Origin of the sequence: Staphylococcus simulans (genome assembly GCF_003043455.1) — a bacterium.
Taxonomy (GTDB): Bacteria; Bacillota; Bacilli; order Staphylococcales; family Staphylococcaceae; genus Staphylococcus; species Staphylococcus simulans_A.
In genome coordinates this window covers 1-44,745 of record NZ_PZGG01000016.1, presented here as the reverse complement: position 1 = coordinate 44,745, position 44,745 = coordinate 1, and the positions used below count along the sequence as shown (strand labels likewise).

Here is a 44,745-nt window from a genome sequence, read left to right as displayed (position 1 = left end):
CTATTAGTCGGTCGAATCCGCATGATGCAATTGAACTCAATTTATTTCATTTATATATATTACTACAATGATTAGAGTTACTTTACTCTATAGTTCTCTAATTAAACTTGGCTTTTAATCATTTACACTCTTAATAAAACGTTTACAATTGTCACAATTTAGACACATTTAAACAAATATTTTTGACATTTAGATTTTAATGTCGAATTTGAAGCTAAATTAAAATTATAAAACTTCACTTTTAGCTCTAAATCTTCACTTGCATATCCCCTTGCACAAATGTAAACTTAAAATATTAATAAGTTTACATATTGAATTTCACTATAAAGGAGATCTCGATTATGCAAATTGCAGAAGATATTTTAAACGGCAAATCACTCACCAAAGAAGAAGCCTATAATTTATATACAGATGATTCTATTGATACGATGACATTATTAGATGAGGCTTATGCTATCCGCAAACATTATTATGGAAAGAAAGTAAAACTGAATATGATTTTAAATGCGAAGAGTGGTATCTGTCCTGAAGACTGCGGATATTGCGGCCAATCAAGAGATATGAAACGAAAAGATCGTTATGCTTTGATTCCTGAAAATGATATTGTGGCTGGCGCAAACGCGGCTGCTGAACACCAAATCGGTACATATTGTATTGTGATGAGTGGTCGTGGTCCAAGTGATAAGGAAGTTGACCATATTACGTCATCTGTGAAGCAAATTAAACAAGCGCATCCTGAATTAAAAGTTTGTGCATGTTTAGGTATCGCAAATGATGATCAAGCACAACGTTTAAAAGATGCAGGCGTTGATCGCTACAACCATAACTTAAATACAAGTGAAAATTATCATGATACTGTAGTCACAACTCACACATACGAACAGCGTGTCAATACTGTAGAGATTATGAAAGCACATCACATTTCACCTTGTTCTGGTGTTATCTGCGGTATGGGTGAAACGAATCAAGACCGAATTGACATGGCCTTTGCATTAAAAGAAATTGATGCAGATAGCATTCCTATTAACTTCTTACATCCTATTCAAGGTACAAAATTCGGAGAGATGGACGAACTTACACCTATGAAATGTTTGCGCATCATTGCTTTATTCAGATTAGTTAACCCAACTAAAGAAATTAGAATTGCAGGCGGACGTGAAATCAATTTACAATCACTCCAACCTTTAGCGTTACTTGCAGCTAACTCAATTTTTGTAGGTGATTACTTAATTACAGGTGGTCAGCCTAATGAAATGGATTATCGCATGATTCAAGACTTAGGTTTTGAAATTGATCACAGTAATTTACCTGAAGATACTGCCGAACAAATCACACAAAAATCAGAAGCATAATAGTAGAAACATAAAAATAGACCTGAGACTGTTATCGTTGTCTCAGGTCTTTCTTATTATGCGACTCTTTCAGCAGTATAAATACTACGTGTTTCCCACTCGCCAGTTTGTGGATTATAGTCATCACATGTAATTAATGTTAATTGATCTTTTTTCTTTTTCTGTTCAGCCAACACGCTGATTTCAGTAGGTTTTACATCTTTAATTTTCGTAATTTTGTATTTGCGTGTTTCCTTACCTACTTTAAAAGTGACTTTAGCACCTTTTTTGACTTTGTGTAAATTTGTAAATTGATAATTGCCTGATGTATTTGTATGTCCAGCAATTGCAATATTTTGTTGGTCTAGTGATTCATCCTCTTCAGCTAAGCTGACACCTCTGTTTAATTGTTCAGGTGTTGCTTCACCAGGATAAACCGCTTCTTTAATATTCACACTAGGAATATCAATATACCCTACTAATTGTGATTTATCTTTAGGAACTTGCGGCACTTCTTTTTTCTCTTGTTTTTTTGAGGCTTGTTGTTTATCGTATTGTTCTATTTTCGCTTCATTTTCTTTACCAGCAATAAAGTGGTTGATTTGTGGTTTAAATACCATAAAGATGCCTGCTAAAATAAGTACGACACCTGCTAATGTAAATAACCGTGATTTCCATTTACCCATTGTAAACCTCCTAATTCAGTTCGACTCATGCTGTGAATTTCATTCATTATAACATGGTTTTCAATATTCATATAGAGCAATGCGCTCACTAGCAATCACAATAAAAATGTTATACAATTAATTAGATAACAAACTATTTTCAAGGAGAAAGACGATGTGGAATTTATTTAAAGGAATCGTTTTTATATTAGCACTGATCGGTACGTACAAAGTATGGCAAGAGGGTAACTATTTAGACAACTTCCTTCAATTCTATGGCCAAGTTTTTAATGGTACTTTCTTGAGTCAAATTCAACAATGGTCAGATAATCAACCTTTACTTCAAAACTTTGAATATTACACTGAACAGCTTCCTTCATTAGACGAAATCAAAAATTTTCTACATTTAACATAAAATCATCATTTATAAAGCCTGTCTCTTACTTTATAAATGATGATTTTATTTTATTGTTGATTGTGATGTTTCAACTTCATAGATTCTTTATATGCTGCATCTGCACTTTGAAAATGCGGGCTGCGAGGAATCACTTTATTTTCGACAGCTGTCTCATATGCGCCTAACTTTTGCGCTTCCGTTTTCTTTGGATCATTAAAGAATGCTTTCAATTGCTTTTCTGTTGTTATGCCTTTAACTTTATATTTTTGTGTTGCTGCTGCCTTCGCATCATTTTGCATTTCAGCCTTAATTGTATACAACCCCGAACCTACTACTAATAAAAATAATAATGTACCGATAATTAAATTCTTCATCACTTCACCCCTGGGGATAATTTTCAAAAGTATTATACGCCTAATGCTTAATTGTGCACCACTTTAAACATGCTTGTTCACTAAATCTACTTATTTCCTTTTTACGCAATGCCTCAAAAGTGAAAACTTTACCCTTTACATATAATAATTGTACTTAGTATAATAAATATATCTTAAATTACATGAAAAAGGATGATTATTAATGTCACAAGTTTTATATATCACAGCACACCCATTAGACGAAATGGTTTCTAACTCAATGGCAGTCGGAAAATCTTTTATTGATACTTACAAAGCAGAACACCCTGAAGATGAAGTAGTTCATATCGACTTATTTAAAGAAGATGTACCTGAAATCGACGCTGAAGTATTTTCAGGTTGGGGCAAATTACAATCTGGTGACACATTAACTGATTCAGAACAACAAAAAGTTAACCGTTTAACTGAACTTGTAGATCAATTCGTAGCGGCAGACAAATATGTTTTCGTTACACCAATGTGGAACTTATCATTCCCGCCAGCAGTCAAACGTTACTTTGATGCAGTTACAGTTGCAGGTAAAACATTCAAATACACTGCTGAAGGTCCACAAGGTTTATTAACAGACAAAGCAGCATTGCATATCCAATCACGTGGTGGCTACTACAGTGAAGGTCCAGCAGCTGACTTTGAATTAGGCGATCGTTATATCCGTACTATCCTAGCATTCATGGGCGTTCCAGATATTAGCTTAATCGCAATTGAAGGTCACAATGCAGAACCTGAAAACGCTGAAGAAATTAAATTAAATGCAATTCAACAAGCAGAACAATTCGCAAAACAATTTTAATCATAGAAAAACGGGCAACCTTAATGGCTGCCCGTTTTTTATTATTTATCTTCGTTTTTCTTTTCTAATTTTTCTTTTTGTTTTTTCGCTTGCTCTTTAGTTTCGTCTACTACGCGTCCTTGGATTGAACCTTTTTTCTCTTCAGCCATAATATAGCCTCCTTTAGTTATGTTTTGTCTTCTATCAACTAAACAAACGGTTGAATTTTATAACCGTACTTATTATATTACCCAAAAGAGAATTGAATCACACATACTTATGCTTTTTCATCTTCAAATTGTTCAAAATAATTCTCATCCAAGTGATTCAAATCCAGATGTTCAATCTGTAACGTTGTATGATGCAAGCCATACTTTGTTTTTAACAGTTGTTCTAATTGGTTGATAATGCGATAAGCATCTTGGCTATCTTTACTATCTAATACCACATGTGCTGATAATGAATACTGATCAGAAGTTACACTCCATAAATGGAATTCATGTACATCTAAAACATGTTCCGCTTTCTTCATATCTTCCATGATTTGGTCAACATCCAAACCTTCTGGTACAGATTCCATTAAAATCATCCATGCATTCTTCAAGATTTTATAACCGCCATTCAATAAAACAGCTGAAATGACAATACTTAAAATCGGGTCAATCATTTGAATGCCAGTCAATTTAATTAAAATAACAGCTAAGATAACACCCACTGAGTTTAATAAGTCGCCAAAGAAATGCCATAACGCACTTTGAATGTTGATGTTATCTTCAGATTTTAAAGAGTGATACAGTAACCAAGTTAATACGATATTCACGATTAAACCAATTACCGCAATCACTAACATTAGTCCACTTTCAATTTCTCTCGGGAAAATCATGCGCATAATAGCCTCATAGAAAATCCACAGTGATATCACTACAAGTGCCAAACCATTTAAGAAAGCTGCAATGACTTCAAATCTTAAAAAGCCATAAGTAAAACGGTCAGTCGGCTGCCTGCTTGATAAATAAATTGCGACCATTGATAATCCCAGTGCTAAAACGTCACTGAGCATGTGGAAAGAGTCTGATAAAAGTGCCAGTGAGTTCGACACTATGCCTCCTATAAATTCAACAAGTGTAAAGAATAACGTAATAATTAAAGATAACCATAGCGTTTTCTTTGAACTTTGTTGAATTTTGCGATGTTCCACATGATGAAAATAATAGGTTCTAGAATAATTTCTCGCCATTATTTTCTTCTCCCCCTTCTTGCCATTGTTCCTTTTCTATCCATTGACAATATATGCCGTAATTAACTCTATATACTTCTCACTAGTATACCAGTCTTTAATCGTGGTGTACGCCCCACAAAGCAGTTTCACATGTTTTGATAATACGTTTTAATACCGCAATACGTGCTGTTTTCTTATGATCAGCCGGTACGACATACCATGGTGCATTATTCGTATCCGTTTTTTGAATCATATCAGCACTCGCCTCTAAATATAAATCCCATTTTTCACGGTTACGCCAATCTTCATCCGTAATCTTCCATTGTTTATCTGGATTTTCTTCTCTGGCTTTAAAGCGTTCTAACTGAACATCTTTATCTAAACTTAAGAAAAATTTTAAAAGAATAGCGCCTTCATCTGTCCACATTTTTTCAAAGTCATTAATTTCATGATAAGCACGTTGCCATTCATCCGTTGTCGCAAACCCTTCTACACGTTCAACAAGTACACGGCCATACCAACTGCGGTCAAAAAGTTCAATATGTCCTGTACGTGGCATATCACGCGCAAAGCGCCATAAGTATTGATGTGCAAGTTCAACATCTGTAGGTGCACTGATCGCATTGACTTCGTAACCAGTCGGATCTAATTTCTCGCGGATACGTTTAATATTGCCGCCTTTACCTGCCGCATCCATTCCTTCAAACACTAAAATTAATGGAATTTTTCGTTCATATAACGCAAATTGAATTTCTAACATACGTGCTTGGAGTTTTTCTATTTGTGTTTTGTACTCTGATTTGCTGACTTTTTCTAGCGGATTATCAAATACATCTGTGGTATAACCTTTCGTGAATAAACCATCACGTGTTTGAACACGTTCATGATAAGCTTTAATAGCTTTTTTTAGACGTTTAATAATGTGTTCATACATTAAAATAGTCGCCGCTGCTCCATCCGTATAATCAATAATCTTCCAATCTTTTTGTGATGGGTCTTTAAGTATTTTACGCATTTCTTCTAAATAAATATCATCCGGAATAACATTTTCATATTCTTGTGCTTTCCATCTAGTAAGCGGATTTTCTTTTGTTTGTCTGATATGTTCTTGTCGTTTTTGTTCATCAATTTCAATATAAAATTTAATGATTTCATATTGGTCATTTTCAAGCATCGTTTCAAAACCATCAATTTGATCACGCAGTACATGATAATCTTTATATTGTAAATGCTTAATACCATTCACTTTGTAGTCGATATAATGCGCATACCAGCTACGGAAATAAATATTAATATCCCCTTTGCCCGGTAATGTGTTCCAATACTTTTGTAAGAATTGGTAACGTAAATTTTCTGGTGTCGGTGATGCGGTAGCGATAAAGCTTGAGTATTTCGCATCCAAAGTTAGTAATAATTCATTAGATAAACGTGTTTTCCCTGCTGCAGGAACGCCCTCGAATAGAATCATCACTGGAATCCCTAATTGATGTGTTGTTCTTGTTAACTCTGATGCTTCCAACTCAAGGTCTTTAATCTTAGTTGACATTATTCTCACCCCATTTTTAGACTTACTTATAAATTAACACTTTTTAAGCCTGAAATGGACAAAGGAGTAAAATTCCACCAACATGATATATATGTAAAAAGCGACCTACTTTGTCAGTAAGCCGCTGATATTAAATTTAGAAGTTAGCATCACTTAAAATTTTATCCATTGAAGCGTCTACACTACCTTCATACATCGGACCGAATTTCACTAGGTGTACTAATAATAAATAGAATTTATAGAATTCAATACGTTGATACGCACCTTCATCTAAAGGATAAGCTTTATCATAAGCTTCATAGAATTCTTCAGAGAAACCGCCGAATGTCGTTGTTGCGCCTAAATCAAATTCACGGTCGCCATACATCGGTGCTGGGTCAAAGAGTGCAGGTTCACCATTTTCTAAGAACATGTAGTTGCCGCCCCATAAATCACCATGTAATAACGATGGTTTACTTTTGTGATTATCCAAGGCATTCACAATTACTTGACGCACATTATCAAATTTATTCAATTGATCTACGTTCCATAATCCTTTTTCAACCACAACTTCTCTTAAATGGTCCAATCTGCGGTTCACAAAGATTTCTTTCCAAGAATCTGTCCATTCATTATTGAAAGAAATATCTCTACCTTCATAAGGATGGTCATATCCGAAGCGTTTATCTGGGTTATGGAAATCATGTAGTTTTGCGACTAATTTACCAAGTTCTGCTTGGCTGCCGCGCGGACCTTCTTCTAACCAACTTAATACTAAATAAGCATCTCCATCAATTTCACCATTCGCAATCACACGCGGTGCAGTTACTTCCGCATACTCAAAATCTTTCAACCCTTCTGCTTCTGCCGCATAGAAGTCATAAGAAGTATTCGGTTGTACTAATAAGAAGAATGTTTCATTGTTTTCAGTGTCAATACGATATGCATCATTCACGTCACCACCTGCGACAGGTACAATATCTTTAATACCTGAAATCGGTAAATTTTGTTGCCATAACTTATCCATTATTTAATCCCCCGTTCTAAATTGTCTCATACATAATATATACCACTTATCTTATAATTATAACTTGCTTTCCTTAACCTGCTTTTTAAACACAAGACTTTTGTTTATTTCTTTTTACGATAGTGTGTTATTCAAAATAACAATCTTTTTTGCAGTTGCTTTTATGCTATACTAATGACAAATAATTGGAGGGTGAAATCCTAAATGAAAAAACTTCTACATCGTTGGTTTATTCAAGGTCTAAGTTATATGACCTTAGGCTTATTCGGTTCACTTATTATCGGTTTAATCTTACAAACTATCGGTAAACAAACTTTGTTTCCTGTTTTAAATTTACATTTTTTATCTGAAATCGGCACAGTTGCCATGGGCTTAACAGGTGCCGCAATCGGTGGTGCCATTGCCTATGGTTTAGGTGCACAACCTTTAGTTGTCTTTTCTTGTATCATTGTCGGTTCACTCGGCTATGATAAGTTTGGCGGCGGTGCAGTAGGTGCCTTCGTTGCCACATTAATCGCTACTGAATTAAGTCGTTTTTATGCGGCTAAAACTAAAATTGATATTATTATCTCACCACTACTTACTTTGATTATCGGTGGTGCAGTGGCTAAATTTATCGGACCATTCTTAAATGACTTTATGGTGTCACTCGGTAAAATGATTATGCTAGCGACAGATCAGCGTCCATTGATCATGGGCATTTTAGTCGCAGTCATTTTCGGTTTAGCTTTAACAGCTCCAATTTCAAGTGCTGCCTTAGCTTTAATGTTAGACTTATCAGGTTTAGCTGCAGGTGCCGCAACAATCGGTTGTTGTGCACAAATGGTCGGTTTTGCGGTCACGAGCTTTAAAGACAATGGTGTCGGCGGTGTCATTTCAGTCGGTATCGGTACAAGTATGCTTCAAGTACCGAATATCTTAATGAACCCAGCAATACTTATTCCACCGACACTCGCAAGCGCAATAGTCGCACCTATCATGACAACACTCTTCCCAATGACCAATAATGCAGCGGGCGCTGGAATGGGAACGAGCGGTTTTATCGGACAAATTATGACCATCAATACTATGGGCGCTTCACTTCAAACTTGGATACTAATCGGTGTCTTCCAAATTGCGTTACCTGCAGTAGTCAGCTACTTACTTTATAAAGTGTGTCGTAATGCAGGATGGATTAAAGATGGCGATCAGAAAATCCATATTGGTGACAGAAGAACTTCAAATTCATAATTAGATTTACTTATAAAAATAACGTTCCATCCAAATATTCTGGATAGAACGTTATTTTATATTTATAGAAACTTAATTATTTAACCTCTGTTACTCTGTTTCAACACCTAATTCAGCTAAATAACTGCGTCCGAATTCAGGCATTGGTACATTAAAGTTATCTGCGATTGTCGCACCGATAGAACTGAACGTTGTGTCACCGCTAAGCTCATGTGCTTTATCTTTTAATTTAGGACTATAGAACAATACTGGAATATATTCACGTGTATGATCTGTACCTGGCGCAATCGGGTCGTTACCATGATCTGCAGTGATGATGACTAAATCATCTTCTTGCAGATTTTCAAAGAGTTCTGGTAAACGTTCATCAAATTCTTTAATTGCTTGTGCATAACCGTCTTTATCACGACGATGGCCATACAACGCATCGAAATCTACTAAGTTTAAGAAGCTGAGTCCAGTAAAGTCATGTTTCACCACTTCAACAAGTTGATCCATACCGTCCATATTATTTTTTGTACGTACCGCTTTCGTTACACCTTCACCATCGTAAATATCATTGATTTTACCGATGACAATAACATCGTAACCATTATCTTTCAACTCATTCATGACAGTACGACCAAATGGTTTCAATGCATAATCATGGCGATTTGACGTACGTGTGAAGTTGCCTGGTTCACCCACATAAGGGCGTGCGATAATACGTCCGATTAAATATTTAGGATCTTTCGTCAATTCACGGACTTTTTCACAGATATCATAGAGTTCTTCTAAAGGAATGATATCTTCATGTGCCGCAATTTGAAGTACAGGGTCAGCTGAAGTATAGACAATTAAATCGCCTGTCTTCATTTGATGTTCGCCCCACTCGTCAATAATCTGCGTACCAGAAGCTGGACGGTTCGCAACTATTTTACGGCCTGTCATCTCTTCAATTTCTTGAACTAGCTCATCTGGGAAGCCTTCTGGATAAACTTTGAACGGCTGCATAATGTTTAGCCCCATAATTTCCCAGTGACCTGTCATCGTATCTTTACCAACAGAAGCTTCACTGAGTTTAGTATAAAAAGCTTCAGGATGTTCGACTTCATTCACAACTGGTAAGTGATCGATATTACCTAATCCTAAGCGTTCTAAATTTGGTAATTTTTGTTTAAATCCTTCTAATGTATGTTTTAAAGTGTGACTGCCTTCATCGTTGAATGCGGCCGCATCTGGCCCTTCTCCGATACCTACAGAGTCCATCACAATTAAATGTACACGTTTAAATGGAGTTGTCATACTCATTCGCTCCTATCTTTCTTTATTTCAAATGTTTATTCAGTAATCATCGTATGAATCAATGTCGGTGCTTCACCTGTTTGCGCAATCGTAATATTATCATAGATTTTAGCTTTGACATCATCAATGGATTCCGTATTACTGTAAACTGTCATCAGGCTTTCGCCCTCTTCAACTTTGTCTCCGACTTTTTTATGCAGAACTAAACCGACAGCTAAGTCAATCTCATCTTCTTTCGTTTGACGTCCCGCACCTAACATCATAGACGCAATACCCATTTCATTCGCTACAATCTCAGTAACTACACCGCTTGATTTAGCTGGAATGTCAATTTGGTATTTGGCTTGAGGTAATAATTCAGGATGATCTACTACTTCTGTATTACCCCCTTGATTGCCTAAGAATGTACGGAATTTATCTAAAGCCGCACCGCTATCAATCGCTTCTTGAAGCAATGTACGTGCTTCATCAAGAGTTTCAGCTTTACCGCCAAGTACAACCATTTGAGATCCAAGCGTCATTACAAGTTCAGTTAAATCTTCTGGGCCTTCACCACGCAATGTATCGATTGCCTCTTTTAATTCAAGCGCATTACCAATAGCGTTGCCAAGCGGTTGACTCATGTCAGAAATAATCGCCATGGTTTGTCTGCCGACATCATTACCGATTTTAACCATCGCATGTGCCAACGCTTTCGCATCATCTAATGTTTTCATAAATGCGCCATTACCTGTCTTAACGTCTAAGACAATCGCATCTGCCCCCGCCGCAATCTTCTTACTCATAATAGAAGATGCGATTAATGGTATAGAATTCACTGTGCCTGTCACATCACGCAATGCATAAATCTTCTTATCGGCAGGTGTTAAATTACCTGATTGTCCAATTACTGCTAATTTATCTTCATTTACAAGACGAATGAACTCATCTTCTGAGATTTCCACATGGAAACCATCAACCGCTTCTAATTTATCGATCGTACCGCCTGTGTGTCCTAATCCACGTCCGCTCATCTTCGCAACCGGTACTCCTACTGCCGCTACAAGCGGCACAAGAACTAATGTCGTTGTATCACCTACACCGCCTGTAGAGTGTTTATCGACTTTGATTCCTTCGATTTTGGATAAATCAATCATATCTCCTGAATGTACCATTGCCATAGTTAAAGCAGCACGTTCTTCATCATTCATATCTTGGAAATAAATTGCCATCGCAAGACTCGACATTTGATAATCTGGGATGTCACCATTCGTATAGTGTTCGACCATCCAATTAATTTCTTCAGTCGTTAATGCCTTGCCGTCCCTTTTCTTATCGATTAAATCCACCATTCTCATAATTCTGTCACTCCTTCAAGTATTCTCTTTCATCTGTGCTTTGTGACACTTGCTTACTTATATTTTACCACGAGGATGCATCAAAACGAGAATGAAATGAATAGAGAATGAGTCAAAATCAAAAACAATTAGTTGCATCAAGAATATAAATAACACAATTTCACAACACTGTGAAACATTGATTAAACTGCATATTTCTAGGGAAAGTAGGTGTATAATAAAGTAAATCAGAAATTGGAAGTGTTTAGGTTATGGCAAAAGAGAAAATGCGAGCAATCATCAACAGAAAATATGGCAAACATGCCAAAGCAGAATTAAAAGAAGTGAAACGACCTAAAATTAAAGACAATCAAGTATTGATTAAAATACATGCGGCAAGTGTCAATCCGGTCGACTTTAAAATCGCGCAAGGTGGCGCCATGCGTCTATTTTTCAACTATAAAACACCTTATATTATGGGACATGACTTTGCGGGAGAAATTGTGGAAGTCGGCAAACATGTTTCCGCATTCCAGATCGGTGACAATGTCTATGGCTTAAAAGCAGGTGCTTTCGCGGAATATATTACAGCAACGCAAAACCAAATCGCCGCAATGCCGAATCATTTAAGTTACGAAGAAGCCGCTTCTATTCCTATGGTAGGCTTAACGTCCTATCAAGCTTTAAATGATGTCATGCATCTCACAAAGGATCAAAAAGTTTTAATCCAAGCAGGCTCTGGCGGTGTCGGTACTTTTGCGATTCAATTTGCGAAAGTACTAGGGGCTTATGTTTCGACCACAACAAGCAGTAAAAATCGTGAACTTGTTAAAGCGCTCGGAGCTGACAACGTTATCGACTACCGTCGTCAAAACTTTACTGATAGTTTGAAAAACTATGACGGTGTCTTTGATACATTAGGCGGCGACAATTTATTTTCAGCGTTTGAGATTTTAAAACCTTTAGGCAAAGTGGTATCTATCAGCGGTATTCCTGATGCACAAACTGCCAAAGATTTAAAACTTCCTTTACGGAAACGACTCTTATTAAAATTTGCATCACGTAAAATTCATCGTGCAGCACGCCAACATCACGCTTCATATCGCTTTATCTTTACAAAAGACAGCCGTTCACAATTAAACAAAATCAGACAGTTGATTGAATCAGGTAAAATCAAACCCGTGTTAGACTTAACTTTTGATTTTGAAGAAACCGATAAAGCTTTAGAATACATTCAACAAGGCCACGCAACCGGCAAAGTAGTTATTCGTATTTCAAGATAACTTGAAACAAAAAACACCACATCATCTGTATCACAAGCCTCAACTCTTGCGATAGTAATGATGTGGTATTTCTTTATACGTGTTTAAAATAAGCCTGGCTTATTGAATAGAAATTTCGGCATCTTCTTCTGCGTCAGCACCGTTATCAATATAAACATAAGTTCTAAGCGTCAACGCATCTGTGTCTTTTTGGAATTCATAATTTTCAAGTGGGAATTCAAATGGTTTTTCCACTGTTTGTGCCGCTTCAACGACTTGTTCACTATGAATTTCATAGACTTGTAAGATATTTTCCATCTCATCAAAATCACTGTGTTCTGTTTCATTTTCTTTGTGTTCGATTAAAGAAAGTTTAATTTTAGAGATTTGTTGATCCGCATCTCCGCCTTTTAATACAACTTTACCTTTAATCAATTCATTAGCATCAAACACATCTTTTTCTAAACGTGTTTCTACTGTTAATGCACCTACACCTAGTGATGTTAAGATTTTTTCAAACATAGTATGCCCTCCTTGAAATGTTGTGAAGTTTTATAATCTCGACTTATTTATCTCTTCCCTAACTCTAAGTCGTTTAATTCAAAACTGAATTATTAGATTTGAACAACAACATTATCTTAAAAAAGAATTTCATCTCATGTCAATCTAAGCATATTGAAAAACAGACACATAGAAAAAATTCTAAGCGTCTGTTTTTGTGGTTGCTATTATACACTTACTGGAGTGATACCTTTAAAGTTCACTAAATTGTATGCGCGTACAACTTCTTCTGTTGTCGGTTCAATCACACCGTCTAATGGATATTCAAGTTCTAATGCTTCGTACTTATGCACACCGAGCTGGTGATAAGGTAAGATTTCAAAACGTTCAACATTCTCAAGTGAATTAATAAATTCACCAAGTTTAATTAAATCTTCTTCATCATCGGTATAACCCGGTACAAGGACATGACGAATCCAAACAGGTTGTTTACGTTCTGACAACATCTTCGCAAATTTAATAATATGTTCATTTGGTTTTCCTGTTAATGCGATATGTTTTTCATTATCAATATGTTTTAAATCAAGCAAAATCAAGTCAGTATACTCAAGCAAATTATCTAAATGGGAAAGAAATGCTTTCGTTTCATTCACACAGCCTGCCGAAGTATCAATGCATGTGTGTATGTCTGCTTTTTTCAGCTCTTTAAATAATGCTTCTACAAATGGCATTTGAAGCAAAGGTTCGCCACCGCTGATTGTGACACCTCCGCCAGAGACAGAAAAGTAAGGACGATATGGAAGAATTTCATCCACTAATTCGTCAACTGTCGCTTTACGGGATGCATCAGTCAAACCCCAAGTGTCAGGGTTATGACAGTACAGGCATCTTAATAAACACCCTTGCGTAAATATAATATAGCGAAGGCCTGGGCCGTCAACTGTCCCTAAACTTTCTACTGAGTGAATTCTTCCTTCCATAATAATCGTCCTTTCTTTTTGTTTCATGATCCATATTACTATTATTTTTTATACGGCATACTTTTTATTCATAATAGGCATCAAGCCGCAATAAATGCGGCTCTTACCTTAATTACATTCTTTCGTGGAATGTTCTTGAGATAACATCTAATTGTTGTTCTCTTGTTAATTTAATGAAGTTAACTGCGTATCCAGATACACGGATTGTTAATTGTGGATACTCTTCAGGGTGTTCCATTGCGTCTAATAATGTGTCTCTGTTAAATACGTTGATATTTAAGTGGTGACCATGTTGCATTGCGTAACCATCTAATACAGATACTAAGTTATGGTTTTGTTCCATATCTGTTTTACCTAATGATTTAGGTACGATACTGAATGTATTAGAGATACCATCTTTACAATATTCGTAAGGGATTTTCGCAACTGATGATAATGATGCTAATGCACCGTGTTCATCACGGCCGTGCATTGGGTTAGCACCTGGTGCGAATGGTTCGCCTTCTTTACGTCCATCTGGTGTATTACCAGTTTTCTTACCATAAACTACGTTTGAAGTGATTGTTAAAACACTCATTGTGTGTTCTGAGTCACGGTAAGTTTTGTGTTTACGTAATTTTTTCATGAATGATTTTACTAATTCTACAGCGATATCGTCTACACGTTTATCGTTGTTACCATATTTAGGGAAGTCGCCAGTTGTTTCGAAGTCTACTGCTAAACCTTCTTCGTTACGGATTGCACGAACTTCACCGTATTTGATTGCTGAAAGTGAGTCTGCAGCTACTGATAAACCTGCGATACCTGTTGCCATAGTACGCATTACGTCTGTATCATGTAACGCCATTTCGATACGTTCGTAGCTGTATTTATCATGCATGTAATGGATGATGTTTAGTGAGTTGATATAAACGCCTGCTAACCATTCCATCATTTGATCGAATTTCGCATAAACTTCATCATAGTCTAAAATTTCTGAAGTTACTGGTACGAATTCTGGACCTACTTGTTTGCCTGATTTTTCATCTTTACCGCCGTTGATAGCGTAAAGTAAAGTTTTCGCTAAGTTTGCACGTGCACCGAAGAATTGCATTTGTTTACCGATACGCATTGCAGATACACAACATGCGATACCATAGTCATCGCCATAGCTTTCACGCATTAAGTCATCGTTTTCATATTGGATAGCACTTGATTTGATACTCATTTCAGCACAGAATGTTTTGAAGTTTTCTGGTAAACGTTGTGACCATAAAACTGTTAAGTTTGGTTCTGGTGCTGGTCCTAAGTTATCTAATGTGTGTAAGAAACGGAATGAGTTTTTAGTAACCATGTGACGTCCGTCAATACCTACACCACCGATTGATTCAGTTACCCAAGTTGGGTCTCCTGAGAATAATTCGTTGTAGTCAGGTGTTCTTGCGAATTTCACAAGACGTAATTTCATAATGAAGTGATCCACAATTTCTTGTACTTCACGTTCAGTAATGTCACCGTTTTGTAAGTCACGTTCTGCATAGATGTCTAAGAATGTAGATGTACGTCCTAAACTCATTGCAGCACCGTTTTGTTCTTTAATTGCTGCTAAGTATGCAAAGTATAACCATTGAACTGCTTCTTTGAAGTTTGTAGCTGGTTTGCTGATGTCATAACCATACATTGAAGCCATTTCTTTTAATTCATGTAATGCACGGTGTTGTTCAGATAATTCTTCACGTAAACGGATTGTTGCTTCATCCATTTCAGTAGACATGTTATTGAAGTCTTTTACTTTTTCTTCAATTAAGTAGTCAACACCATATAATGCTACACGACGGTAGTCACCGATAATACGTCCACGTCCGTATGCATCTGGTAAACCTGTAATGATACCCGCTTTACGGCAAGCTAACATTTCTTTTGAGTATGCATCGAATACACCTTGGTTATGTGTTTTACGAATATCAGTAAAGATCTTTTCAGTTTCTTTATCTAATTCATAACCATATGCTTCACAAGCTGCTTTTGCCATACGAATACCACCGAATGGTTGCATTGAACGTTTGAATGGTTTTTCAGTTTGAACACCTACGATTTGTTCAGTGTCTTTGTTTAAGTAACCTGCATCATGTGAAACGATTGTTGATGCAACTTTAGTGTCCATATCCCACATGCCGCCACGTTCACGTTCTTCTTTAGATAATTCCATAACTTGTTTCCATAAATCGCTTGTTGCACGTGTTGGTGATTCTAAGAATGAAGAATCTCCGTTGTACATTGTGTAGTTCAATTGAATAAAGTTTCTAACATCCACTTCTGAAGTCCATTTGCCAGTCTCAAATCCTGCCCATGCTGATTGTTTTCTTGATTTTGGTTCAATCATTGATATCCCTCCATGGATAATGTGTATTTTAGGTTTATTGTTTGTTCACCTTTTCACATACTATTATAGCGTGACTTGTGAAATAAATCACTAAAATATGAAAACGTTTTAATAAACATGTGTCAAGGTTGTGACTCTGTTAGGTTAAGTGTTACATTCAAAAACCACTGTATTAGAACAGTAAATTTTTAATTGCAAATAAAAAACAATCCAATAAAGCGTTATATACTTTACTGGATTGCTTCAATATTTATTCCATGATTACTGGCTAATTTTAATTTTATTTATAACCTTGATCTTTCAAATAAGATTGTAAGACAACAGCTTGATTATGTTTTTCATCTTTAGCACCAAATAAAATGATTACATCTTTACGTGCATCTTTGACAATACCTTCTAGTGTTTTGAGTTCTTCATTTTGTTCATCATTGTTTTCAAGTTCTTTGATATATTTCTTTTTAAAGTCCTCAAACTTGTCTGCGTCATGGTTGAACCACTCTCTTAATTCTTTTGTCGGACCGATATTTTTTAACCATTCATCAAAGTTTGCGTTTTCTTTTGAAATACCGCGTGGCCAAACACGATCTACTAATACACGTACACCATCGTCTTCTGCTTTATCATCATAAATACGTTTTACTTTGATTGTCATACAAGCATCCTTCCTTTCAATCAATGGTCAACACTTTATATTTAATATACCCTTGCCCTATTGCCACAAACAACGCTCATTTCTTATTTTAATAGGAAGAAACACAATATTCCATATTGCATACAATCATTCTGTGGTGGTACAGCGCTTACATAGTACAACAGTAAACTGTACAGTTTCACAATAACGTCACATCTCTAAAAAGTTATGCACCATTTATAGTGATTTTAATCACAAGTCATGTTATTGTAGTATGTGAAATAGATAACAAAGTTGTTTCAAGCGATAATGTTGTTCAAGAGACCCCTGAGACACGAACAACAGATAGATGAGCGCTTTAAACAACGCTATCTATTTAATATTTTAATTTGGCGGCATTATTTTATGATAATGCGACGCTTTACAGTGAACGAGTACATCTCAGAACAACAACCTAGAAATGTCATTGGCAGAGAGACCGTGGTAGGATTTCTGTCATGTTGCTGCATATTTCTTTAAAGATGTTCCCCGCATCCTAAAGAAACATGTATCAATTTTAGTATATTTCAGGAGGTGAGTTGCTCATATAAGCTAAAACGAAGACAGGATTACCCCATCCTAATTTCGATGCTGACACGTTCGAATCATATTAAACTTTGATGTGTTTCCCCTGATACATCAAGTTACTAACAAAATTTCAAAACAGCTGCATTTTAAAGTAAATGGCTCCCCAACCATTTGCTTAGTATACTCCCAACTTTCGTAAGCGGCTGTATGAAATGATGTGCCCCGATAATATGAATCGAATGACGAGCTTATCTCTAAAAATGAGTCGTAGGTATATTCAAAAGTTGAGCATTCATGAAACAGATAGATTGGATGACAGAGGATTCAACGTCTGAATGTCATACATGCTCAATCCACTCCTTAAAAATTGTAGGCAAAGTAAGTAATAAGAATGATAACCAATCATATTGATGAACTCTGAAAGAAATATACTAAATGGTTAGTCTCAATACACTTTCCCCTGAGTGTATTGAACAATGAGTAAACTCCTTAAAAATTGATATTGTTATTACAAGTATTAGAAATGATTCCCCTTCATTTCTAAAATCACTGTAATGGAGAGAAGGTTTCCCCAGACCTTCTCTTTTTTATGCTTTTTTAACCACTTGTCATCCCCTTGATACCACATGTGTCAAAACTATTCTCATAATCGTCATGCTCTGCTTTAATAGAATTAAAGAGAGGAGCGAGTGCTCATGAAAATCAATTCCTATTTTGATCCGACTTACCCTGAAGAATATGTCGATATCTATGCACATGAACATTCTAAAACCGTTGATGCAATTATCCAAGCAGCACAACAAACATCAACCATTCAAACTTTAACAGGCAAAGAAGATGATAAAACATATCGCTTCCCCATAGAAGACATCCTCTACATCCGTTCAGAACAGCGTAAGCTCTTTGCCTATACAACATCTCATCGCCTGCACATTCAACAGCGCTTTTATCAGCTAGAACAATCCTTACCGAATGATTTCATCAGAATCTCACAATCAGAAATCATCAACATGCACAACATTAAACACTTAAGCTTAAGTAAAAACGGTATGATTCATATCGAAATGAAACATGGTGAAGCAACTTATTCCTCACGACGTTATTTAAAACAATTGAAAGCGAGGTTATTCCAATGAAACACATTATTAAGCAATTATGTATCGGTTTTATGGTCGGCATTACGATTGGTATCACAATGTCATTAATCTTCTCATTTATCTTTGCACAAGGTCAATATGAGCCCCTGTCTCCTGTTTCAACAATGGGAATGTACTATCATGCACATCTCTCTGAAGTGATGACTATGTTCGTATGTGTCATCTTATGGGGACTTATCGGCGTACTCTTCACACTCGCTGAAATGATTTATTATAAAACGGACTGGAGCTTGCTTAAAACAACACTCGTCCACTTAGTATTATGTTATGTTGGATTCTTACCGCTCGCGATGTTAGCTGGATGGTTCCCGCTCGATGTGATAAATATCTTAGTATTTACACTTATCTTCCTCTTCATTTACAGTATCATTTGGATCATCAACTACATTAAAAATAAGCGCTTAGTCAATGAGATTAATCACAAACTAAAATAAATGAAAAGCTCCCGATAAAGGATTCACTGAATCAGTGTCTGCCTTATCGGGAGCTGAATTGTTTAAGATTGTGTTGTTTCATTATGCTCAAGTTCATCAAAGAAAGCTTGGGCTGCTTTATTCACTTCTTTAAAATCAATGCCTTGTGCTTGTGCCGCAAAGACACAACCGCAATAACATTGACGATAAATATTATAGTCTCGACACATTTCTAAAGAACGTTCATAACCTTTATTCTTTTTGAAATCGCTTGGTAAATAATTCACATCATATAATTTTTGAACTTCAGAGCCTATTTCATTAATCAACTGCGCATTTTTCTTCGTTGATAATGTTAATGCACTGCCGAAATAATCATAACCATATTTGACAGCCGCTTCTGCCACCATATCTAAACGCATTTCAAAACATGCAGTACAACGTAATCCGCCTTCTGGTTCATCTGTCACGCCACGTTCTTTTGCCATCTTCATAAATTCATGTGGCTTATATGGGGCTTCGATATAGCGGACATTCGTACCGTTACGTTCGTTGAAGTCTTTAATAAAAGCCTCTTGTACATACGCACGACGTTCATATTCTTTCTTCGGATGAATATTCGGATTCGCAAAATAAATCGCCACATCCGCATACTGTGTTAAAAACTCTAACACATACGTACTACACGGTGCACAACAACTATGCAGTAAGATTTTAGGACGTTCTTCTGAGCGTTCCCATTGTTGGATCATTTTCTTTAAGACTCTATCGTAGTTAATCTTTTGATTTTTCATTTTGGCTACAATGCCGTCCATTTCAATCATGGATGTCTTCGCTCCTTCTTAGTTGAAAATTTACATGTGCGTTTATTATAACGGAATTGTCATTGATGCGCTATCACTCATGATCTGACACGTTATTCTTAGGCATTTTCAATGGAATCGTATAATGTGATGTACCTTCCCAATCTTGATGTTTAGTAAAGATTTCAAAGCCACGTTTCAATGTTTCATCAATCGTATCTAATTCGTCTAAGTCACCGCGTTTCAATTCATAAACAAACTCTGTTAATTGTTGACTGAAATAAGCACCTTCAGGTAATGAACCTTCGTACGTAAAGTCAGCATCTACGAATGGATAAGGTAAGACAAAGAAAGTAGGTCCTTCAAAGTTATCATCACCGAACCAGAAACCAAATTCTACAAAGCGTTCATCGAAACAACCATATTCAATCACTTGACGTGGTTTAAACGTTTCATACATTTCGTTATACACCACTAATGTCGACACATCGAATGTTCCCCAGAATAAGCCTGGTCCTTCTACACGTGCACGTAAAGGATGCACAAAGCGTTCTAAAGCACGATTGGCATACTGTAAGAGTTTTACAGCTTTCACTGCTTTATCATGGTCGTAATGATGATGCTTAGTATCTTCATCAAATGGTGTTTTATCTGCCATTTCTTGAGGTTCTGGATTAATTTCGACTTCAATATCAAATTCTTTGACTGTTCCTGTAATTTGTTTGTAGTAGTCTTGAATTGTTTTACCGTCTTGAAGTGGGAAAGTTGTCATATCTTCATTTACACGTACTTCAATTTGATCGTCTAATACATTTACACTGATTGAGAAGTACTTTTCACCATAATATAAGAGCCCTGTTGTGAAACCTTCAGGAGTAATGTTTAAAACAATATGTTCCCATTGGGGTGCTTGGTAAGCACATGCCAATTTATATTTACCTAATATTTGCGCAATTAAATGTAATGTTTGATGTTCTTCTTTCCAATCTTGATACTTTAAGATTTCCATGGAAATACCTCCTCTTTATCTTACCTCTACCCCTTTTTATAGTAGAAATGTAAAAGAAACCGCCGAAGCGGTTTCTCTCAGCTGACATATTAATACAAAAGTCATTATATAGTCTTATTTAACGATTAATACAGGCGTATTAGAACGTTTTGCGACTTTATGTGTCACATGGCCTAATACGTGTTTAATTTCAATACGAGAACGTTTGTTACTCATTACGACTACATCATAATGATTTTTCTCTAACTCATCTAAAATTTCAATTGTCGGACTGCCTGTTGTAAAGACGATTTCATAGTTTAAACCTTTATCTTCAAGGATTTGTATAAACGGTTTCATGTCGACTTCTTTTTCTTTTGTCACTTCTTCAAAGTGTTTGTTTTGATAACGCACATAGTTCGCTAATTCAGTTTCAGAAATTACATGATACACTGTGATTTTAGCTTGGTCGTTACCTCTTGTTAAAGCTTCTAATTGGTCTGGTACATTGTTGAACGCATTACCGAAATCATACGGTACTAAAATATTATTATACATACAACTTCACTTCTTTCTTGATAAAGTTTAGTATCAACCTATTCATTATTAATATACCCTAAGTTGTTAATCTATAACGGATACTTCCTATTTTGTACATAAAAAAACAGAAGATGCGAATAAACATCCTCTGTTCTAAATTAAGTCTTATAAATCTAATGATTGGATATATGATTTGATTTCATCTTTCATTTCATCGTCTTTCAATGCGTAAGCAATCGTAGTTTTAACAAAGCCGATTTTCTCACCAACATCAAAACGGTGTCCTTCGAAATCATACGCAAAGACTTCATCGTCATGGTTCAAACGTTCAATCGCATCTGTTAATTGGATTTCACCGCCGCTGCCTTTATCTTGCGTAGATAAATAATCAAATATTTCAGGTGTTAAGACATAACGCCCCATAATCGCAAGGTTCGATGGTGCTGTCCCTGGTGCCGGCTTTTCGACAAATTTTTCTACTTCATACAAACGACCATTTTGTTTCTCAGGTTTCACAATACCATAACGGTGTGTTTCTTTTTCTGGTACCGTTTGTACACCGATGACAGATTTGCCTGTTTCATCATAGACATCCATTAATTGTTTAATCGCTGGTGTGTCAGATTCTACAATATCATCACCTAATAGGACTGCGAACGGTTCATTACCGATGAATTGTCTTGCTGTCCAAATCGCATGGCCTAAACCTTTTTGTTCACGCTGACGGACATAGAATACATTGGCTAAGTGTGTAGAGCGTTGAACTTTCTCTAACAAATCTGTTTTACCTTTTTCTTTTAAGTTGTTTTCAAGTTCAACTTGATTATCAAAGTGATCTTCAATCGCACGTTTATGCTTACCTGTCACAATAATAATGTCTTCAATTCCTGCACGATAGGCTTCTTCAACAATATATTGAATCGTCGGCTTATCTAAAATCGGCAACATTTCTTTCGGCATTGCCTTAGTCGCAGGTAAGAAACGTGTGCCTAAACCCGCTGCGGGAATTACTGCTTTTTTAATCTTAGTCATACAATATCTCCTTTTTTATCAGGTGGTCTGAAGTCATTAAGATCATACTTTATCTTTCTATTAAACAGCCACATTCAAAACGTTCATCTCTTTATATTCAATTTGTGTTTTTATCACAAATTGTAACGTTTACATCACTGATAATATTAGGGTTTTATCTGGTAATAGTCAACTTTTAACAAAAGCACCTGATGTTCATCAGATGCTTTGTTGAGGTGTTATTTAATTAGACGAAAGGGCGGGATATCAGAGTTCCCTTCATCATCTTTCGCTGGTTTATTGTTAATGTCATAGCGATGATTCGCAAGATCAATTAATTTTTGTTTATAGTCCTTACTATGAATAATCTCATCTAAAATACGTAGGACATCTTCATTTTTCATTTCTTCTACTTTACCGCGGTAGATTTTTTCATAAACTTGTTCTGGGTGGATTTCATCTTCATCAAGCAACTCTTCGTAAAGTTTCTCACCAGGTCTAAGCCCTGTGAATTTAATGTCAATATCTCCATCTCTATAACCGCTTAAGCGAATTAAGTTTTTCGCAAGGTCTACAATTTTAACCGGTTCTCCCATATCTAACACAAAGACCTCTCCGCCATCCGCAATCGCGCCTGCTTGTAATACAAGACGTGCTGCTTCAGGAATCGTCATAAAGTAACGTGTGATTTCAGGGTGTGTCACGGTAATCGGGCCGCCCGCTTCAATTTGTTTCTTGAATAATGGAATAACAGAGCCACGTGAACCTAATACGTTACCGAATCGCACTGCCACAAAGTTTGTATGACTATTTTCTTCATTCATACTTTGAACAATCATTTCTGCGGCACGTTTAGACGCACCCATTACGTTCGGCGGATTCACTGCTTTATCCGTAGAAATCATAACGAATTTAGATACTCTTGCTTCACGCGCAGCCTCAGCCACATTTTTCGTTCCAATTACATTATTCTTAATTGCTTCACTTGGGTTGTATTCCATCATCGGCACATGTTTATGTGCAGCTGCATGATAGATAACATATGGTTGGTAATGATTGACGATTTTAAATAGACGTGAACGGTCTTGAATATCCGCAATAACAGGTACAATATCAATTTGATCGCCATATTGTTTTTGAAGCTCTTGATGAATCAAGTAAATGCTGTTTTCACCATGGCCTAATAAGATAATACGTGCAGGTGCGAAACGACATACTTGTCGACAAATTTCAGAACCGATTGAACCGCCAGCACCTGTGACCATAATTGTTTGATGCGTCAATTCTTTTGAAATCATTTCCATATCCAACTCAACAGGATCACGTCCTAATAAGTCTTCAACTTCTACTTTCTTCAATTGACTGACTTCTAACTTACCTGACATAACTTCTTCAATGTTCGGCATTTTCAATACAGTCGCGCGTGTATTTTCACAAATACTATTAATTTCTCTTAAGCGTTGTTGTGTTAACGTCGGTATCGCAATAATGATATTTCTAATACGGTACTTATTCACTAAATCCGGGATATCTTCAATGGTACCCTGAACTTTAACGCCTTCTGTAATCGTTAGCTTTTGTTTCTTCGGATCGTCATCTACAACAACAACAGGTTCCATGCCCATAGTTGGACGTTTCAACATTTGGTTAATCAACATTGAACCGCCTTCTCCAGCACCGATGACTAATGTATTCTTACGTTTAATGCCTTTACGTACCAGCGTTCTTCTAAACAAACGCCATGATAAGCGAGAGCCCCCGATTAACAACACATGCATCATCCATGTGATGAAGTATAATCTTAAGAATGGTCCTTCATGCGTAAAGAAAGGTACGATTAAAACTGTCATAGCCATCGAACATGTGACGGCTTTAACTATGACAATCATTTCGTTGACACTCGCATATTCCCAAGCACGATGATATAAGTTGAAGACACTGGCAAAGATATGATGAGAAAACAGCAATACCAGTGACGATAAAATTAACAATGATAAAGAATAACCGCGGAAATACGGTTCAAGAATTAAATAACTCAAAAAGACAGAAAAAGCAACTATGATTGAATCAATAAACAATAGTAATATCAGTCGCTGCTGTCTTGCGGAAATTTTTGACACTTTATTTCACCTCAATTAATTAATCTCTGTTTACTCTCGGTGTAATGTTTATGTTATTTCTGAATGAAATGGAAAAGGTTGGGAAGCTTATCTGTCCCAACCCGCTGTTCCTCTCAGATTCTCGTTGCAAGACTTGCGCTTATTTCAGCGCTCAAAGTCATCTTGTGTTAAATCTTCTCGTTTTGTACGTCTACGTTGTTGTGTATGTTGTGTCTGATGTGTATTTGGTTTTGAAGAACTTTTTGATTGATTTAAGAACTCTCGGATTAAGATTAAAATTACTGCGATAATAAAGCCTGCGACCAACCCAATAAATGCGTTTTTACCGATACTTGATGAAATTTCTTTCACATCATCTTTTGATTTAGAAAGAATTTCAATACCGCCATCTGGTGATAATGCATCGACTTCTTCTTTAAGTACTTCAGCAGCAGTATCTGCGATTTTCACAGCATCTTTCTCGCTATTCGCAGTTGCGGTAAAGTTCAATACTTGAGAATTCGGCTGGTTATTGACTTCCACCTTCTCAGTAATAGATTTCGCATCCTCATCTTTTCCTATCTCTTCTGCCACTTTACCTAATACGCGTGGACTCTTCGCAATATCTGTATATGTAGCCACAATTTGAGAATCAGCTTGATATTTTTCAGCCATCGTCAAATCGCCTTTATCGCTCTTTTCAATCAATACTTGTGAAGTTGCTTCATATTTCGGTTGCGCTACAAGTGCTGTTAACAGCACGCTTAAAATCAGACCTGCAATGGGAAAAATAATCAACCACTTTAAGTAACGCTTGATTATTCTCCATACGTATGAAAAATCAAAACTATTATTTTCTTCCATATTGCTTCGTTACCTCCGTAATGCGGAAATTGAATGATACATGCCAGAAAGGTTAAAGTAATTTTAACTTACACAACAAATTCCGACCGTTTGATAACCATTATAAAGGAAAACAAAATAAATTAATTCACATTAATTGAATTGTTGCATAAGTTTTACATGTAATTAACATTCTTAAATCGCAATTAACGACAGGAACAATAAAATATACAATAAACCCAAAAAAGCTCAAAAATAGCTTCAAATTCACTTAACATTAAATGCATTTGGCATTGAAAGCACACAAAATTCATTAAGAGAAGCGAAAGCGTGCATCATCAAGCGTGAGTTTAAATTTAGGTTAAAGGGATGAAGAAAAAATACATCTTCTTAAAGATGCGCACTTATACATGCGTTGTAATGAAGCTTAAGCAATTAGCCTACTTCAGCAAGTATTGCTTAATCATCGTTGTGAGATGGAGATATTCTAAGATGAAGGATGAATAATCACACAAAAGTTGTGATTTAAACAAAAATAATTTCTACCATTATTATGATAGCAAATTGTTTCTTAACAAGATTGATTATAATATACAACAAACTTAAAAGGCAATAGGCTTGACAAGCCATTTTCAAAATTTTAGAAAGGTTTATTCTTCTTAATCACTTTTGATGCATAAAAACAAAAAATGTAACACTGTTCAAATAATGTTCGAAATAACTTTTAAACTTTATATTGTAGGCACCGTCATTTTAGTGTAAAATATCAATGATAATAGTTATCAATTAGTAAGAAATGAGAGAGGTGTCCCATATGGTAGACGCAACAAACGCTAAAAAAGGTTTAACTTATAAAATCATAAACATGAACTTCGATAATACAATGCTTGCACATCGCTTAAGCGCACTTGGTTTTACAGTCGGAAGCAAAATTAAAGTACGTCAGAAATTCTTTATGAAAGGTCCATGCACATTAGAAATGGACGGACAATGTATCGGCATCAGACATTGTGATGCATGCAGAATTACATTGGAGCAAGCGCATGTCTAATACGTATTGTATTGTCGGCAATCCGAATGTCGGCAAAACCACACTGTTCAACGCCCTGACAGGTTCTTATGAGTATGTCGGCAACTGGAGCGGTGTAACAGTGGAAAAGAAAGTCGGTATATTATCAGATAAACAAGGTGACCTTGTCGATTTGCCTGGTATTTATGATTTATTGCCGATTTCAAAAGATGAAACGGTCGTCACTGATTATTTATTACACGATGAGTTTTCCAAAATCATCAATATTGTCGATGCAGTTCAATTAAAACGTAATTTATTATTAACGACACAATTGATGGAATTCGGGGCACCTTTATTACTTTGTTTAAATATGGGAGATGTCGCTGAAAAACGTGGCATCCAAATTAATCGTAATTTATTGATGCGTCGTTTGAAATTGCCGATCTTGCCGATTGTGGCGAGAAGCGGTCAAGGCATTGACAGTATATTAGAACTATTAAAAGAAGAGACTTTATCTACATCACAGCCGTTGAAAATTCCCTATGAACATAAAGTCGAACATGCCTTATCTGAAATACAACATTATTTAAAACATCATTTAGAACTGCCTGAGAAGCGCCATCGCTTTATCGCAGTTCAATATTTACTTGGCAATCCAGCCATTGAACACTATATCAGTGCGCATCATCATGAAGATTTACGTCAAATCCGTAATCATCTTGCTGAACAATTAGATGTTTCAATCGTTGATAGTATGCGTCGTTCACGTACTGAGTTTATCGATACACTCATTGAAGATGTCATTACGCATCCAGATAAGAAAAAACAATATTTGACTGACCGTATCGATAAAATATTAACGAATAAGATTTTAGGTATCCCCATCTTCTTAGGCATCATGTGGCTGATTTTCCAAGCTACTTTCTCATGGATCGGTACCCCGCTATCAGATAAATTAGATGAATTTATCGGCGGTACCTTCACAGATTGGGTCAACCAAGGTATGGATGCGATTGGACTCTTTCCATTTATGCAAGACTTGATTACAGACGGTATTATCGCAGGTGTCGGTGCTGTCTTAGTCTTCGTGCCGCAAATCTTAATTCTGTTCTTCTTTATCTCTGTATTAGAAGACTCAGGTTATATGGCACGTATTGCCTTAATTATGGATAAAGTCATGGAAGGTTTAGGCTTAAACGGTAAGTCATTCATTCCAATGATTATTGGTTTTGGTTGTAACGTACCTGGTGTCATGGCAACACGCTCAATTGAACAAGAGAAAGAGCGTTTAACGACGATTTTAATCACACCATTTATGTCATGTTCAGCACGTTTACCTGTGTACGCTTTATTTGTAGGTGTATTCTTCCAAACACACCAAGCCTTAATCGTGTTAAGTTTATACGTGATTGGTATTGTCGTAGCGTTAATCGTCAGCTTTGTGATGACAAAAACAATTTTGAAAAAAGAAAACTCAGTCTTTGTGATTGAATTACCACCGTATCGTTTACCATCAGCGAAAACGCTATGGCGTAGTACATGGGAAAAAGCAAAAGGCTTTGTGAAAAAAGCAGGGACGTTTATCTTCGGTGGATCAGTAGTCATTTGGTTATTAAACTATGCAGGTCCTACTGGTTTTGGTGTCGACGTTGAACATAGTTTCTTACACTTAATCGGTGCAGCGATTGCGCCATTATTAATTCCATTAGGATTCAGTTCATGGCAGACTGGCGCAACATTAATTCCTGGCTTCTTAGCAAAAGAAGTAGTAGTCAGCGCAATGGCGATTATTTATGCCGTAGACAGCCAAGGTTTAACGAATATGATTGCGAGTCATTTCACACCGGCATCAGCGTATGCGTTTATGTTGTTTATCTTATTGTACATTCCATGTTTGTCCACTGTCGCAGCCATCAGAAAAGAAACAGTGTCTTGGAAATGGACGATAATCGCAACACTTTATCCGATTGCGATTGCCTATGTCCTAGCATTTGTGTTCTACCAAACTAGCCAACTCTTTTTCTAGGAGGAATTATTTATGACACTACTCATTAATCTTGTCATCTTCTTATTGATATTCGGATATGCGGCTTTTACAATCGTCCGCTTCTTCAAAAAATCAAAACAAGGCAAATGCGCAGCTTGCGACATCAACAAAGGTTGCGGCCATTCAATGCCTAAAGAAATGAAAAAACATCAACAACATCATTCATCATAAATACAGCAATATAAATAAACCTAAAGGCCGACAACCTTTAGGTTTATTTTTTATGCATAACTATATTCATAAATTTTCTTGAGTCGACCGACTTCTACCGCACAGACGTGTTGATGTGTTAAATCTACTAATGATAAACGTTTACCGTGTCCTGCGCCTGTATCGATATCAATCGTATGGTCTGCGACGTGAATACGATGTTGTTTAACACCGAGTCGTTTCGTCGGCACATGACCATGTACGACACATTTCCCTTTAATTTTACGTGATAATTTTGCGGGTGGTTCAAATCCAGATACTTCTTTTAATTTTTGTTTAGATAAACACTTTTTAGGATTAACCCCTGCATGAACAAATAAGTAATCCCCAATGTGTGCCATACTGTCAAATTGTTTTAAGACAGCTTTCCATTTGCGTTTCTCTTTTTCTTTTGACTTCATCCAGCGTACATCATGATTGCCTAATAATACAATCGCCCCTTCACGATGTAACTGTTGTACCATTTTAAGGGTCCCATCAGAATCAGGTCCATGATTGACATAATCCCCTAACAAAACCAGCTGATCACGTTTAGGATTATAATCTACATAAGCAAGTAAGGTTGCGAGTGCTTCTTTATGTCCATGAATATCTGATGAGACGAGTAATCTGCCTTTCATGATGATGCATGCCTCCTTTATCGTGTTCTCTCTATTTTGTTTGCTTGTTTTTAGTATAGCGAAAAATTTCATGATTGTTCTTTAAATTTTTGTAAAGTTAGAAGGAGGATGAGTGAAGCGGTGGTGTGTCATTCAAATTGATGTAGTACACAAGACGATCTGTCCATTCTCCGTTCTCAAAGACAAATTGTGTTCTGGTACATTCATATATAAAGCCAGACTTCTCTAATAAACCGATAGAGGCTTCATTAGCTGGATGTACATGAGCTTCTAGTCGATGATATTTCAAACGCTTGGCAATTTTAAATATAGCGGTAAAAGCTTCATACGCATAACCTTGACGCCAAAATTGATTATGAATCGCATAACCGCATTCTGCCCATTGGAAATGTTGTCGTGCTAACGTTACTAAATTAAAGTTTCCGAGATGTACACCATCTGCTTTGCGAAACACACCAAAGACATAAGTGTCATCTGATTGAATAAGTGCTTGTTGTTGGGTAATCAAACGTTGAAACCAAGCTTTAGAGTAATGAGATAACTCTAAACACCCTTCGTCAAAAGGACTTCGAGGCATAGACCGACCTGCATAACCTTTTAACCACTGTTCATAATCTCCTACTTTCATTGGTCTGATTTCTAACCGTTCTGTTGTTTCTGTTAAATATTCAAACTGCATCACTTTTCTCCTCCCTTCTTATCACTTCGATTTATCACATTCTTACGCTTTTTCATTCAAAAATGTTATATTTAAATTGAAATAAACTAAACAACTATTCTAAAAGGAGGTCATCCTATGTCTTTTAAAGAATATGTTCAAGACGTTGTAGAAACAATCAAACATATGCGTTTCGGTTCTAAAAACGGTATTATTATGATTGTTTCCGCAATCGCACTAAGCGCAATTACAACACCGATTATCGGTCTTCCACTAGGTGCTTGGATTGGTTACTATTTAGAGAAAAATGGTAAATAATTTTTAATACTTTCTATGTAAATAAATCCCTTGAGTCGCTTTATTAAAGTACTCAAGGGACTTTTATTTATTTTTGAAGTTCTAATAAGTCACTCGTGATATGACGTGTTGCCTGATACGCTTGTTGATAAATTTTGAAGTATGCTTCATATGTCTGATGACGTTTTAAATTTGGTTGGAACACTTTTGAATAATGAATAAACGCTTCTGCACAATCTTTCAATGAATCATACCAACCTAAGCTGTATGCAGCTAACATTGCGGCACCCATGCTTGGCCCTTCTTCATGTTTCAACTTATAAATTTCAGCGTTGAAGACATCTGCTTGAAGTTGGAGCCAGAAATCACTTTTAGCACCGCCGCCTGTTGAGACAATTTTAGTCACATTACGTCCGATACTGCGTAAGTAGACTAATGAATCATACAAGGAATACGTAATACCTTCTACGACTGCACGTCCAAAATCACCACGTGTATGGTTACCTGTAATGCCGATAAAGCTGCCGCGAATTGATGCATCTCCATGTGGTGTACGTTCACCCACTAGATAAGGTGTGAAGATTAAGCCACGTGCACCAATTTGAGACGCTTCAGCTTCTTTCATTAAAGTAGTGAAATCATCTTCAGGATAAAATTCACGTTTAAACCAGCTCAAACTATAGCCTGCACTTAAAGTGACTCCCATTAAGTAGTTAACATCCGGTACTGCATGATTCATCAAGTGGATTTTATGACCATAACCTTCTGACTCGCCTACAGGTTCGCAAATTAATAACACACCTGATGTACCAATACTACAAATCGCATCGTTAGGATGAATAACACCTGAACCTAACGCTGCACATGCATTATCTGCCCCACCCGCAAAGACAGGCACGGACTTATTAAGAGATAACTGTTGTTGTAGATCAGCCTTTAATACACCGACTTGTGCGTGTGATTCAACTAAGTCGGGATAAATATGGTCTGGAATATCAAACGAAGCACCTACGGCTTTATCCCATGTCTTAGTTTGTGGGTTCAGTAACATCGTCGCCGCTGCATCTGAATATTCTGTGTGCAACACACCTGTTAACGCATAGCGTAAATAGTCTTTCGGCAACATGAAAGTATCAATTTGTTTAAACAAGTCTGGTTCATGTTGTTGGACCCATAAGAGTTTCGTCAGTGTAAACCCTTCGACCACAGGGTTGCCTAGGACTTGATCACCATACTTCGCTTTGATTTGTTCACATTGAGGGGTCGTACGTGTGTCATTCCATAAAATCGCACGTCTTAATGGTTGACCTGCTTGATCGACAATCACAAGTCCATGCATTTGACCTGAAAATGAAATCCCTTCAATCGAAACATCTGATAATGTGGCTTGTGCTAATAAATGACGAAGCCCATTCACTGCAGCTGTCACCCATTCTTCTGGTGCTTGCTCTGAATAACCTGGATAGTCGTGATAAAGCTTGAGCGGTTCACTTTGTGTGCCGAGTACATTGCCTAAGCGATCGACCGCAATCAGTTTAATTGCGCTCGTTCCTAAATCGATGCCGATTACCGCTTCTGTTGTCATGTAAATCATCCTTTCCAAATGATTAAATACGAGTAAGTTGATATATCAAGTATTGCTTTTTATCTCATTAGTTATAGTATAGCGCTTTCATTTATATAAATATATATCCTTTATACTAAAATTATCTTTATTATGTATACATCGGCATGCAAGAAACCTCACATACCTTATTACTCAAAAAAGCACACGAGCAAACCGCCCGTGTGTCTTTAATTTAAATTATATAATTATGAATTCCATAAATCCGCTAAACCTTGGAATGATAAGAATCCTGTTACGATTGTCACAAGTACAGCAAGTACACCGAACATTAACATCCAAGTTGGATGCTTGTAGTCTCCGACAATCGATTTTTTCTTACTTGCGATTAAAATAACACCTAATGTAATCGGTAAGATTAAACCGTTCAACGCACCTGCGATGATTAATAATTTAACCGGTTTACCGATTAATAAGAATGTAATCGTTGAAACAACGATGAACACAATCACAATGATATTACTGCGTTTCATCAATGATTTGCTTAGCGTTTTCAAGAATGTAGCACTTGTGTACGCTGAGCCGATAACTGATGATAATGCAGCTGCGAATAACACGATACCGAAGATATTCTTACCAATTGGTCCTAGTGCGTGTTCGAATACTGATGCTGGTGGGTTTTCAGGGTTTAACGTCACACCTGTTACAACCACACCTAATACAGCTAGGAATAATAAACCACGCATGACACCTGTTGTTAAGATACCAGCAATCGCTGAATGGTTAACAAACGGAAGATAGTCTTTCCCTTTGATACCTGAATCCAAGATTCTGTGTGCACCTGCGAATGTGATATAACCGCCTACAGTACCACCAATCAATGTGATAATCGGTAATACTAATGCACCTGGATGTTCAGGCATAACCATTTTTTCTGCAGCTTCTAAGTAAGGTGGATTTGATGCCACCATTACATACGCTGTAATACCAATCATCATTACCCCTAAGATCATCGTTACGAAGTCCATCACTTTTTGACCGCTCTTACTTACGAATACGCCAATCGCTAAAATGGCAGTAATTGCGGCACCCCATTTAACATCAATACCGAAAATGGCGTTTAAACCTAAACCGGCCCCTGCGACGTTACCGATATTGAAGGCCAGACCACCGATCGCAACTAAAATGGAAATGAAGGTCCCTAACCCTTTAACCATTTTATTCGCAATTTCTTGTCCACGTAAGCCTGTCACAACTAAGACACGCCAAATATTGATTTGCGCTCCGATATCAATAATGATAGATAATAAAATCGCAAACGCGAAACTTGCGGCGAATTGTTGTGTAAAAACTGCTGTTTGTGTTAAGAATGCCGGTCCGATGGCTGATGTCGCCATTAAGAATACTGACCCTAATAACAGTCTCTTATGTTCCTTAGTGAACTGGAACTCCGGTTTATTTTGTTTGTGTTCTCCCATAGATTAACCCCCTAATTTCGTAATCGAAATACCTTCTTTCGTTAGTCTTTCTCGAATTTTCGACACGAATTCCAATGCATGCGCGCCATCGCCATGCACACAAATTGTATCTGCTTTAAGCTCAATTTCTTTTCCTGTTTTCGCAATGACTTTGTTTTCTTTAACCATCTTCACAACCTGTTCGATTGCTTCATCCGTATCCGTTAAAACAGCGTCAGATTCTTTACGGCTGACAAGTTGGCCGTTTTCTTCATAACGTCTATCTGCGAATACTTCATTTGCGGATATCAAACCGATTGCTTCGGCTTCTGATACTAATAATGTATTAGATAAGCCCACTAAAATTAGTGATGGGTCCACGTCATATACTGCTTGTGCGATAGCGTGTGCAATATCTTTGTCACGCGCACCCATGTTATATAAGGCACCATGAGGTTTAACATGATTGATTTTGACATCGTGAATACGGCAAAACGCTGATAAAGCACCAATTTGGTATGCGACCAATGTATAAATCTCATCAGGTGATAAATCCATATTACGGCGTCCGAAACCTTGAATATCATGGAAGCCTGGATGTGCACCGATGCCCACACCGTTTTCTTTCGCAAGTTTCACAGTTTCATACATCACATTTTCATCCCCTGCATGGAATCCGCAGGCAATGTTTGCGGAGGTAATCAATGGAATAATTTGATGATCTCCACCGAATGAATAATTACCGAATGCTTCGCCTAAATCACAATTCAAATCTATTTTCATGTTAAAGCAGCCCCCTTAGTAATTTGATGACGGTCTAAGAATTTAATATCAACATCTTTGGCGTCACCGTCAGCGTATGCTGGATATGATAATACTGCATACAAGAAATCAGCTGTTGTTGAGAAACCGTCAATGACCATTTCATCAAGCGTTGCTTTTAATTTCTCAATCGCATGCGCACGATCTGCACCTTTGACAATTACTTTTGCGACAAGTGAATCATAGTAAGGTGACACAACATAACCTGGATACAATAATGAATCAACACGTACATTGAAACCTTGTGGTAAATGTAATGCTTTGACTTTACCTGGTGAAGGTTGGAATTTACGCTCTGGATTTTCTGCGTTGATACGCGCTTCAATCACGTGACCTGTGAAGTGAATATCTTCTTGAGTAAACGGCAGTTCTCCATGTTTCATTAAGTAAAGCTGTGACTGTAATAAGTCTCTGTCAGCACGCATTTCTGTGACAGTATGTTCAACTTGGATACGTGCGTTCATTTCGATGAAGTAATAAGCATCATCTGTAACTAAGAACTCAATCGTTCCCGCACTACGGTAATTAGAAGCTTGCGCAACTTTAACCGCATCTTCACAAATCTTTTGACGCTTTTCTTCTGATAGTGCTGCACATGGTGACTCCTCAATTAACTTTTGGTTTTTACGTTGTACTGAACAGTCACGTTCACCTAAGTGTACATAATTGTCTTTACCGTCACCGATAACTTGTACTTCTACGTGTTTCGCAACTGGAATAAATGCTTCAACGTAAATACGATCATCATCGAAATATTTTTTACCTTCGCTTTGCGCTTCTTTAAACGCTTTATCTAAATGTTCCGGTTCTTTAACGATACGGATACCTTTACCGCCACCGCCGCTTGCGGCTTTTAATACGACTGGATAACCGATATCTTTAGCAATTTCTTTGATTTCATCTACAGAATGTACCGCACCGATAGAACCTGGGATAATCGGCACATCAGCAGATTCAACTGTTTGACGTGCAGTGATTTTATCACCCATCATTTCCATCGTACGTTTTGTCGGTCCAATAAAGTAGATATCATTTTCTTCTACTTTTTGCGCAAAGTTAGGACTTTCTGATAAGAAGCCATAACCTGGATGGATTGCGTTAGCACCTGTAATTTCTGCTGCTGCAATAATACGATTAATATTTAAATAGCTATCAAGCGGATTCGCTTCGCCAATACAAATGGCTTGGTCTGCTAAACTGACGTGCAGACTCTTTTCGTCTCCTTTCGCATATACGGCTACTGTTTCGACACCCACTTCACGGCAGGCACGAATAATACGTACAGCGATTTCTCCTCTATTCGCAATTAAACAACGATACATGATAATTCCTCACCCCTTTACTTAACTTCAATCAGTGCTTGGTCATATTCTACATTTGTGCCATGATCAACTAAGATATCTGTAACTTCACCATCTACTTCGCTTGTTACTTCATTCATGACTTTCATTGCTTCGATATAACCGATAACATCGCCTTTTTTAACTTTGTCTCCGACTTTCACAATCGGTTCAGTTAATTCTTTTGTATCTTGTAAGAAGAATGTACCGACCATTGGCGCATTCACTGTCTCACCAGATGCTTGGTTATCAGCTTGTGGTTCTTGAGCTGCTTCTGGTGCTGGATTAGATGTTGCTTGATTTTGAATTTGTGTTGCTGGTTGTGCTTGTTGTGGTGATGAAAAATCTAATTCAATTTCATGTGCCTCATCTTTATATTTAAACTTATTCACCTTGTTCTCTTTTACTAAGTTAATTAAATCTTTGATTTCTTCTAATTTCATTTCTATTCATCCCCCTCTAGTAATTCGCTAATACGTTTTGATGTTGTTCTCATTTCCCTCATGTCAAACAACGGTTCTTTCTCTATCGCTTCTAATGAAGCTTCAACACCTTTATTATAGTCTTCTAAATGTTGAATGGCTTCTTCCACAGTGACCCATTCAAAGTTTACTTTTTGACCGGGCTGTTTCTGTGCTAAGACACTTAAATCTGACTGGCAGACTGTCGCAATCTTAGTGTAACCGCCGACTGTCTGTTTATCGTTCATCAAGACAATCGGGTTACCGTCATTCGGTACTTGTACACTGCCGAGTGCCACAGGTTCAGAAATAATATCTGCACTGTCAGTCGGCGGGATAGAAGCACCTTTCAAACGAAAGCCCATGCGATCCGATTGTTCAGAAATCTCAAAAGGTTCTGACACTAACCCTTCATGGCTAGCATCAGGGAAGCTGTCAAATTGCGGCCCTTCCACAACTCTGATCGCATCTGTCCCTTCATGGATTAAATCTAAATCGCTTGTATAACCGACATGACGACGGTAATCATTATTATAATGAACTGGAATCATATCATCTTTTCTTAAAGCACGGCCATGGAATCCGCCCATTTTTGTACGTGTATGTGTCGCATAGCTTCCCGCAACTTCAGGCACATCAATCGGGTGTCCAAAGTGCAGATAACCTCTTGCACCTCTAATAGCGGCATTTAATGCGAGTACATCACCTTTATATACTTGTACAACTGTTTGGTGAGAAATCGGCTCACCATTCAATGTTGCTTTAAATTCTGCACCTGTAATGACTACAGTATTATCTTCTAAGAATTGTAATGTTGGTCCGATAATAGTTGCTTCAATAGCCGGACCTTCATTACCGATCAATTGTGTACCTAAGCGGTAACTATATCTATCTAATGCACCTGCACTAGAGAAACCTTCTTTTTGGTAACCATAACGTCCGATATCTTGAATTGTTGAGAATAGTCCTGGTTTAATAATTCTAATGCTCATCTTGAACAGTCACCCATCTTTCTATATCAAAATCAGGATCGTTTTTCTGTGCGATAATCTCATCATACGTTTCTTGTGAGATTTGATAGAATTCAATACGATCTCCCGCTTCATAAAGTGTCATTGGTTCACGGTCCAAGTCGAACACATCTAAAGGCGTACGTCCGATGATTTGCCAACCGCCTGGTGAATCTTGCGGATATAAACCTGTTTGGTTTTTCGCAATGCCGACAGAGCCAGCATCAATACGTACTCTTGGTTCATCCCTTCTCGGTGTATACAGACGCTCATCTAATCCACCAAGGTATGGGAAACCAGGCATAAATCCTAGCATATAAATTAAATAAGTTGGTTCTGTATGTAATTGAATCACATCTTCAACTGTTAAATCATTAAGCTTTGCGACCTCTTCAATATCTGGTCCGTATTTCCCTCCATAGATGACTGGAATACGTACCACTTTGGAGCTTTCTGACGTCTCAATATCACTTACATCGAGCGTATCAAGCTTCAAGTCTTCGATTAATGCTTTCGCATGAATCTTATGATCATCGAAGTGAATCATCACTGCACGATAAGACGGTACAATCTCTTTAATCGCTTCATGATCTTGGCGTTCCAAATAAACCACAAGTTGTTGGACTTTCTTGAATGTCTCTGGTGCAATCTGCGGTTCAAAGCGAACTAAGATAGCTTGTTCACTAATAATTTGGTAATCCATTGTTTTGCCTCCCCTTTGTGTTAGGTATTACTGAACATCTATTCAGACGTTCTTTCCTTTGTTTAAGAATGTGACTGCACAAACTGAAATCTAACTCCAGTTCGGGCAGCCTTTATATATTTAACACTGTTATCTCTTCAGTTGTTAGTAAACTTTCGATAATTGTAACCGTTTTAAAAACGGCCAACAAATTTAATTATAACATTTATGCCCCATCCGTATCGATTAACTTGGGTATTAAAATCACAACTCAAATTCTATAAGAAATTTTAATAATAAGAAATCATGCCTTTCATCTAGTTTGTATAAGTATTCTGACAATTTAGATGAAAACCTTTTCATGCGTATTGTTTTAATATAATACATTTGTTGCCTAAGTAAAAGACTTTTTTTGCTATAATTTTACACTTCGAATTGTGTTTAATTTAATATCCAATGGTACAACAGGGTTTAGGCGATATTACAATCATATTAAATTTCTGATTTTATTTGTCAGAAATAGGATTATCCTAAGAATCTGAAGATTTCTTTATCATACAGTTTAAAGATTTTGATGAAAATAAAGTGCGCAATATACGCTACGATAAATGGAACCACAAAGAATGCGACGATAATCAAGACTAATTTCAACCATACTTCATCAACATGCATAAATCTGAAAGCATTGATTGGACCAACCATACCGATAATACCGAAACCTGCTGACTCTTTTGTTCCGCCAATACCGATGAAACTTGCCACAAAGCCTGAAATTGCTGCGGTAACAGTAATCGGTACTAACATCACTGGGTATTTAACCATATTTGGAAGCATCATCTTAACGCCGCCTAGTAAAATTGTGGCAGGAACACCGAGACGGTTTACAGTGATTGTCCCAAAGACTAATGTTGCTTCAGCGGCTGTAATACCGATTGATGCTGCACCGGCTGCTAGACCGCTGATACCGATTGCCATAGATGTTGCAACTGTGGAAATCGGTGAAATAATAATCATACTATAAGCAATCGCAATCAACATACACATTAATACCGGCTGCATTTCTGTAAAGGTATTGATGATATGTCCAATGCCTGTAGTGACTAATTTTACGTATGGCAAAGTATGTAATGTAATAAAACCTGTAATGACTGCTACAAAGGTAGGCAAGATGATTAAATTCAAGCTGCCGAAACGCTCTCCGATTAATAAGATTAAAAGTGAGGCGATTGAAGCGGCTAACATCGTATTGATTAAGTCACCAATACCTGTGATCACCCATGCACCATTTTTAAATTGCGCTGCCCCGCTTCCGATAAATGAGGCTGCCGCAACAACCGCAATGCCAAGCGGTGTGAATTTAAAGCGATGTGCGACTAATGCTCCGACTAACATTGGCACTGTAAATTGAATCGCTGTTGCTACTTGTAATAGAACCCCTGCTGATTTAGAGTACGGTGATAATGCCTTTAAAATTTCCCCTAATACCGCATGCGGTACGAGCCCTGCGATAATTGCGAATGCGACCCCGTTCAATACGTTATATAAAAATGTACCAACCGACACCTTGGTACCTGGTCTTGTCATAGTTCTTCCCATAAATTCTCCTCCAATTTCTGTGTTGTTTGTTATGTTTGTAATATTCTGATAATTCTAATATTTAAAGTACTCACAGTCAATATCTGCTCAAATTTAATACTGGTTTTAATAACATATAATAGTAAGAAGCTACTAAAATGGTAGAATGAATTATCTTATAATCCTTTCAAAATAAGCTATCTTCTTCATCTCAATAAAAAAGAAACAGAAACTATACACATAATTTCTGCCTCTCAAAGTATTAATCGATAAATTTAAAGATATCTTCGTCATAAATTTTAAATATTTTACTATAAACAAAGTGCGCAATAAACGCAGTAATAAATGGAACGATAAAGAATGCGACTGCACACAGTATCGCTTTAAGCCAGAAGTCCCCGTAATCTAAAAATCTGAACGCATTGATCGGGCCGACTAAACCGATGATACCGAAACCAGCTGATTCTTTTGTTCCTCCGATACCGATTAAACTTGCCACAAAGCCTGTTACTGCCGCAGTTGTAGTAATCGGTAGGAAAATAATCGGATGACGTACTAAGTTCGGCAACATCATTTTAACGCCACCTAAAAAGATTGTCATCGGTACACCTAAACGATTGACGCGCAATGTTCCAATCGTTAATACTGCTTCTACTGCCGCTATACCGATAGAAGCTGAACCTGCAGCTAATCCCTCAATACCGATTGCCATGGACAATGCGGCAGTTGAAATTGGCGAAATAACAATTGATGCATAAACTAATGAAATCAAAATACACATCGGAATCGGTTGTAATTCTGTAAAGCTGTTAACCATATTACCGATAGCTGTTGTGACGAGTTTGACATATGGCAATGTATGCAATGCGATGAAACCTGTACTTACTGCCACAAAGGTAGGTAATATAATCAAGTTCAAGCTACCGAAACGTTCACCAATGAACAAAATCATAAGCGAAGCTATTGCAGCTGCGAACATGGTATTGATTAAGTCACCGATACCTGTGATAACCCATGCATTATGTTTAAAGACGACAGCGCCACTACCAATAAAGGATGCCGCTGAGACTACCGCGATACCTAAAGGTGTAAATTTAAAGCGATACGCAACTAAAGCACCGATTAAACAAGGTACTGCAAATTGAATAGCAGTCGTAATGTGTAGTAATTGTGTAAAGACTGGATTAAATGGGACAAGCGCTTTTAAGATTTCTCCTAAAATCGCATTCGGGATTAAACCTGCTACGATACCAATCGCAACCCCATTTAATAAGTTGAATAAAAAGTATTTGGGACCTATCTTAGTCCCTGGATGTGTGGGTGAAGTATGATCCATCGCTGTGTGTTCCATAAAAAGACTCCTCTCGTGATGCAAAAGACCTGATGTTTTCGTAATTTTCAGAATTATTGTATGCCTATCATTTAAGTATGTCAATGACAGAAAATAGAAAAAAGCAGCCGAAGCTGCTTAAAAAAATTACAGAGTACTGAAACACCCGATATTCGCCCATCCATCGCCATCTGGAATCACTTATACCTAAAATTACAGAGTACTAAAACAATTCACATCGCGATTTTTAATAAAACGTAGAATCACTTATACCTAAAATTACAGAGTACTAAAACTTTGAATCTCATCTTTAAAATCTTCAAATGGAATCACTTATACCTAAAATTACAGAGTACTAAAACAAATTGTTTTATACAGTTTTTGGTGATAAGAATCACTTATACCTAAAATTACAGAGTACTAAAACTACGTGTGACCAAATAAGTAGAACCGCTTTGAATCACTTATACCTAAAATTACAGAGTACTAAAACCTTCAAGATGTTCAGTAAGCAATTCTTTTTGAATCACTTATACCTAAAAATACAGAGTACTAAAACGTCGAAAAAATCGAACGCTACATCGCATTAGAATCACTTATACCTAAAATTACAGAGTACTAAAACCTCTAGCACAATTATATAATTTAATCATAGTCAAGAAAATAGATAAGCCGATAATGCTGAAGAAATTTTTGTTCGATCAATATCTAGTTGGTACTCTAATTTGCAGTGCTTTAAAAATGCAACAACTACATAAAGATCTAAATCATCGAAAACCATTATATCACCGAGAGTATAGTTGGATATTACAGGACTAACCTCTAAAACTGCGCAATATTTTTTAAACAAAAACTCAAATCTCTCTTTAAACTTTTCTATTTCTATATTAATCGGCGCATTCCAGTAACTATCATCAATAAACTCTTCAGTAATCATTTGGGTATTGTTGATAAAGTAGTTCAAACCTTTGATATTCTCTGATAAAAAATATGAGGACTCTGTTAATACTATTATTGGAATTGGCAGATCATTTAATATTTTTCTAAATCTAACTTGTTCTTTTATACTTAAACCCGCTTCTGGATACAGATAAATCAAAAACGCCTTTTCTTTCGCTTGATAATTCATTTCATCTACTACTAAAGGGACTACTTGTTCCAAACGGTTAATCAACCTAGCATATTCTTCAGTGTAATCATATTTAAACGAAAGCAGTTTTATAAACTGCTTTAAATCAAATGATTTAACAGCCAAAGGTAAAGCCCCTCTTAGATTTTCTCTTAAGTCATCCAACAATACATTAATCGAATTGATATATCCTTCTATTTCCATATCATTATGCAATTCTCTAATGATTTTCTTAGTCATCATACTTGTTGCTGCTAATTGATGCTCATTTTCTATAGTAGAATGATTCAAGATAAAACCTCTAAACCGATTATTTGAAATCCTCTCACATTCTAAAAAATCTGTAATGGTTACACAGTCTTTATTGGAATTTCTTGGTTGAAAGTAATTCTTAAGTGTTTCTAGAATGTATTCTTCATGTGTTGAATCTTCATTGTAAATAGAGGTATACTCACTAGTATTTAAAATAACTCTTGATAATTCCTCAATACTAATCTCTAAAACCGCTTCATACATATTTTTTCTCCTAAAATAAAATGGTACGATTATCTCCTAATATCTCAATATTTTTATCTTCTTCACCCAGTAATATTTTCATTTTTTCATATTGCTTCTCCGTAATTGTCAATGCTCTTACATGACCATCAGGCGGCAAGATACGTTTCACATAATTCACACTGCTTTCTGCTGAATCTTTATTTATACAACTTTTAATGTAAATAGAGTACTGCATCATCAAAAACCCTTCAGAAATCAGCCCTTTTCTAAACTTACTATATAAGCGTCTTTCTTCTTTCGTGTCAGTTGGGAGATCAAACATTATCATTACTCTCATAAATTTATAACTCATGATTCATAAAAAGAATATTGTTTAATGTTTGGTAGTTTGAGCGTTTCATATCTCCCCGTTCTGAAATACTCAATGATTGATTGAATCATAATTTCAATCGCTCTTATAACTGTATGCTGCTTACCGTCAATTTGTACCCTTGCATGCATTAAATTCACTAACTCTAATCTATATGCCTTTGTCATATATTCTTCTTCTGGAGGATGTTTTAATAGATATAAATCTACTAATGGTCTAAATACTTCAATGATGTCTGATGCAAGATTAAAATGATTTCGTGCACCAATATGATGAATACCAAGTGCTGGAATCAATCCTTTTGCCACAATGGTTCTAGCGATTGCTGAATTTAAAATTGTATAACCAAAATTCAACACCATATTTTCTATTAAAAATTCATCATCACGTCTGAAATCCTCAAAAAATGTATTGAAATAATATTTAGCTGCTTGTCCTTCTATATTCATTTCATCTCTAGCTGTAACTAAAGTTTGCAACTCTTTCATTTTAATAATTCTTTCTTCATGTACTTCAACATGTTTCATACATTGAATCTGATTTTGTATTTTTTGAATCAAAATATGTTTCCACAATTCTTCTTTACTTTGTTCTGACCATTGAAGTTGTTCTTTCATTTGTCCGTATTGGTTAAAATGACCATTAATTGGATGCACCATACATTCTGGCAAATGTTGTTGATTGCAAAAAACGACTAAAATATTATATTTAGAAAGCTCTATCATAAGCCTTGAGGTTATTGTTGTTGTTAAGTCTTCAATTACAATAGCGAAAATATCGCTTAAGGGGATTTTAACCTCCAAATCCCCTTTTGCGATTTTTAAATTATTTAAGTTTAATGCAAGTTTATCTACTTCTGAAAGATATACAATTCTCCACGCCAAAAACTACTCACCCTTTCATGATCATTTGAGGCTTTTTCTTGCTTTTCACTTTATAAAGGTTTCCTAAAATATCTGTGGAATATTTTTCAATAGAATATGTTTTTGGGGATATCGTTTTCAATATTCGTGGTGTTCGTTTATCATTAATATTCTCCAAATATTCTTTATATGTGATTGGAATCATATTTAGCTCTACAACATTTCTTGTGTCGTTATTCACCCCTACAATTCTATATAACTCTCCATCAATTTTAATCAAATCATTATTATAAAAACTTGCGATAAACACTGCATTTACATCAATTTTTTTCTCACTTTTTGCTTTCTCATAAGCATTTGGATCAATTTTAAAGAAGCCTTCTTTTTTGATGACATCTAAATTTTTAACTGTCACAAATTTATATACACCATTATCTAAGTAAACATCAAAACGATATGGTTTTAATGATAGTTTTACTATTTTATTCTGACTATTTGAATAGTCATTTGTAATATCAAGATGCGCATTTAACTTTTTACCGTAATATTTAACTTTTTTGATGATAGGTCCATTATCTTTTTTACTATATTTAGTTAAATAATTGCCTGTTTCTTCATGGTACTTATAAAGCGGATTTTTCTCATTACTGTATTGTTCCATAATAGTTTTCAGTTTTTGATAAGTTTGTGAATCATGATGATACATTAATAATTTTTCTGGTGACTTCTTGATTAAATTTTTCAATTTATCATTATCTTTGTCATATAATCCTTTGATGTTATTTACGATAAGTGTATTGCCTTTATCATCTTTTCTCGTTGAATATAAGGTATCATTTACTAATTCTCTATTCGGTTTTTTATCGACTCTGTGTGAGTACTTATAATCTTTAAAGTCTTTAATACTTTGTATTTGGTGAGGAATTACAAATATTTCTTTATATTCATCGTCAGTTTCAATTTCTGGCATATTTTCAGCCTGTTGCTCTACAATTGTTTGGTTTTCCATGACTTTATTAGTTGCATCTAGCTTTTTCCATTCTTTGAAAATGAAGTCAGCATTTGCAATGACCAATGCGTCTTCAGCATGATGTTTGTAACCTTGATTTCTTTCTTTTTTGAACTCCCATTTTTTTCTTAAGAAACTCGTGAAACCTCCATTAATCGATTTTACTTTGACATCTAAGTCATTCATTCTAAAATAGGATCTTAATAAATTCATTAACTCTCTAGTCGCATATCGTGTATCTACTAAATTACGGTTAATAAAATCTTTTTGGACACTAAATCGATTAATGTCTCTTTCTTCTAGTAAATATTCTTTTTTATTCTTAGAAACTCTTTATTTGCCTTTAGAAAGATTCAAAATATGCTTTTTAAATGTCTCATAACTAATTTTCGCATCAGAAGAACTTAAATATTGAAATGGCGTTCTATTTCCCTTCTTACTATTCTCTTATTGTTTTA

Annotated in this window: 42 protein-coding genes, 1 pseudogene and 1 CRISPR repeat array; of the genes and pseudogenes, 11 read left to right on the top strand and 32 right to left on the bottom strand. The window is 36.3% G+C overall.

The window, feature by feature from the left end:
• Window positions 1-341: 341 nt before the first annotated feature.
• Window positions 342-1,352, top strand: coding sequence for a biotin synthase BioB (gene bioB / locus BU038_RS04555; protein ID WP_107605020.1), 1,011 nt, complete (start codon window positions 342-344; stop codon window positions 1,350-1,352).
• Window positions 1,353-1,408: 56 nt separating this feature from the next.
• Here bioB and srtA read toward each other — a convergent pair whose 3' ends face one another.
• Complete coding sequence (srtA, locus tag BU038_RS04550) at window positions 1,409-2,017, bottom strand: class A sortase SrtA (RefSeq protein ID WP_107605019.1); 609 nt, start codon at window positions 2,015-2,017, stop codon at window positions 1,409-1,411.
• 154 nt (window positions 2,018-2,171) lie between these two features.
• Between srtA and BU038_RS04545 the strand changes: the two genes are divergently transcribed.
• Window positions 2,172-2,411, top strand: a complete 240-nt coding sequence (locus BU038_RS04545; protein WP_107605018.1) for a hypothetical protein — start codon at window positions 2,172-2,174, stop codon at window positions 2,409-2,411.
• Between the two features lie 50 nt (window positions 2,412-2,461).
• Here the strand turns inward: BU038_RS04545 and BU038_RS04540 are convergent, their stop codons facing one another.
• On the bottom strand, window positions 2,462-2,767 hold the full coding sequence (locus BU038_RS04540) for a hypothetical protein (RefSeq protein ID WP_107605017.1): 306 nt from the start codon (window positions 2,765-2,767) through the stop codon (window positions 2,462-2,464).
• A 202-nt stretch (window positions 2,768-2,969) separates the two neighbouring features.
• Between BU038_RS04540 and BU038_RS04535 the strand changes: the two genes are divergently transcribed.
• Complete coding sequence (locus tag BU038_RS04535; RefSeq protein WP_107605016.1) at window positions 2,970-3,596, top strand: FMN-dependent NADH-azoreductase; 627 nt, start codon at window positions 2,970-2,972, stop codon at window positions 3,594-3,596.
• Window positions 3,597-3,852: 256 nt separating this feature from the next.
• Here BU038_RS04535 and BU038_RS04530 read toward each other — a convergent pair whose 3' ends face one another.
• From BU038_RS04530 to BU038_RS04520, 3 genes are all read right to left on the bottom strand, one after another.
• Window positions 3,853-4,812 carry a cation diffusion facilitator family transporter gene (locus BU038_RS04530; protein ID WP_107605015.1) on the bottom strand — a complete coding sequence of 320 codons (960 nt, stop codon included), beginning with the start codon at window positions 4,810-4,812 and terminating at the stop codon, window positions 3,853-3,855.
• Window positions 4,813-4,909: 97 nt separating this feature from the next.
• The gene (locus BU038_RS04525; protein ID WP_107605014.1) at window positions 4,910-6,340 is read right to left on the bottom strand and encodes a phosphate--AMP phosphotransferase; all 1,431 of its coding nucleotides are present in this window, start codon (window positions 6,338-6,340) and stop codon (window positions 4,910-4,912) included.
• A 136-nt stretch (window positions 6,341-6,476) separates the two neighbouring features.
• Complete coding sequence (locus BU038_RS04520; RefSeq protein ID WP_107605013.1) at window positions 6,477-7,346, bottom strand: fructosamine kinase family protein; 870 nt, start codon at window positions 7,344-7,346, stop codon at window positions 6,477-6,479.
• 204 nt (window positions 7,347-7,550) lie between these two features.
• On the opposite strand from BU038_RS04520, the gene BU038_RS04515 reads away from it, so the two are divergent.
• On the top strand, window positions 7,551-8,576 hold the full coding sequence (locus tag BU038_RS04515; protein ID WP_107605012.1) for a PTS transporter subunit IIC: 1,026 nt from the start codon (window positions 7,551-7,553) through the stop codon (window positions 8,574-8,576).
• A gap of 90 nt (window positions 8,577-8,666) precedes the next feature.
• On the opposite strand, the gene deoB is transcribed toward BU038_RS04515, so the two are convergent.
• Both deoB and BU038_RS04505 read right to left on the bottom strand, forming a co-directional pair.
• Window positions 8,667-9,860 carry a phosphopentomutase gene (deoB, locus tag BU038_RS04510; RefSeq protein WP_107605011.1) on the bottom strand — a complete coding sequence of 398 codons (1,194 nt, stop codon included), beginning with the start codon at window positions 9,858-9,860 and terminating at the stop codon, window positions 8,667-8,669.
• Window positions 9,861-9,895: 35 nt separating this feature from the next.
• Window positions 9,896-11,197 (bottom strand): pyrimidine-nucleoside phosphorylase, encoded by a 1,302-nt coding sequence (locus BU038_RS04505; protein WP_107605010.1) that lies wholly within the window; start codon window positions 11,195-11,197, stop codon window positions 9,896-9,898.
• Between the two features lie 266 nt (window positions 11,198-11,463).
• Between BU038_RS04505 and BU038_RS04500 the strand changes: the two genes are divergently transcribed.
• A complete protein-coding gene (locus BU038_RS04500; RefSeq protein ID WP_199219684.1) occupies window positions 11,464-12,459 on the top strand; it encodes an NADP-dependent oxidoreductase in 996 nt (331 codons plus the stop codon).
• 99 nt (window positions 12,460-12,558) lie between these two features.
• On the opposite strand, the gene BU038_RS04495 is transcribed toward BU038_RS04500, so the two are convergent.
• The 4 genes from BU038_RS04495 to BU038_RS04480 all read right to left on the bottom strand — a co-directional run bounded on the left by BU038_RS04495 (window position 12,559) and on the right by BU038_RS04480 (window position 16,933).
• Window positions 12,559-12,960, bottom strand: coding sequence for a sporulation protein (locus BU038_RS04495; protein ID WP_107605008.1), 402 nt, complete (start codon window positions 12,958-12,960; stop codon window positions 12,559-12,561).
• A gap of 206 nt (window positions 12,961-13,166) precedes the next feature.
• On the bottom strand, window positions 13,167-13,922 hold the full coding sequence (gene pflA, locus BU038_RS04490) for a pyruvate formate-lyase-activating protein (RefSeq protein WP_107605021.1): 756 nt from the start codon (window positions 13,920-13,922) through the stop codon (window positions 13,167-13,169).
• Between the two features lie 109 nt (window positions 13,923-14,031).
• A complete protein-coding gene (gene pflB, locus BU038_RS04485) occupies window positions 14,032-16,281 on the bottom strand; it encodes a formate C-acetyltransferase (protein WP_107605007.1) in 2,250 nt (749 codons plus the stop codon).
• Window positions 16,282-16,561: 280 nt separating this feature from the next.
• Window positions 16,562-16,933 carry a DUF488 domain-containing protein gene (locus BU038_RS04480; protein ID WP_107605006.1) on the bottom strand — a complete coding sequence of 124 codons (372 nt, stop codon included), beginning with the start codon at window positions 16,931-16,933 and terminating at the stop codon, window positions 16,562-16,564.
• A 1,241-nt stretch (window positions 16,934-18,174) separates the two neighbouring features.
• On the opposite strand from BU038_RS04480, the gene BU038_RS04475 reads away from it, so the two are divergent.
• Window positions 18,175-18,615, top strand: a complete 441-nt coding sequence (locus tag BU038_RS04475; RefSeq protein ID WP_107605005.1) for a LytTR family DNA-binding domain-containing protein — start codon at window positions 18,175-18,177, stop codon at window positions 18,613-18,615.
• Between the two features lie 8 nt (window positions 18,616-18,623).
• Window positions 18,624-19,070 carry a DUF3021 domain-containing protein gene (locus BU038_RS04470; RefSeq protein WP_428843590.1) on the top strand — a complete coding sequence of 149 codons (447 nt, stop codon included), beginning with the start codon at window positions 18,624-18,626 and terminating at the stop codon, window positions 19,068-19,070.
• A gap of 62 nt (window positions 19,071-19,132) precedes the next feature.
• On the opposite strand, the gene BU038_RS04465 is transcribed toward BU038_RS04470, so the two are convergent.
• From BU038_RS04465 to BU038_RS04440, 6 genes are all read right to left on the bottom strand, one after another.
• Window positions 19,133-19,873, bottom strand: coding sequence for an epoxyqueuosine reductase QueH (locus BU038_RS04465; protein ID WP_107605003.1), 741 nt, complete (start codon window positions 19,871-19,873; stop codon window positions 19,133-19,135).
• 73 nt (window positions 19,874-19,946) lie between these two features.
• Complete coding sequence (locus tag BU038_RS04460) at window positions 19,947-20,861, bottom strand: DUF5996 family protein (protein WP_107605002.1); 915 nt, start codon at window positions 20,859-20,861, stop codon at window positions 19,947-19,949.
• Window positions 20,862-20,975: 114 nt separating this feature from the next.
• Window positions 20,976-21,398 carry a universal stress protein gene (locus BU038_RS04455; protein ID WP_107605001.1) on the bottom strand — a complete coding sequence of 141 codons (423 nt, stop codon included), beginning with the start codon at window positions 21,396-21,398 and terminating at the stop codon, window positions 20,976-20,978.
• Window positions 21,399-21,545: 147 nt separating this feature from the next.
• The gene (galU, locus tag BU038_RS04450) at window positions 21,546-22,412 is read right to left on the bottom strand and encodes a UTP--glucose-1-phosphate uridylyltransferase GalU (RefSeq protein WP_107605000.1); all 867 of its coding nucleotides are present in this window, start codon (window positions 22,410-22,412) and stop codon (window positions 21,546-21,548) included.
• 218 nt (window positions 22,413-22,630) lie between these two features.
• Window positions 22,631-24,511, bottom strand: a complete 1,881-nt coding sequence (locus BU038_RS04445; protein ID WP_107604999.1) for a polysaccharide biosynthesis protein — start codon at window positions 24,509-24,511, stop codon at window positions 22,631-22,633.
• Window positions 24,512-24,655: 144 nt separating this feature from the next.
• Window positions 24,656-25,354 carry a YveK family protein gene (locus BU038_RS04440; protein ID WP_107604998.1) on the bottom strand — a complete coding sequence of 233 codons (699 nt, stop codon included), beginning with the start codon at window positions 25,352-25,354 and terminating at the stop codon, window positions 24,656-24,658.
• Between the two features lie 793 nt (window positions 25,355-26,147).
• On the opposite strand from BU038_RS04440, the gene BU038_RS04435 reads away from it, so the two are divergent.
• The 3 genes from BU038_RS04435 to BU038_RS04425 are packed head-to-tail and all read left to right on the top strand — an operon-like array spanning window position 26,148 to window position 28,563.
• Window positions 26,148-26,384, top strand: coding sequence for a FeoA family protein (locus BU038_RS04435; protein WP_107604997.1), 237 nt, complete (start codon window positions 26,148-26,150; stop codon window positions 26,382-26,384).
• Complete coding sequence (gene feoB / locus BU038_RS04430) at window positions 26,377-28,371, top strand: ferrous iron transport protein B (RefSeq protein ID WP_107604996.1); 1,995 nt, start codon at window positions 26,377-26,379, stop codon at window positions 28,369-28,371. Before BU038_RS04435 ends, feoB begins: the two co-directional genes overlap by 8 nt.
• A gap of 12 nt (window positions 28,372-28,383) precedes the next feature.
• A complete protein-coding gene (locus BU038_RS04425) occupies window positions 28,384-28,563 on the top strand; it encodes a FeoB-associated Cys-rich membrane protein (protein ID WP_002479867.1) in 180 nt (59 codons plus the stop codon).
• 50 nt (window positions 28,564-28,613) lie between these two features.
• Here the strand turns inward: BU038_RS04425 and BU038_RS04420 are convergent, their stop codons facing one another.
• Window positions 28,614-29,222: a metallophosphoesterase gene (locus tag BU038_RS04420; RefSeq protein WP_002479869.1), complete on the bottom strand. Its 609-nt coding sequence runs from the start codon at window positions 29,220-29,222 to the stop codon at window positions 28,614-28,616.
• A gap of 97 nt (window positions 29,223-29,319) precedes the next feature.
• On the bottom strand, window positions 29,320-29,901 hold the full coding sequence (locus tag BU038_RS04415; RefSeq protein ID WP_107604995.1) for a GNAT family N-acetyltransferase: 582 nt from the start codon (window positions 29,899-29,901) through the stop codon (window positions 29,320-29,322).
• Between the two features lie 117 nt (window positions 29,902-30,018).
• On the opposite strand from BU038_RS04415, the gene BU038_RS04410 reads away from it, so the two are divergent.
• Entirely contained in the window at window positions 30,019-30,198 is a 180-nt protein-coding gene (locus BU038_RS04410) for a VraH family peptide resistance protein (protein ID WP_107604994.1), read from the top strand.
• 67 nt (window positions 30,199-30,265) lie between these two features.
• Here the strand turns inward: BU038_RS04410 and xylB are convergent, their stop codons facing one another.
• From xylB to cas9, 13 genes and pseudogenes are all read right to left on the bottom strand, one after another.
• Window positions 30,266-31,762, bottom strand: coding sequence for a xylulokinase (gene xylB / locus BU038_RS04405; RefSeq protein WP_107604993.1), 1,497 nt, complete (start codon window positions 31,760-31,762; stop codon window positions 30,266-30,268).
• A 227-nt stretch (window positions 31,763-31,989) separates the two neighbouring features.
• Window positions 31,990-33,219: an NRAMP family divalent metal transporter gene (locus tag BU038_RS04400; protein WP_107604992.1), complete on the bottom strand. Its 1,230-nt coding sequence runs from the start codon at window positions 33,217-33,219 to the stop codon at window positions 31,990-31,992.
• Between the two features lie 3 nt (window positions 33,220-33,222).
• Complete coding sequence (gene pxpA, locus BU038_RS04395) at window positions 33,223-33,981, bottom strand: 5-oxoprolinase subunit PxpA (RefSeq protein WP_107604991.1); 759 nt, start codon at window positions 33,979-33,981, stop codon at window positions 33,223-33,225.
• Window positions 33,978-35,342 carry an acetyl-CoA carboxylase biotin carboxylase subunit gene (locus BU038_RS04390; protein ID WP_107604990.1) on the bottom strand — a complete coding sequence of 455 codons (1,365 nt, stop codon included), beginning with the start codon at window positions 35,340-35,342 and terminating at the stop codon, window positions 33,978-33,980. Before BU038_RS04390 ends, pxpA begins: the two co-directional genes overlap by 4 nt.
• A gap of 17 nt (window positions 35,343-35,359) precedes the next feature.
• The gene (accB, locus tag BU038_RS04385) at window positions 35,360-35,803 is read right to left on the bottom strand and encodes an acetyl-CoA carboxylase biotin carboxyl carrier protein (protein ID WP_107604989.1); all 444 of its coding nucleotides are present in this window, start codon (window positions 35,801-35,803) and stop codon (window positions 35,360-35,362) included.
• Window positions 35,804-35,805: 2 nt separating this feature from the next.
• A complete protein-coding gene (locus BU038_RS04380) occupies window positions 35,806-36,813 on the bottom strand; it encodes a biotin-dependent carboxyltransferase family protein (protein ID WP_107604988.1) in 1,008 nt (335 codons plus the stop codon).
• Window positions 36,803-37,534, bottom strand: a complete 732-nt coding sequence (pxpB, locus tag BU038_RS04375) for a 5-oxoprolinase subunit PxpB (protein ID WP_070848937.1) — start codon at window positions 37,532-37,534, stop codon at window positions 36,803-36,805. Before pxpB ends, BU038_RS04380 begins: the two co-directional genes overlap by 11 nt.
• A 504-nt stretch (window positions 37,535-38,038) precedes the next feature.
• On the bottom strand, window positions 38,039-39,109 hold the full coding sequence (locus BU038_RS04370) for a PTS transporter subunit IIC (protein WP_107604987.1): 1,071 nt from the start codon (window positions 39,107-39,109) through the stop codon (window positions 38,039-38,041).
• A 241-nt stretch (window positions 39,110-39,350) separates the two neighbouring features.
• A complete protein-coding gene (locus BU038_RS04365; RefSeq protein WP_107604986.1) occupies window positions 39,351-40,439 on the bottom strand; it encodes a PTS transporter subunit IIC in 1,089 nt (362 codons plus the stop codon).
• A 173-nt stretch (window positions 40,440-40,612) separates the two neighbouring features.
• Window positions 40,613-41,043: a CRISPR direct-repeat array (repeat unit 36 nt; unit sequence GAATCACTTATACCTAAAATTACAGAGTACTAAAAC).
• A 30-nt stretch (window positions 41,044-41,073) separates the two neighbouring features.
• Window positions 41,074-42,063, bottom strand: coding sequence for a hypothetical protein (locus BU038_RS04360; protein WP_107604985.1), 990 nt, complete (start codon window positions 42,061-42,063; stop codon window positions 41,074-41,076).
• Window positions 42,064-42,073: 10 nt separating this feature from the next.
• Window positions 42,074-42,382: a CRISPR-associated endonuclease Cas2 gene (gene cas2 / locus BU038_RS04355; RefSeq protein WP_060803561.1), complete on the bottom strand. Its 309-nt coding sequence runs from the start codon at window positions 42,380-42,382 to the stop codon at window positions 42,074-42,076.
• 11 nt (window positions 42,383-42,393) lie between these two features.
• Complete coding sequence (cas1, locus tag BU038_RS04350) at window positions 42,394-43,299, bottom strand: type II CRISPR-associated endonuclease Cas1 (protein ID WP_107604984.1); 906 nt, start codon at window positions 43,297-43,299, stop codon at window positions 42,394-42,396.
• 7 nt (window positions 43,300-43,306) lie between these two features.
• Window positions 43,307-44,605, bottom strand: a pseudogene (cas9, locus tag BU038_RS04345) (type II CRISPR RNA-guided endonuclease Cas9); the annotation flags it as partial.
• Window positions 44,606-44,745 lie beyond the last annotated feature (140 nt).

Excerpts from the sequence above, each read along its gene's own strand:
- BU038_RS04425 (WP_002479867.1), top strand. The coding sequence starts at position 28,384 with ATGACACTACTCATTAATCTTGTCATCTTCTTATTGATATTCGGATAT.
- BU038_RS04435 (WP_107604997.1), top strand. The coding sequence starts at position 26,148 with ATGGTAGACGCAACAAACGCTAAAAAAGGTTTAACTTATAAAATCATA.
- BU038_RS04530 (WP_107605015.1), bottom strand. The coding sequence starts at position 4,812 with ATGGCGAGAAATTATTCTAGAACCTATTATTTTCATCATGTGGAACAT.
- BU038_RS04535 (WP_107605016.1), top strand. The coding sequence starts at position 2,970 with ATGTCACAAGTTTTATATATCACAGCACACCCATTAGACGAAATGGTT.
- pxpB (WP_070848937.1), bottom strand. The coding sequence starts at position 37,534 with ATGGATTACCAAATTATTAGTGAACAAGCTATCTTAGTTCGCTTTGAA.
- BU038_RS04410 (WP_107604994.1), top strand. The coding sequence starts at position 30,019 with ATGTCTTTTAAAGAATATGTTCAAGACGTTGTAGAAACAATCAAACAT.
- BU038_RS04365 (WP_107604986.1), bottom strand. The coding sequence starts at position 40,439 with ATGGAACACACAGCGATGGATCATACTTCACCCACACATCCAGGGACT.
- BU038_RS04460 (WP_107605002.1), bottom strand. The coding sequence starts at position 20,861 with ATGGAAATCTTAAAGTATCAAGATTGGAAAGAAGAACATCAAACATTA.
- BU038_RS04370 (WP_107604987.1), bottom strand. The coding sequence starts at position 39,109 with ATGGGAAGAACTATGACAAGACCAGGTACCAAGGTGTCGGTTGGTACA.
- BU038_RS04380 (WP_107604988.1), bottom strand. The coding sequence starts at position 36,813 with ATGAGCATTAGAATTATTAAACCAGGACTATTCTCAACAATTCAAGAT.
- BU038_RS04505 (WP_107605010.1), bottom strand. The coding sequence starts at position 11,197 with ATGAGAATGGTGGATTTAATCGATAAGAAAAGGGACGGCAAGGCATTA.
- BU038_RS04480 (WP_107605006.1), bottom strand. The coding sequence starts at position 16,933 with ATGACAATCAAAGTAAAACGTATTTATGATGATAAAGCAGAAGACGAT.
- deoB (WP_107605011.1), bottom strand. The coding sequence starts at position 9,860 with ATGACAACTCCATTTAAACGTGTACATTTAATTGTGATGGACTCTGTA.
- BU038_RS04500 (WP_199219684.1), top strand. The coding sequence starts at position 11,464 with ATGCGAGCAATCATCAACAGAAAATATGGCAAACATGCCAAAGCAGAA.
- BU038_RS04455 (WP_107605001.1), bottom strand. The coding sequence starts at position 21,398 with ATGTATAATAATATTTTAGTACCGTATGATTTCGGTAATGCGTTCAAC.
- galU (WP_107605000.1), bottom strand. The coding sequence starts at position 22,412 with ATGACTAAGATTAAAAAAGCAGTAATTCCCGCAGCGGGTTTAGGCACA.
- feoB (WP_107604996.1), top strand. The coding sequence starts at position 26,377 with ATGTCTAATACGTATTGTATTGTCGGCAATCCGAATGTCGGCAAAACC.
- BU038_RS04545 (WP_107605018.1), top strand. The coding sequence starts at position 2,172 with ATGTGGAATTTATTTAAAGGAATCGTTTTTATATTAGCACTGATCGGT.
- accB (WP_107604989.1), bottom strand. The coding sequence starts at position 35,803 with ATGAAATTAGAAGAAATCAAAGATTTAATTAACTTAGTAAAAGAGAAC.
- BU038_RS04515 (WP_107605012.1), top strand. The coding sequence starts at position 7,551 with ATGAAAAAACTTCTACATCGTTGGTTTATTCAAGGTCTAAGTTATATG.
- BU038_RS04415 (WP_107604995.1), bottom strand. The coding sequence starts at position 29,901 with ATGCAGTTTGAATATTTAACAGAAACAACAGAACGGTTAGAAATCAGA.
- xylB (WP_107604993.1), bottom strand. The coding sequence starts at position 31,762 with ATGACAACAGAAGCGGTAATCGGCATCGATTTAGGAACGAGCGCAATT.
- BU038_RS04465 (WP_107605003.1), bottom strand. The coding sequence starts at position 19,873 with ATGATTGAAATGGACGGCATTGTAGCCAAAATGAAAAATCAAAAGATT.
- BU038_RS04400 (WP_107604992.1), bottom strand. The coding sequence starts at position 33,219 with ATGGGAGAACACAAACAAAATAAACCGGAGTTCCAGTTCACTAAGGAA.
- BU038_RS04520 (WP_107605013.1), bottom strand. The coding sequence starts at position 7,346 with ATGGATAAGTTATGGCAACAAAATTTACCGATTTCAGGTATTAAAGAT.
- BU038_RS04420 (WP_002479869.1), bottom strand. The coding sequence starts at position 29,222 with ATGAAAGGCAGATTACTCGTCTCATCAGATATTCATGGACATAAAGAA.
- bioB (WP_107605020.1), top strand. The coding sequence starts at position 342 with ATGCAAATTGCAGAAGATATTTTAAACGGCAAATCACTCACCAAAGAA.
- BU038_RS04475 (WP_107605005.1), top strand. The coding sequence starts at position 18,175 with ATGAAAATCAATTCCTATTTTGATCCGACTTACCCTGAAGAATATGTC.
- pflB (WP_107605007.1), bottom strand. The coding sequence starts at position 16,281 with ATGATTGAACCAAAATCAAGAAAACAATCAGCATGGGCAGGATTTGAG.
- srtA (WP_107605019.1), bottom strand. The coding sequence starts at position 2,017 with ATGGGTAAATGGAAATCACGGTTATTTACATTAGCAGGTGTCGTACTT.
- cas2 (WP_060803561.1), bottom strand. The coding sequence starts at position 42,382 with ATGAGAGTAATGATAATGTTTGATCTCCCAACTGACACGAAAGAAGAA.
- BU038_RS04390 (WP_107604990.1), bottom strand. The coding sequence starts at position 35,342 with ATGTATCGTTGTTTAATTGCGAATAGAGGAGAAATCGCTGTACGTATT.
- BU038_RS04525 (WP_107605014.1), bottom strand. The coding sequence starts at position 6,340 with ATGTCAACTAAGATTAAAGACCTTGAGTTGGAAGCATCAGAGTTAACA.
- pxpA (WP_107604991.1), bottom strand. The coding sequence starts at position 33,981 with ATGAAAATAGATTTGAATTGTGATTTAGGCGAAGCATTCGGTAATTAT.
- BU038_RS04360 (WP_107604985.1), bottom strand. The coding sequence starts at position 42,063 with ATGTATGAAGCGGTTTTAGAGATTAGTATTGAGGAATTATCAAGAGTT.
- BU038_RS04440 (WP_107604998.1), bottom strand. The coding sequence starts at position 25,354 with ATGGAAGAAAATAATAGTTTTGATTTTTCATACGTATGGAGAATAATC.
- BU038_RS04495 (WP_107605008.1), bottom strand. The coding sequence starts at position 12,960 with ATGTTTGAAAAAATCTTAACATCACTAGGTGTAGGTGCATTAACAGTA.
- BU038_RS04540 (WP_107605017.1), bottom strand. The coding sequence starts at position 2,767 with ATGAAGAATTTAATTATCGGTACATTATTATTTTTATTAGTAGTAGGT.